General features: G+C 69.8%; 51 protein-coding genes, 1 tRNA gene and 1 pseudogene (1 of these 53 cut by a window edge). 27 read left to right on the top strand and 26 right to left on the bottom strand.

The features are described from left to right. A protein-coding gene (locus PYR91_RS23815; RefSeq protein WP_279782956.1) for a hypothetical protein crosses the window boundary here: on the bottom strand, positions 1-178 show its 5' end (the start). Its footprint begins 512 nt before the window's first position; the window shows 178 of its 690 coding nt (coding positions 1-178); the start codon lies at positions 176-178; its stop codon lies off the left edge, out of view. Between the two features lie 361 nt (positions 179-539). Then, positions 540-977, bottom strand: a complete 438-nt coding sequence (locus PYR91_RS23810; RefSeq protein WP_279782955.1) for a hypothetical protein — start codon at positions 975-977, stop codon at positions 540-542. 154 nt (positions 978-1,131) lie between these two features. On the opposite strand from PYR91_RS23810, the gene PYR91_RS23805 reads away from it, so the two are divergent. Next, positions 1,132-1,208: transfer RNA gene (locus PYR91_RS23805), tRNA-Pro, on the top strand. Between the two features lie 87 nt (positions 1,209-1,295). Here the strand turns inward: PYR91_RS23805 and PYR91_RS23800 are convergent. Together PYR91_RS23800 and PYR91_RS23795 are read right to left on the bottom strand one after the other, a co-directional pair. Continuing rightward, positions 1,296-1,688 carry a tyrosine-type recombinase/integrase gene (locus tag PYR91_RS23800; RefSeq protein WP_279782954.1) on the bottom strand — a complete coding sequence of 131 codons (393 nt, stop codon included), beginning with the start codon at positions 1,686-1,688 and terminating at the stop codon, positions 1,296-1,298. A 41-nt stretch (positions 1,689-1,729) separates the two neighbouring features. Continuing rightward, on the bottom strand, positions 1,730-2,359 hold the full coding sequence (locus PYR91_RS23795) for a DUF6461 domain-containing protein (RefSeq protein WP_279782953.1): 630 nt from the start codon (positions 2,357-2,359) through the stop codon (positions 1,730-1,732). A gap of 893 nt (positions 2,360-3,252) precedes the next feature. Here PYR91_RS23795 and PYR91_RS23790 point away from each other — a divergent pair. Both PYR91_RS23790 and PYR91_RS23785 read left to right on the top strand, forming a co-directional pair. Then, complete coding sequence (locus PYR91_RS23790; RefSeq protein WP_279782952.1) at positions 3,253-3,918, top strand: nitroreductase; 666 nt, start codon at positions 3,253-3,255, stop codon at positions 3,916-3,918. A gap of 299 nt (positions 3,919-4,217) precedes the next feature. After that, positions 4,218-5,153, top strand: a complete 936-nt coding sequence (locus PYR91_RS23785; RefSeq protein WP_279782950.1) for a hypothetical protein — start codon at positions 4,218-4,220, stop codon at positions 5,151-5,153. A 23-nt stretch (positions 5,154-5,176) separates the two neighbouring features. On the opposite strand, the gene PYR91_RS23780 is transcribed toward PYR91_RS23785, so the two are convergent. Further along, positions 5,177-5,482, bottom strand: a complete 306-nt coding sequence (locus PYR91_RS23780; protein WP_279782948.1) for a hypothetical protein — start codon at positions 5,480-5,482, stop codon at positions 5,177-5,179. Between the two features lie 221 nt (positions 5,483-5,703). Here PYR91_RS23780 and PYR91_RS23775 point away from each other — a divergent pair, with 221 nt between their 5' ends. Then, positions 5,704-6,222, top strand: coding sequence for a pyridoxamine 5'-phosphate oxidase family protein (locus PYR91_RS23775; protein WP_279782947.1), 519 nt, complete (start codon positions 5,704-5,706; stop codon positions 6,220-6,222). Between the two features lie 187 nt (positions 6,223-6,409). On the opposite strand, the gene PYR91_RS23770 is transcribed toward PYR91_RS23775, so the two are convergent. The 4 genes from PYR91_RS23770 to PYR91_RS36415 all read right to left on the bottom strand — a co-directional run bounded on the left by PYR91_RS23770 (position 6,410) and on the right by PYR91_RS36415 (position 11,085). Then, a complete protein-coding gene (locus PYR91_RS23770) occupies positions 6,410-6,979 on the bottom strand; it encodes a dihydrofolate reductase family protein (protein ID WP_279782945.1) in 570 nt (189 codons plus the stop codon). Between the two features lie 1,207 nt (positions 6,980-8,186). After that, the gene (locus PYR91_RS23765) at positions 8,187-9,569 is read right to left on the bottom strand and encodes an NAD-dependent succinate-semialdehyde dehydrogenase (protein ID WP_279782944.1); all 1,383 of its coding nucleotides are present in this window, start codon (positions 9,567-9,569) and stop codon (positions 8,187-8,189) included. A gap of 212 nt (positions 9,570-9,781) precedes the next feature. Further along, entirely contained in the window at positions 9,782-10,642 is an 861-nt protein-coding gene (locus tag PYR91_RS23760) for an LLM class F420-dependent oxidoreductase (RefSeq protein WP_279782943.1), read from the bottom strand. A 104-nt stretch (positions 10,643-10,746) separates the two neighbouring features. Further along, complete coding sequence (locus tag PYR91_RS36415) at positions 10,747-11,085, bottom strand: hypothetical protein (RefSeq protein ID WP_347943390.1); 339 nt, start codon at positions 11,083-11,085, stop codon at positions 10,747-10,749. Positions 11,086-11,107: 22 nt separating this feature from the next. On the opposite strand from PYR91_RS36415, the pseudogene PYR91_RS36410 reads away from it, so the two are divergent. The 3 genes and pseudogenes from PYR91_RS36410 to PYR91_RS23745 all read left to right on the top strand — a co-directional run. Further along, a pseudogene (locus tag PYR91_RS36410) lies at positions 11,108-11,256 on the top strand (hypothetical protein); the annotation flags it as partial. Positions 11,257-11,443: 187 nt separating this feature from the next. Further along, entirely contained in the window at positions 11,444-12,334 is an 891-nt protein-coding gene (locus PYR91_RS23750) for an SRPBCC family protein (protein ID WP_279782940.1), read from the top strand. After that, entirely contained in the window at positions 12,331-13,500 is a 1,170-nt protein-coding gene (locus tag PYR91_RS23745; protein ID WP_279782938.1) for a glutathione-dependent formaldehyde dehydrogenase, read from the top strand. The genes PYR91_RS23750 and PYR91_RS23745 overlap by 4 nt, the downstream gene beginning before the upstream one ends. 192 nt (positions 13,501-13,692) lie before the next feature. Here the strand turns inward: PYR91_RS23745 and PYR91_RS23740 are convergent, their stop codons facing one another. The 5 genes from PYR91_RS23740 to PYR91_RS23720 form a co-directional block, all read right to left on the bottom strand. Then, positions 13,693-14,154 carry a tyrosine-type recombinase/integrase gene (locus PYR91_RS23740; protein WP_279782937.1) on the bottom strand — a complete coding sequence of 154 codons (462 nt, stop codon included), beginning with the start codon at positions 14,152-14,154 and terminating at the stop codon, positions 13,693-13,695. Positions 14,155-14,744: 590 nt separating this feature from the next. Continuing rightward, entirely contained in the window at positions 14,745-15,533 is a 789-nt protein-coding gene (locus PYR91_RS23735) for an ISL3 family transposase (protein ID WP_279783127.1), read from the bottom strand. Between the two features lie 348 nt (positions 15,534-15,881). Beyond that, complete coding sequence (locus tag PYR91_RS23730; RefSeq protein WP_279782935.1) at positions 15,882-17,261, bottom strand: hypothetical protein; 1,380 nt, start codon at positions 17,259-17,261, stop codon at positions 15,882-15,884. Positions 17,262-17,265: 4 nt separating this feature from the next. Beyond that, the gene (locus tag PYR91_RS23725; protein WP_279782934.1) at positions 17,266-18,780 is read right to left on the bottom strand and encodes an asparagine synthase-related protein; all 1,515 of its coding nucleotides are present in this window, start codon (positions 18,778-18,780) and stop codon (positions 17,266-17,268) included. 13 nt (positions 18,781-18,793) lie between these two features. Beyond that, entirely contained in the window at positions 18,794-19,840 is a 1,047-nt protein-coding gene (locus tag PYR91_RS23720; RefSeq protein ID WP_279782932.1) for a methyltransferase domain-containing protein, read from the bottom strand. 286 nt (positions 19,841-20,126) lie between these two features. Between PYR91_RS23720 and PYR91_RS23715 the strand changes: the two genes are divergently transcribed. Further along, positions 20,127-21,419 carry an MFS transporter gene (locus PYR91_RS23715; RefSeq protein WP_279782930.1) on the top strand — a complete coding sequence of 431 codons (1,293 nt, stop codon included), beginning with the start codon at positions 20,127-20,129 and terminating at the stop codon, positions 21,417-21,419. A gap of 72 nt (positions 21,420-21,491) precedes the next feature. Beyond that, on the top strand, positions 21,492-21,872 hold the full coding sequence (locus PYR91_RS23710) for a hypothetical protein (RefSeq protein WP_279782929.1): 381 nt from the start codon (positions 21,492-21,494) through the stop codon (positions 21,870-21,872). A gap of 87 nt (positions 21,873-21,959) precedes the next feature. Here PYR91_RS23710 and PYR91_RS23705 read toward each other — a convergent pair whose 3' ends face one another. Together PYR91_RS23705 and PYR91_RS23700 are read right to left on the bottom strand one after the other, a co-directional pair. Then, a complete protein-coding gene (locus tag PYR91_RS23705) occupies positions 21,960-22,979 on the bottom strand; it encodes an IS5 family transposase (RefSeq protein WP_279782928.1) in 1,020 nt (339 codons plus the stop codon). 46 nt (positions 22,980-23,025) lie between these two features. Further along, positions 23,026-23,832: a helix-turn-helix transcriptional regulator gene (locus tag PYR91_RS23700; protein ID WP_279782927.1), complete on the bottom strand. Its 807-nt coding sequence runs from the start codon at positions 23,830-23,832 to the stop codon at positions 23,026-23,028. A gap of 325 nt (positions 23,833-24,157) precedes the next feature. Here PYR91_RS23700 and PYR91_RS23695 point away from each other — a divergent pair, with 325 nt between their 5' ends. From PYR91_RS23695 to PYR91_RS23685, 3 genes are all read left to right on the top strand, one after another. Then, positions 24,158-24,661 (top strand): DUF2510 domain-containing protein, encoded by a 504-nt coding sequence (locus PYR91_RS23695; protein ID WP_279782925.1) that lies wholly within the window; start codon positions 24,158-24,160, stop codon positions 24,659-24,661. A gap of 127 nt (positions 24,662-24,788) precedes the next feature. Then, complete coding sequence (locus PYR91_RS23690; RefSeq protein ID WP_279782923.1) at positions 24,789-25,754, top strand: helix-turn-helix domain-containing protein; 966 nt, start codon at positions 24,789-24,791, stop codon at positions 25,752-25,754. Positions 25,755-25,758: 4 nt separating this feature from the next. After that, the gene (locus PYR91_RS23685) at positions 25,759-26,193 is read left to right on the top strand and encodes an SgcJ/EcaC family oxidoreductase (RefSeq protein ID WP_279782921.1); all 435 of its coding nucleotides are present in this window, start codon (positions 25,759-25,761) and stop codon (positions 26,191-26,193) included. Between the two features lie 254 nt (positions 26,194-26,447). Here the strand turns inward: PYR91_RS23685 and PYR91_RS23680 are convergent, their stop codons facing one another. Beyond that, complete coding sequence (locus tag PYR91_RS23680) at positions 26,448-26,663, bottom strand: hypothetical protein (RefSeq protein ID WP_279782919.1); 216 nt, start codon at positions 26,661-26,663, stop codon at positions 26,448-26,450. 126 nt (positions 26,664-26,789) lie between these two features. Here PYR91_RS23680 and PYR91_RS23675 point away from each other — a divergent pair, with 126 nt between their 5' ends. Beyond that, on the top strand, positions 26,790-28,256 hold the full coding sequence (locus PYR91_RS23675; RefSeq protein ID WP_279782917.1) for an alpha/beta fold hydrolase: 1,467 nt from the start codon (positions 26,790-26,792) through the stop codon (positions 28,254-28,256). A 217-nt stretch (positions 28,257-28,473) separates the two neighbouring features. Here PYR91_RS23675 and PYR91_RS23670 read toward each other — a convergent pair whose 3' ends face one another. From PYR91_RS23670 to PYR91_RS23660, 3 genes are all read right to left on the bottom strand, one after another. After that, positions 28,474-28,779, bottom strand: a complete 306-nt coding sequence (locus PYR91_RS23670; RefSeq protein ID WP_279782915.1) for a hypothetical protein — start codon at positions 28,777-28,779, stop codon at positions 28,474-28,476. A 477-nt stretch (positions 28,780-29,256) separates the two neighbouring features. After that, positions 29,257-29,808 (bottom strand): carboxymuconolactone decarboxylase family protein, encoded by a 552-nt coding sequence (locus tag PYR91_RS23665; RefSeq protein ID WP_279782913.1) that lies wholly within the window; start codon positions 29,806-29,808, stop codon positions 29,257-29,259. A gap of 270 nt (positions 29,809-30,078) precedes the next feature. Further along, on the bottom strand, positions 30,079-30,507 hold the full coding sequence (locus tag PYR91_RS23660; protein ID WP_279783126.1) for a DUF5980 family protein: 429 nt from the start codon (positions 30,505-30,507) through the stop codon (positions 30,079-30,081). Between the two features lie 314 nt (positions 30,508-30,821). Between PYR91_RS23660 and PYR91_RS23655 the strand changes: the two genes are divergently transcribed. From PYR91_RS23655 to PYR91_RS23645, 3 genes are all read left to right on the top strand, one after another. Further along, positions 30,822-31,031, top strand: a complete 210-nt coding sequence (locus PYR91_RS23655) for a hypothetical protein (protein ID WP_279782911.1) — start codon at positions 30,822-30,824, stop codon at positions 31,029-31,031. A 399-nt stretch (positions 31,032-31,430) separates the two neighbouring features. Then, positions 31,431-33,767 (top strand): xyloglucanase, encoded by a 2,337-nt coding sequence (locus tag PYR91_RS23650; RefSeq protein WP_279782909.1) that lies wholly within the window; start codon positions 31,431-31,433, stop codon positions 33,765-33,767. 477 nt (positions 33,768-34,244) lie between these two features. Continuing rightward, entirely contained in the window at positions 34,245-35,072 is an 828-nt protein-coding gene (locus tag PYR91_RS23645) for a hypothetical protein (protein ID WP_279782908.1), read from the top strand. Positions 35,073-35,269: 197 nt separating this feature from the next. Here PYR91_RS23645 and PYR91_RS23640 read toward each other — a convergent pair whose 3' ends face one another. Together PYR91_RS23640 and PYR91_RS23635 are read right to left on the bottom strand one after the other, a co-directional pair. Continuing rightward, the gene (locus tag PYR91_RS23640; RefSeq protein WP_279782906.1) at positions 35,270-36,631 is read right to left on the bottom strand and encodes a lectin; all 1,362 of its coding nucleotides are present in this window, start codon (positions 36,629-36,631) and stop codon (positions 35,270-35,272) included. Positions 36,632-37,152: 521 nt separating this feature from the next. After that, on the bottom strand, positions 37,153-38,961 hold the full coding sequence (locus PYR91_RS23635) for an ABC transporter ATP-binding protein (protein ID WP_279782905.1): 1,809 nt from the start codon (positions 38,959-38,961) through the stop codon (positions 37,153-37,155). Between the two features lie 477 nt (positions 38,962-39,438). Between PYR91_RS23635 and PYR91_RS23630 the strand changes: the two genes are divergently transcribed. From PYR91_RS23630 to PYR91_RS23620, 3 genes are read left to right on the top strand one after another with little or no spacing between them, the layout of a single operon-like run. Then, the gene (locus tag PYR91_RS23630) at positions 39,439-41,298 is read left to right on the top strand and encodes a glycoside hydrolase family 3 protein (RefSeq protein ID WP_279782903.1); all 1,860 of its coding nucleotides are present in this window, start codon (positions 39,439-39,441) and stop codon (positions 41,296-41,298) included. Beyond that, complete coding sequence (locus PYR91_RS23625; RefSeq protein ID WP_279782901.1) at positions 41,298-42,587, top strand: DUF1343 domain-containing protein; 1,290 nt, start codon at positions 41,298-41,300, stop codon at positions 42,585-42,587. Before PYR91_RS23630 ends, PYR91_RS23625 begins: the two co-directional genes overlap by 1 nt. After that, positions 42,584-44,308, top strand: coding sequence for a serine hydrolase (locus PYR91_RS23620; RefSeq protein WP_279782900.1), 1,725 nt, complete (start codon positions 42,584-42,586; stop codon positions 44,306-44,308). The genes PYR91_RS23625 and PYR91_RS23620 overlap by 4 nt, the downstream gene beginning before the upstream one ends. Positions 44,309-44,450: 142 nt before the next feature. Here PYR91_RS23620 and PYR91_RS23615 read toward each other — a convergent pair whose 3' ends face one another. Then, entirely contained in the window at positions 44,451-45,407 is a 957-nt protein-coding gene (locus PYR91_RS23615; protein WP_279782898.1) for a hypothetical protein, read from the bottom strand. Between the two features lie 297 nt (positions 45,408-45,704). On the opposite strand from PYR91_RS23615, the gene PYR91_RS23610 reads away from it, so the two are divergent. Next, entirely contained in the window at positions 45,705-45,926 is a 222-nt protein-coding gene (locus PYR91_RS23610; protein ID WP_279782896.1) for a hypothetical protein, read from the top strand. A gap of 20 nt (positions 45,927-45,946) precedes the next feature. Here the strand turns inward: PYR91_RS23610 and PYR91_RS23605 are convergent, their stop codons facing one another. The 3 genes from PYR91_RS23605 to PYR91_RS23595 form a co-directional block, all read right to left on the bottom strand. After that, complete coding sequence (locus PYR91_RS23605; RefSeq protein WP_279782894.1) at positions 45,947-46,135, bottom strand: hypothetical protein; 189 nt, start codon at positions 46,133-46,135, stop codon at positions 45,947-45,949. Between the two features lie 41 nt (positions 46,136-46,176). Continuing rightward, complete coding sequence (locus PYR91_RS23600) at positions 46,177-47,616, bottom strand: BNR repeat-containing protein (RefSeq protein WP_279782892.1); 1,440 nt, start codon at positions 47,614-47,616, stop codon at positions 46,177-46,179. Positions 47,617-47,775: 159 nt separating this feature from the next. Beyond that, positions 47,776-48,102 carry a hypothetical protein gene (locus PYR91_RS23595; protein WP_279782890.1) on the bottom strand — a complete coding sequence of 109 codons (327 nt, stop codon included), beginning with the start codon at positions 48,100-48,102 and terminating at the stop codon, positions 47,776-47,778. A 910-nt stretch (positions 48,103-49,012) separates the two neighbouring features. On the opposite strand from PYR91_RS23595, the gene PYR91_RS23590 reads away from it, so the two are divergent. The 7 genes from PYR91_RS23590 to PYR91_RS23560 form a co-directional block, all read left to right on the top strand. Further along, positions 49,013-49,870 carry a 3-hydroxyacyl-CoA dehydrogenase family protein gene (locus PYR91_RS23590; protein ID WP_279782888.1) on the top strand — a complete coding sequence of 286 codons (858 nt, stop codon included), beginning with the start codon at positions 49,013-49,015 and terminating at the stop codon, positions 49,868-49,870. A gap of 2 nt (positions 49,871-49,872) precedes the next feature. Next, positions 49,873-50,541: a class I SAM-dependent methyltransferase gene (locus PYR91_RS23585; RefSeq protein WP_279782886.1), complete on the top strand. Its 669-nt coding sequence runs from the start codon at positions 49,873-49,875 to the stop codon at positions 50,539-50,541. Between the two features lie 43 nt (positions 50,542-50,584). Beyond that, a complete protein-coding gene (locus PYR91_RS23580) occupies positions 50,585-50,863 on the top strand; it encodes an acyl carrier protein (protein WP_279782885.1) in 279 nt (92 codons plus the stop codon). Further along, positions 50,856-51,956, top strand: coding sequence for an acyl-CoA dehydrogenase family protein (locus PYR91_RS23575; protein ID WP_279782883.1), 1,101 nt, complete (start codon positions 50,856-50,858; stop codon positions 51,954-51,956). Before PYR91_RS23580 ends, PYR91_RS23575 begins: the two co-directional genes overlap by 8 nt. Next, a complete protein-coding gene (locus PYR91_RS23570; RefSeq protein ID WP_279782881.1) occupies positions 51,953-53,092 on the top strand; it encodes an HAD-IIIC family phosphatase in 1,140 nt (379 codons plus the stop codon). The genes PYR91_RS23575 and PYR91_RS23570 overlap by 4 nt, the downstream gene beginning before the upstream one ends. Beyond that, a complete protein-coding gene (locus PYR91_RS23565; RefSeq protein ID WP_279782879.1) occupies positions 53,077-55,236 on the top strand; it encodes a BTAD domain-containing putative transcriptional regulator in 2,160 nt (719 codons plus the stop codon). Before PYR91_RS23570 ends, PYR91_RS23565 begins: the two co-directional genes overlap by 16 nt. A gap of 467 nt (positions 55,237-55,703) precedes the next feature. Continuing rightward, positions 55,704-57,205 (top strand): beta-ketoacyl synthase N-terminal-like domain-containing protein (locus tag PYR91_RS23560; protein WP_279782877.1); only part of this gene is annotated, 1,502 nt, incomplete at its 3' end.

Below are 57,205 nucleotides of genomic sequence, written 5' to 3'. Positions count from 1 at the left end.
CGAGCAACTCCTGCTCGGCCTCACGACGACTGTCGTGCTCGCGCACCGTCCGCTCGTACTCCGGACCGAACCGCTCCTGCAGCCGCTGCCTGCGCTGCTGCTTCTGCATGACGAAGTAGCCGATGGCCGCAACCGCCACCACCGCGGCTACAACGATGGCCACCCACGTGACGGTCATCTCTGCCTCCGGGATTTTCAGCCTTTGTAATCAGCCGACTGCCCGAGAACCAGCCCACAAAACGGAACTTACGTACGCTTTCCGTCAAGTCCCAGCGCCACCCCACCCCACCCCCCACCTGCTGAACCCCCGATTCCCCCACCCCACCGCCCTTCAACCCACAGGCACCCCAGTGATCGTTCCCTCGCCCCCTCACCGGCTGACCCGCCCTCCCACCGCGATCCTCTCCGCTCCCTCATGCGCCCCCCAGAGCGAGTCGCGAGTTCGACGGCAATCCCTTTGACCCCGCCGTCCCACGCGCGATCCTCTCCGCGTCCCCCGTGCCTCCCCCGAGGCGGGTCGAGAGTTTGGACGGCGATCCTCAGGCGAGCCTCTCCAGCCCTTCGAGCGCGTCCTTCAGCACCTTCTCGACATGCGAGGGAGAGTCGCCTCCCGAGGCGACGGGGATCTCGTAGAACCCCTTCCCCGGCTCGTAGGCGATGTCCGCCCCCCGCTCGACGAGGCCCCGCGCCCACCGGAGCGCCGTGTTGACCTTCACGGCGGGCACCGTGCCCCCCTGAGCGATCACCGACAGGTTCCGCAGGTTGGTGGCCGGCCCCGTCTGGTTGTGCGCACGATCCAGCTTCCAGGGAATGGCCTTCCCGTGATCGAGCATCGGCTTGGCCAGCCCCGCCGCCCGCTTGGCCTGCAGCACCCCCGAAACCGTCACCCCGAAGTGCCCGGCCAGCTCCGCATTGGACCACCCGGCCCCCACGAGCCGCCCCAGTTCCTCCCGATCGATGTCAGCCTTCCGCCCCATGCCCCCACCTCTCCCTCCCAGCCCTCCACCAGATCATCCAACCCACCACCCCACCCCCACGAACCACGACCCCAGTCCCGCTCCCCACGAGGTTCCGCGTACGCACGACCCTTGGATCTGCGCTAGGGTTGTACTCGCTCGCCTAGCCGAGCAACGGGACGTAGCGCAGCTTGGTAGCGCACTTGACTGGGGGTCAAGGGGTCGCAGGTTCAAATCCTGTCGTCCCGACCAGGTTTCAGCTGGTCGGCAAGGGTGTCACCCGAAAGGGAGGCACCCTTTCTTCGTTCTGGGTGACTAAGTGAGTGACTATCGCTATCTTCACGTGAAGATCCGGTCCATCGCCTCCGCCCCGCCGAGCAGGACCGGTCGGATCTGCTTCCGATAGACCGCCTCCGTCACGGGGGTCCCCTTGTGGCCGATGAGTCGCGCGATGTCCTCCAGGGGTACACCGGAGTCGGACAGCAGCGAGACGAAACTGTGCCGCATCTCCCGAGGCGCCCAGTCCTTCGCGGGCAGCCCGGCATCTTTCACGATCTTCCGGAACGCCCGCCGTACGTTGTGGGAGTCCAAGGGAGTGCCGACGAGGGAGGCGAAGACGAGATCGTTCTCCGTCCACCTCGCGCCCGCCGTCTCCCGTTCCCTGGTCTGCTGTGCTCGATGCTCCCGGAGGGCTTCGACGCAGCGACGAGGCAGCGCGAGAGATCTACTCACCCTAGGTCGGCATCAGACGAAGTCTCGCAATGACAAGCTGATCATTGTTCGTTCGCCACGGCGACCAGAAATGGCTTGTCAAGCACGTCTGAGGTGAAGGAGACGCCGGTGATCCTTCTTGCGAGGGCGAAAGCGCAAGCGATCGGGCGGTCAGGTATTGGATCATCGAACGTGCGCCGCCCCAGGCCGACTTCGTCCATTGCGGCTTCCCAGTGTTCGGAGTCGACACCCTCCCGGTATTGGGGTGTCAGTGGGTCGAATCGCAGCATCACGTCACGATCGACGGCGTAGACGAAGCCGTCGTCGGCGTAGTCGTGCCGGTTGATAGACACGACTTCGGTCTCGTTCGAGAGGCGGCCTAACAAGCCGCGCTTGACGGGGACTCGCCACCCCAAGGGCTCGACGAGCACAGCCCATTCGCCGAGCCTCACGGCACCGACGTAGCCGGGGTCGGTGCCACTGGTGGCCGCTGCCTCCTCCATCGCGAGTTCGTTTAACTCGTCGAAGGTCATTTCCTGGACCGTGCTCTCGTCCACCCCGAGGCGGGTGAGCACCTCCAAGCAGGAGAGGCCCCGGACGAAGGACACGCAGAAAATGTCTTCCAACGGTCCGCGACCAGAGAGCCAGTGGAACTCTGGGTGAGGCTCTGTCATCGTCACTCCCTTGATCATATGAGCAGCATGATCGCAGCCGTTACCGACAAGAGAGCTTGATCGCCAAATGCTGGAGTCCTCGGATAACGCAGATGACAAGACTCCCTACGGGAGTACTTTCCTGGGTGACCAACTGAGTGACAACGGCCACGGACGGGGCCGGACGACGGTGGACCATCGTAGACCGTATCCGCAGGTGGGGGCGGGTATCGGCCATGGTCCCGCCCCCTCCCGGTTTGCCTGGGGGTCAAGGGGTCGCAGGTTCAAATCCTGTCGTCCCGACAGACGAGAAGGTCTGTCGATCCGAGGGAAACCTCAGGTCAACAGACCTTTCTTCATGTCGGATAGATCAGCGGTCGTGGTTAGACCGCCCGCGGCCGGGGACCCCTTGGGGACCTGCGCACCGAGAGATGAGCGCTCAAGGCGTCACCGGCATCGGCGGCCTGCAACCTCCTCGGTAGTAAGAGTCGCGCCAGAAGACTTGGTCCAGCAGCTTAGCCATCGACCCTTCCTCCAAGTGCTCGGCGAGGAAGCGGCAAAGGCCACGGAGCGTATGTGAGATGCTGGCGTACTCCCCCTCCGTAATCAGTGATCTCCGCACCATAAGCGCTGCCCCCGCCCCTCGGACCGTATCTCCAGTCCCGTCCTGGGTTCTCCGCTGGACATGGCACCCACCTCTCCAGTCGGTCAGGACTGCCTTGGTGCCTCCGGCGGGGGCGCTCGGGCTCCACCCAGGACAAGCCGAGCAGACCAGGGCCAGGGGGTGACCCTGACACTCATACTTGGCCGCAGGCCCGAAACGTCTTCCCAGAGCCTTGGCGCTGCAATGGGGACTGCAACGGACCACGCGATGGGCTTACGTCCACGAGCGAGATAGAGGTGGGTGCCATTGAGTGAGAGGACGAGAAGACATGGATGTGTACGAAGCCGTGCACGGACGCCGGGCGGTGCGGGCGTTCAGTGATGAGCCGGTCCCCAAAGAGGTGCTCGAACGAGTGCTGGCCGCCGCGATGCGGGCTCCGTCGAGTGGGAACCTCCAGCCATGGCAGGTGTATGTCGTGGCCGGCGAGCCCTTGGCCGAACTGAAGCGGCGGGCGACGGCCAGGGCGCTGGCGGGAGATCCGGGGGATGAACGGGAGTATCCGATGTACCCGGCTGAACTGACCTCGCCGTATCTGGATCGGTTCACCGCCGCGGCCGCTCAGCGGTACAAAGCGCTGGGGATCGAGCGCGACGCCCCCGACAGGCCCAAGAGGATCGCCGCGTTGAACTCGGAGGCGTTCGGGGCGCCTGTCGTACTGTTCTGCTACCTCGACCGGACGATGGGCCCCGGGCAGTGGGGGGACGCGGGGATGTACCTGCAGACGGTCATGCTGTTGCTGAGGGCGGAAGGGGTGCACAGCTGCCCCCAGGTGATGTGGACGATGTATCGCAAGACCGTCAGCCGGATAGTCGGAGCCGGTGACGGGCTTGTCTTGTTCTGCGGTGTCGCCGTGGGCTTCGAGAAGGAGGGTGCACCACAGCCGCGCACCGGGCGGGCGGACATGACGGAGACGGTGAGTTTCATCGGAGTGTGACGCTGGGCGATCCAGACGAGCGCACGATGGGGGCTCTGGCGCGGCGTTGACTACGGCCGTATCCGCGAAGGCAGGCGGGTGGCCGGTCGTTGCATGCGAGACCCCAAGTGGCTGAGGGAGTCCTCAGCGTTCCTCAGCGAGATCAAAGGCGCCGTGAAGCAGGCTTCCAAGGTCTTCTTCTCCAGCCCGCGGAGGCCCTTGTGAGGCGAAATTCCGACGATCACACGGTCGCGTCGTCGATCAGATGGTGGCAGCGGTGGGCGTCGTGGGCGGGGCCAGCCGCGAGTGGAGCGGCCGCCGTGTACGGCTGCGTGCTGCTGGCGGCCGCGCTCATGGGGTACCGGTCGTTCCTCGGCGTCACGGACCTCGGCGTGCCCGACGTCACGTGGCCGGGCGCGATTGTGCTGCTCGTCGGATCCATGGTCGCGGCCGCCACCGTACGCCCGTGGGGCGCGCGAGTGCCGCCCCGTGCCGTGTCGGCCGGCCTGTGGGGTGTGGCGGCGCTGGCTCTGGCGGGGAGCTGCTGGGTGCTGCTCAACCTGATCCAGCTGGTGCTGACCGGTGCCATCACCGACCGTCATGGTGACAGCGATTGGGTGACCTTTGCCGAGCGGTTGTGTCTGACCGTCGTCGGAGCCCTGTTCGTGGCCACCGCACTGGCGCACTCTCGCCGTCGGGCCGGCGTCTGCCCCCGGTGCGGCCGGGCGCATCCGCCGCAGGTGTCGGGTCGGCGGCATCCCATGCCAGCCCCGGCGCCCTCCGCGGTGCGGTGGATCGCCTACACCGGCTGTTGCGCATTCCTTCCCTACCTCCTTCTGCACACCCTCGGCGCGGCCGGCGTCTCCGGAGTCGAGCCCGACGGCTTCCGGCCGACCTGGTCCATGGTGCTGGCGGGGGTCTGCGGCATCGGGCTCGCGGTGTTCCTGCTGCTGGGACTCGTCCGGCCGTGGGGCATGGTGTTTCCCCGCTGGACGTTGTGGCTGGCGGGCCGGCGGGTGCCCCGGTTCCTGCCGTTGACGCCGGTCTGGGTGCTTGCCCCGACCCTCGCGCTGTACGGCACCGGAAGCGGACTCCTCGCAGGTGCCGGCATCCTGGGCGACGACCTGTTCGGCATCGGTGGAGCGGCGTCGTTGGCGTTCGGTGCGTACGGTTGGGCGCTGGCCGTCGCCGCCGTCTCCTACCAGCGCCGGACCCGGCCCTTGTGCCTTCCGACGAAACAGTTGGCTTCCTGCTGAGTGAACTGGGGATTGCCGAGAAATCAGGAAGGCGAGGGGGCTTCGGCTGGTTGTCGCGACATCTGGGTGGTGGAGGTGTAAGCCGAGTTCAAGACCTTGGGCCAAGTGTCGGCGCCCGTCCAAACCGCCCTGGACCGAGCCACCCAGATGGAGAAGAACCTGCCGAAGTCCGCCAGGACAAGCGACGACTCAAGGAACTCGTCGACACCGACGCCGCTGTCATCACCGAACTCACCGACGAGTTCATCCAGGCCCAGCAGCAGCGAGACGAGGCCCTGGCCGAACTCGCCCGGCGGCACCACGACGCCGTCGCGGTCCTCGCCAACCACCGGCCGACCCGCCGCGCCAGCGACACCTTCACCCGCTGACCCCTCTGGGCGCGCCCACCGTCGCGGGTGGGTGTGTTGATACATCCGTGTGTGGTTGATCCCCTTCAGAGAAAAAGACGACACAAGGTGTCAGGTTTTTGGTCGAGCCTGGTTTCACCGGTCGGCGTCAACGGCGGACGCGAACCGGGCCTACGGATAGATGCGGATAGATAAGGACCTCAATGCGCGAAACGCCAGAAGATCTCAAAGAGCTCCAAGGCCTCCTCGACTCCTCCCTCTCCCGCTCCACCTCACACCTCCAGTCGATCATCACCGAACACACCGTGACCGCGGAGCAGCTCACCCAGGTCCTCACCGGCATGTGCACCCTCGCCCTGTCAACTGTGACGGCAAAGGGCGAGCCGCGGATCAGTGGCGTGGACGGGCATTTCCTGCGCGGCAAGTGGCACTTCGGCACGGCGCGTAGCGCCGCCAAGGCCCGCCATCTCGCCGCCCGGCCGGCCGCCAGCGTCGCGCACATGCGCGGAGAGGACTTGGGTGTGTTTACGCATGGCACGGTGGAGATCCTCAATCCCCAAGACGGTGAGTCTGCCGCGGACTGGCCAGACCTGCTGGCCTACTTCAAAGACTTCTACGGCAGCACCGCCTTCGACTGGGACAACGATGTGGTCTTCTACCGAATGCGCCCGCACTGGATGACCGTCTACGCCCCCGACGTCGACAAGCTCACCGCCAAGTGACCCCAGTTCCTGAAACAGGCCTAGTGCCACGTCAGGCAACGTTTGCCCTGTCCGCTACCGGCACCTCGGGGCGCTGTCCCCCGTCGATATGTCCGCGCGTTCGAGGGCACGCCCAGCGCGGCCAACGCGACCCCGAGCCGTCGTTCCGTCGCGCGAGGGAGCGGCCAACGCGCCAGGATAAATCACGTCAAGCCGTAACTCGCGTGGGCCGGTATCGCAGGGCGACCGCCCCCGACCGGAACTCATGGCGGTCCACGGGCTCGAGCTGGATGCGCTCGCGCAGACCGGCGAGCAACGTCGGCCCGTGTCCGGCAAGGACCGGCTGCACAAGGAACTCGTACTCGTCGATCAGTCCCAGATCTGCCAACGCCAGGGGGAGCGTCACGCCACCCACCCACAGGCCCTCGCCTGACTCCTGCTTGAGCCGCTGAACCGCTTGCCCCAAGTCGCCTCGCACCAGCTCGGCATTCCAATCGACCGCGCTCAGCTTGCTCGACACGATGTACTTCTTCGCCCGGTCGATGGCCTCGGCGAACGGGATCTGCCACTCATCCATCCAGTCAGGCCACGTGTCCGTGGTCGGCTTCCGCCACGCCGACTCCATCATCTTGTAGGTCACCCGGCCGAATAGCAGGGCATCGGCTCGCTCCATCTCAGCGGTCCAGTAACGCATCGACTCCTCGTCCGGGGGGAGCCCTGCCTCGTGATGGCAGCAGCCGTCGAGCGTGACGTTGATCGAGTATCGAAGTGGTCTCATCTCGTTGCTCTCCCTGGATGCGCGCAGCGCGTTTTCACCGGACGTCTACTTAGACGACTGTCGGCGCCGTTTCTCATCGGCGCCCGATCCCACCTGGTCATCGTGATGCGAACCAGACCGCAGACCGAGCGGGGCACCTTGCTTATCAGGAGGGCGGCTCGTCGGTGTCGGCGGTGGCGCCGGCCGGCACCCGGGCCGAAGGCCAGGCTCTGGGACTGGGCGCCGTCTGGGTGTCCCAAGGGCTGGCGAACGACTGCGGCGCACCGGCGGAGGTGGAGGCGGGCCGGTGACGCGTTGGGCCTTGGTGACCTGACGGTGGCATTGAACAGCCCGGGCGTGGAAGGTCATCGGTTACCCCCGCGGCGCCGTCGGCGGGCCGGCCCCCGGACATCAGCGGGTCCGTGGTGGCGGTGGTGATCCTGGTAGCAGGAGCGATGGGCGCGGGGTGCTTTGACCATGGGGTGGCCGTTGTAGGCGCTCAGCGACATGACCCCGCCTCCGCGCCGGGGCAATGGTGCGCGGCGGCGGCCTCCAACAGCGCGTGCAGAAGACCCCCACGGCGTGCAGGTGGCTGCCGCAGCGCAGGCCGACCAGCCCCGGGCCGCGGCGTCGGCGACCGGTTGTCATGCGGACCTGGAACTGCGTCGGATCGAACGGCAGCAGCCGGGCGGGTGCGCCGTCGACCAGGACTGAGCAGGATCTCCTCGCTGAGTCCGTGTGGCGGATCGGCAAGGCAGGCTCCAGTCGATGACCCCTTCCTCAGTTTGCCGCCCAGGTGCACCGCGCGGTGGGCGTCGGCGACGATGGTGCGGCCGTTGTCGCACACTTGGAAGATGATCCGCGGGTGATGGCGGCGGCTCCGCAGCCGGTCTCGGAGTCGGTGATCACAAAGCGACCCCACACGACCGGGTTGGCCGCCTCCTCGGCGCCGGTGAACGGGCTTCGATAGCCCTCCAGCAGTCTGGGTGCTAGGACCGCGACGGCGGGGAGTAGATCCGCACGTACATCCGCTGATCGTAGTGAGCAGCCCTGGATCCTGATCGGCACCTGGGCCTGCGCGACGCCGTCCAGCGCGGCGGTCAGCACGTCCAGGTGGTCGACCCGCTTGTAGGAGTCTTACAGCAGCGCCCGCGCCACCCCCGGCACGGTGCCCGATCCGCAGTCCCGCGGACCAGGAACTTGTGGTCACGGTCGTGGCCGGGCATGCTCACGGCGCGGCGTCGAGCGGAACGACGTCGATCAGCTTCTTGTTGACGAACTCCTGGATGCCGAGCCAGGACAACTCCCGCCCGTAACCGGACCGCTTGATGCCACCGAACGGCAACTCGGGCGCGGTCCAGGTGGGATGGTTGATGAAGACCATGCCGCTCTCGATGCGGTGGGCGATCTCCTTGCCGTGCTCGATGTCGGCGGTGAAGACCGCGCCGCCGAGCCCGAAGCCGGTGTCGTTGGCGATGGCGATCGCCTCATCCTCGTCCCGGACGCTGAAGAACATCGCCACTGGCCCGAAGAGCTCCTGGCCGTAGACCGGGTTGTCGCGGCTCACGTCGGTGAGGATCGTCGGCTGGACGAACGCTCCGGTCTCCGGCACCGGGGGGCCGACCTCGGTGGCCCGGGCACCGTGCTCGACCGCCTCGGCCACCTGCGCCTTCAGCTTGTCGGCGGCAGACTGGGACGACATCGGCGGCAGGGTGGTCCGCTCGTCCATCGGGTCCCCGGCGACCAACCCGCTTATGGCCGCGGTGAACTCTTCGAGGAACTTGTCGGCGATCTGCTCGTGGATGAGGAACCGCTTGGTGGCCACGCAGGACTGCCCGCAGTTGTTGAGACGGCCCCACACGGCCCAGTGGACCGTCGGGCCCAGATCGGCGTCGGGCATGGCGATCAGCGGGTCGCTGCCGCCCAGTTCGAGGGTGGTCTTCTTGATCGTCTTGCCGGCGCGCGTCGCGATGACACTGCCCGCCTGCTCGCTGCCGGTCAGGGCCACCCCCATCACGCGCGGATCGTCGATCACCTTCCCGACCTGTTCCTTGGTGACGAAAAGGTTGGTGTAGACGCCGTCCGGCGCACCGGCCTCGCGGTAGAGATCGTCGAAGGCCAGCGCGGACCGGGGAACGCTCGACGCGTGCTTGACCATGACGACGTTGCCCGTCATCACGTTGGGTACCGCGAATCGCGCCAGCTGGTAGTACGGGAAGTTCCACGGCTGCACGCCGAACAGGACACCCAGCGGGCTGCTGACGATGACCGCCTCGCCCTTACGCGTGTCGATCGGGACGGGCTTGAGGAAGTCCTCGGCGTTGTCGGCGTAGTAGTCGAAGATGTCCGCGCTCAGGAGCACCTCTTCGACGCTCTCGCCGATCCGCTTTCCCATCTCCAGGGTCAGCAGGCGGGCGAACTCGTCCCGCCGCTCACGCAGGATTCGGGCCGCGCGTCTGGTGACGGCCGCTCGCTCGTCGAAGCTTCGCCGACGCCATTCCTCGTACGCCGATCGAGCACGTGACAGGGCGTCCTCGAGTTCCGCGTCGGTGATCTCCGCAAACGTGGCTACGACCTCGCCACTGTAAGGATTGACCGATTGATAAGGCATGATTTTCCCCCGAATATGCCTAATTGGATTTCATGCCCGCCTTGCCGACGGCCGAAACGTCAAGAGGGGAGCCCAAGGAGCATGCTGATCTCCTCCTGGACGGTGCCGGGATCGCGGCTCGCGTCGACGACGAAGACCGGAGCCTTGCGCCGGAGCCTGCCATCACCCGCGCTGTGTATCGGGCGCCACACGTCGCCGCAGGCCAGGACCCGTCACGCGGTGAAGGAGCGGGCGGCCGCGAGTTCGTCCAACGTCTGGTACGTCTCCTCGGCCGGCAACGTGGGCAGATCGAAGAGCACCTGATCGACGCCGGCGTCGGCAAGCCGGGCGACGGCCTCACGATCGCCCGGCACGGCGTAGACGGACACGGGGACCCGGCCCCGGCCGGCTTCCGCGGCGCGTCGCTCCAGCTCGGCGATCCTGCGGGCGATCTCCTCGGTCCCCAGGCCGTACGTCGGCATCCAGCCGTCGCCGTACTCCAGCGCGCGGTCGAGCGCCTTCGGCCCGTTGCCGCCCACGAGGATCGGCGGATGCGGGCGCTGTACGGGCTTGGGCCAGCAGAAGATCGGGTCGAAGTTCACGAACGTCTCGTGGTACTCGGCCTGGTCCTTGGTCCAGATCTCCTTCATCGCCTGGACCCGCTCGCGCAGCAGCGTCATCCGGATCTTTGGATCGGTGCCGTGGTTTCGCATTTCCTCCAGGTTCCAGCCGGCCCCGATGCCGACGGCGACCCGGCCGGCGGAGACGTGGTCGAGGCTCGCGATCTCCTTGGCGGTGGTGATGGGATCCCGTTCGACGAGCAGAAGGATGCCGGTGCCGAGCCGGAGCCGCTCGGTCACCACGGCCGCCGCCGTGAGGGTCACGAACGGGTCGAAGGTCCGGTAGTACTTCCGGGGGAGCTCGTCGCCCTCGGGCCATGGCGACTCGCGCCTGACCGGGATGTGGGTGTGTTCGGCGACGAACAACGACTCGAAGCCGCGCTCTTCCAGTGCCTCCCCGAGCCGCGCCGGTGCGATGCCCTCATCGGTCACGAACGTCGCGACTCCGAACTCCATCTGGCCCCCAGTTGTCATCTAGAGCGACTCATTCCGATGCGGGCTCATCGGCAAACGGGGGGTGGCATGGAGCCCGGCTCTTCTCGACGACGGGCGGCGGCCATCACATCACGCGGGCGTCGTCACGGCGCGCCGACCGCCGGCAGGTGCGGAACCGACGCACGGCGTTGTTCCGGGCTGGTCGTGACCCGCCGGCGCGGTTGGTCGCTGTCCAACCGTGCGGGCAGGCTGTCGCGGCGCCCTTCCAGGATGGCCCTGACGCTCATGGTGCCGCAGTTGGGACAGATGATGTCGTCGCCGGTGGGGGGCGGAACCGGAACACCGTCGAGCCGGTAGAAGGCGAACGTCGCGCCCAGGTCGTCGCTGACGTACTGCACGTCGTAGTCCGCCGTCCAGGTGTGCCCGCAGCGCCCGCAGACGAACCTGTAACGTTCCACGGCGATCTCGACCAGCTTCGTCATCGCCGCCACCCCCGGGCGCTTCGTGAGCTTTCCCTTCATCGTTCCCGCCACCGGCTCTCGCGCACGCGCCGGACCGTTTCTTGACGAGCCGTCGGTGGAGGACTCCGTCTCCACCCCGCGCGAGCGCCTCGAGGTGTTCCACAATGTGAAGATCACCGACAGCGCCATCATCGCGTCGATCGTCCTGAGCCATCGCCACATCAGCGACCGCAAGCTGTTGACGTGTGATTTCGTGCCTGGATCCGCTGGTGTCATCGGTTTTGTCAGCGGGTACGGGCGGACAAGCGGGGGCGTCAGCAGGTCGGGGGGTCGCCCGCGGCATGTCCACGTACCACCGGCACCTGTGTTAGGACGCATGATGACCGACAAATTCGCCCGTGCGCTGGGGTGGACCAGCCTCGCGCTGGGCACGGCGCAACTGGTGGCGCCCAGGGCCGTGACCCGCCTGTGCGGCGTCGACGACGCGCCCGGGGCCACGACCGTCGCCAGGCTCGTCGGCGGGCGCGAGCTCCTCCACGCCGCGCTGCTGCTCGGCGCCAAGGACCCCGCCCAGTGGGCGTGGACCAGGGTCGCCGGCGACACGATGGACCTCGGCGTCCTCGGCAGGGCCGCCGCCAACCGCACGGGCACTCGCCGCACCCGCGCACTGTGCGCGCTCGGCGCGGTCGCGGGGATCTCCGCTATCGACGCCGTCTGCGCCCGGCGCGGCACCGCCAAGGCCAAGGGCCCGCTGAAGGTGCACGCCTCCATCACCATCAACAAGCCCCGCGAGGAGGTCTACCGCTTCTGGCGGGAGCTGGAGAACCTGCCCTCCTTCATGGTCCACCTGGACTCGGTGCGCTCCCTCGGCCAGGGTCGCTCCCGCTGGAAGGCCAAGGGCCCGGTGGTCGACCTGGAGTGGGAGGCCGAGATCATCGACGAGCGGGTCGGCGACCTCATCGCCTGGCGGTCCGTGCCCGGCACCGGCGTCTCCACCGCCGGCCTGGTGAGCTTCACCGACGGGCCTGGCGGGCGCGGCACCGTCGTGGACGTCTCGCTGGAGTACGGCATGCACGGGCGCGAGCTCGCCGCCGCCGTCGCCCGGATGTGCGGCGAGCACCCCGAGCAGCAGATCCGCGACGACCTGCGCCGCTTCAAGCAGGTCATGGAGACCGGCGAGGTGGTCCGCTCCGAGGGCAGCCCCGAGGGCCACCGCGCCCTGCGCCAGCTCCGCCAGCGTCCCGCACAACCGATCGGAGGACGGGCATGAAGGCCAACGTGTGGACGGGCCGCAATCACCTGGAGGTCCGCGACGTCCCCGACCCGCAGATCCTCAACGCGCGCGACGCGATCGTCCGCGTCACCTCCACCGCGATCTGCGGCTCCGACCTGCACCTCGTGGACGGGTACATCCCGACCGTCAAGAAGGGCGACGTGCTCGGCCACGAGTTCATGGGCGAGGTCGTCGAGGTCGGCTCCGGCGTGAGGGACCTGCGTCCCGGCGACCGTGTCGTTGTGCCGTTCCCGATCGCCTGCGGCGCCTGCTTCGCCTGTGAGGACGGCCTCTACTCCGTGTGCGAGAACTCCAATCCCAACGCCGGGATGGCCGAGAAGCTGATGGGCCACGCGCCCGCGGGCATCTTCGGTTACTCCCACATGCTGGGCGGCTTCCCCGGCGGGCAGGCCGAGTACGCCCGCGTCCCGTTCGCCGACGTCGGTCCCATCAAGATCGAGGACGACTTGCCGGACGAGAAGGTGCTGTTCCTGTCGGACATCTTCCCGACGGGATTCATGGGCGCGGAGATGTGCGACATCAAGCCGGGCCAGACGATCGCGATCTGGGGCGCGGGACCGGTCGGGCAGCTCGCCGCGGCCAGCGCGTTCCTGCTCGGCGCGGACCGGGTCATCGTCATCGACCGTTTCCCGTACCGGCTCAGGCGGGCCCAGCGGACCGGCGCCGAGATCCTCAACTACGAGGAGGTGAAGGTGCTGGACGCGCTGCGCGATATGACGGGCGGGCGTGGCCCGGACGCCTGCATCGACGCCGTCGGCATGGAGGCCCACCACCCGACCCCGGCCATGTACGCCTACGACCGCGGCAAGCAGGCCGCTCGAATGGAGACCGATCGCCCCTACGTGCTGCGCGAGGCCATCATGGCCTGCCGCAACGGCGGCGTGGTGTCCGTCATCGGCGTCTACGGCGGGTTCGTGGACAAGTTCCCGATGGGCGCCTTCATGAACCGGTCCCTGACCATCCGCACCGGCCAGTGCCATGTGCAGCGCTACACAGGGCCGCTGCTGGACCGGATCCGCGCGGGCGAGATCGACCCGAGCTTCGTAATCTCGCACCGGATGCCGCTCAGCGAGGCGCCGCGCGCGTTCGAGCTGTTCAAGAACAAGCAGGACGAGTGCAACAAGGTGGTCCTCACTCCGTAGCGCCTGTTTTCGCCGCTCAGAGCCAGTTCCACTCGATCCCGCGGTGGCCCGCCGCTCCACCAGGTAGGCGCGCAGGTCAGGGTGGGTGTTGATGCAGGTCCTGCACCTTCCTGAGTTGACTGACAAGCGAGGGTGAACAGTGGGCGGCGTAGCGAACGAACCCCGGCGGCCAGAGCCGCCGGGGTCAGGAGGTCATCGGAGGGGGCGGAAGAACGCTCTGATGACCTCGACGAGCAGGTCGGGTGCCTCCATCGCGGCGAAGTGGCTGCGCGCCCAGCATCCGCGCCTACCCGGCCCTCGCCGCTCCCGCCATCCTCCGCAGCCGCTACATACATGGGCATCCATCGCCGTCGCGCCGTCCTGGATGACCGGCCGGATCTGGTGACGGTAGACGGTCTCCGTGACCACCGTGTTGGAGTGCCCGACCAGGCGTGAGATGTCCTCAAGCGGGATGTCATGGTCGGGGAGCGGAGACACGAAGCTGCGCCGCAGTTCCCTGGGGGGCCGTTCCTTCCCCGTCAGGCCGGCGTCGTCGAGCACCTTCCGGAAGTCGCGGCGTGTGTTGTGCGCCGACAGGGGCATGCCGCTCCCGGTGGAGAACACCAGCTCGCGCTCGTCGTCCTGTGCCGCTTTCAGAATTTTCAGCGCATCCAACCCCGCAGGCGCGGGGCCGACACCACCTCCACGGCGGGCACGGGCGACGCCCCGGGAGCATCCCCGCAGGCGCCCGCGGGCAACTCCGAAATTCACTATCCCAACTTGAAGCGGGTGGACGTCGCCCCGCACCCACGGGGTGATCTTCATGCGGGTGCGTAACGGCGGTACGCGCTGTTTCTGTTGCGGCATGGAGTTTCAGTAGCAGTCCACCTTCACCTGATGAGGCTCATCGAGACTGCTCCGCTGAGTTGGGGACCAGATGGGGACCACACGCCATACACGTTGATGAACGACCCTCAGGTCACGGCACGGCGATCACTGCTCCCTGATGGCCGTTGAACTGTGGAAACGCCTACTCCAACGTCCTGGGGGTCAAGGGGTCGCAGGTTCAAATCCTGTCGTCCCGACAGACGAGAAGGTCTGTTGACCTGCGAGAACCGCAGGTCAACAGATCATTCTTAATGTCGGCAAGATCACCAGCCGGAGTCCGGTGGTGCTGTTGCTCGTCGGCGTCGAGGTCATCGGGATTGCGAAGGAACCAGCCGGCGGCTTGGCGGACGCTGGGGGCGGCGGCGGGTGCGGCAGGTTCACCGTGACCTGAACCCTCCAGGGCTGCAGATACTGGCGCACCGTGGTGCCCTTACCGCGAGCGCGGGGGGGAGGTCCCGTAGGTGGGTGCGGTGCTTGGTGATGGTGCGCTCGACGGCGTCGCCGAGGTTGCGCCACATGTGCCAGCGGTCGGCGACCTGGATCGCCTGCGGCGCACCGCGGGTGGCGCCGTCGGCGTAGCAGCCGGCCCGGTCCCGGCAGACGACCTGGACATCGGGCCGCCCGTTGAGCCAGGTGGCCAGCGCCTCCGATGATCGTTCCGGGAGCATGTCGATCGGTCGGCGGGTGGTGATGTCGATCAGGATCGTGCCGTAAGTGTGGCCGCGGCGCAGGGCGAAGTCATCCACTCCGAGCACCTCGGGGCCAGAGCTTGGTTGGGGGTCGGGCAGGGATCGAATCAGTCTGATCAGCGTCATGCGGTTCACCGCTGCGGCCAGGTGGTGGGTGAGCCGGGCACCGGTCCTGCCGCCCAGCGCCAGGCCGATCATCTGCAGCAGCGTGCGGAGCGGGACGCTGTAGCGTCCGTAGCGGATGGTTAGCCCGGGTACCTGCTCGGCGAAGGTTCGCTTGCCGCAGTCGTCGTTGCCGCACCAAAACCGCTGCACCCGCAGGTGCAGCACTGTCTCCTGGCCGCTGACCGCGGTGTCGCACATGCGCCGCTCATAGCTGCTGTGCACGCGCTGGGAGACCATCCCGCATTGCGGGCAAGCAGCCTGTGACGTCCGGGTCCTGGCCCGGATCCGTACCGATCTCCCCGAGCAGCCCATCTGGTCGATCTGCAGGCACGCCAGATGAGGGAACAGGACCGTCACTAACCCCGAGATCGTCACCCAGCATGTTCAGCAACACCGGCAGCCAACCGCCGGAAGATCACGAAATTAGTGCCAGAGCCAGGATTCAGCCGTCGTCGAGACCCGAGCCTCCGCACTGCGAAGGCCCCTTTCGCAGGATTGCGACAGGGTCTTTCTGCCGCCCGGAATTGAGATGTGTGGTCGGCGCTGCCTGTCGTCGGGTGTTGGGGGCGTCAGTGGCTGACGACCCGTTCCTCCTGATTTCCGCGCCGCACCCGGACGGTCCTCCCTGGCGGGCTTGCCGCGATCGCCAGGGAGGCGGTGTCAGGCCGAGGTGGACGTGGAGGCGGCGGTCATCGCTGTTTCCAGTTGGTTCAGGATTGTGTACGCGTCGTGGGCCAGGGTTCTGGAGTCGGGGCTTTCGATGTAGAAGACCCCGGCGAGATTGAGGGAACCTCGTGGTGGGTCGAAGGACGCCATGGGCGTTCCCGGCGGCAGGCTGGTGAGGTCTGGCACGATCTCGATGTGGCTCCGGGGCGAGACCAGGGAACGCAGGTCGAGGTGGGTGGGCTCGAACGTGGGTGTGCTCCTCCAGGGGACGCCCAGGGAATCGGCCGCGATCATGTTGACCGAGCCGGCGGCCCGGCGGCCGGGGCCGGTGATCATCTGCCTGGGTAGGCCCGGGTTCTTCCCGAGTGAGGCCATCGTCAGGGCTCCCACCAGGTCGACGCCGTGGATCGCCTCAACCTGCCGGGTCAGCAGGTGCCCGCCGAAGCGGGCAGCCGTCTCCAGCAGGCAGACTCGCCGGCCGGGCAGCAGCTTCATCTCGGTGTGGGTGCCGCAGGTGCCGAGCCCGAGCGCGTTCACGGCCTGTACCGACGCCCGCTCGATCTCGCGCTGCAGCGGCTCGGGCAGGACGGACGGCGCGAGGTTGCCCCGCTCGACGAACGGGCGCAGCGTGGGGAGCCGCTCGGTGATGCACACCGGGTGGTAGGTTCCCTCGACGACCAGGCCCTCGACGCTGAGGTAGTCGGCGTAACGTGCGTCGTCGTGCCAGGACGACCGGCTCGACACGATGATCTCCTCGGCGATGAGCTCGCCGGGCTCGGCCACGTAGAGTTCCGCCATGTTCGCCTGCCGCGCCTTCTCGGCGGCGGCGCGGGCCCGGGCGTACGCGGCCGGGATGTCCTCCGGCCGCTCGACGACGACCTGGCCGATGGAGCCCGCGCCCCACGCCGTCTTGAGCAGCACGGGCGAGGCGAGCAGTGTCCAGGCGAGGCGCAGGTCCTCCACCGAGTCGACCGGGTGGAAACCTGGGACCGGCACGCCGGCTTCGGCCCACGTCCGCCGCATGAGCCGTTTGCTGCGCGCCTTGATCACCTCGCCGCCCGGCCCGGGCAGGCCGAGCCGGTCGGCGGCCACGGTGGTGGCGATCAGGGCGAATTCCGAGAAGGTGAGGACGCCCTGGGCGCGGACGGACCGCGCCGCCTCGACGATCCGGCCCGCCAGCGCCTCGCCCGCGAGCCCGTCCCCGGTCGCGTCGAGGACGGAGGCGCAGTGCGCGGCGATGGCCGCCCCGCCCCCGGCCGTGGGCGCGGAGATGGCGAGCAGATGGACCTCCGCGTGCGCGGCGACGCGGGGGAGCACGTCGGAGAGCGGCGGTCCGCCACGCGCGTAGACCAGCAGGATCGGGGGTCTGGTCATCGGCCTACTCCTGGAAGACGAAGTAGCCGTTGGCCGCGAAGTCCCAGCCGGGCCTGCGGTAACGGGCGGGCGGCAGGGGGTAGCCGGCGTCGAGGTACGCCTGGAGGAAGTAGGCCGCCTCGGGCTGGTCGAGGCCTATCTCCCGCAGCAGCTCGCCGTCCAGGCCCGTCTCCTGCCCTCGGGCGAAGTCGATGAGCTGGAACAGCAGGCCGGTGCCCTGCGGCATTCTGATCTTCGGGCGCCAGGCCAGGTAGTCGGGGATCACGCCGCTGATCGCCGCGCGCAGGATCCACTTCTCGATGCCGTCACGGAACTTGTACTCCATCGGGAGCTTCCAGGCGAAGTCCACCACCTCGCGGTCCAGGAAGGGGACGCGCGCCTCGACGGTGTTCATCATGGAGAGCCGGTCGACCCGTTGCAGGTCGGTGCGGTGCAGGTTCATCACGCGGTAGCGGCTCATGGCGACCGGGTCGGGGTGCTCGCGGAACAGCTCGTACCCGGCCAGCGACTCGTCGCTGCCGTCCCCGACCAGCACGACCTTGAGGCCGAGCTCGCGCGCCACCTCGTAGGCCGGGGCCATCACGCAGGAGTCCATGATGTCGATCACCTCGAAGGTCTCGACCTGCTGCACGATCGACTTCATGCTGTCGATGAGCTCGCCGTACTCCAGGTGCCGCGTTATCTGCCGGATGCCGAGGTCCCGGCAGGAGCGCTCGGCGAAGTCCAGGTCAGGTGCGCCCGGGAAGCCGACGCTGATCGCCGTCACGTCGGGGTGGTGGCGGGCCGCCAGCCCGAGGACGGCCGCGCTGTCCACGCCGCCGCTGTAGATCACGCCGATCGGCAGGTCGGTCTGGACACGCTTGCGCACCGCATCGTCCATCAGCCCGCGGAACCCGGCGACGAGCTCGTCCTCGCCGTCTGGCAGGGGGCTGTCGTCCCGCTCGTCGTAGCGGTGCGGGTCCGCGCCGTCCACCATCAGGTGGCCGGGCGGGAACTCCCGGGGAGTCACCTGGATCGGGAGGAAGCACTTGATCTCGGACGCGAACAGTAGGCGGTCGCCGTCCCGGGCCCAGTACAGTGGCTTCACCCCGAACCGGTCCCGCGCGCACAGGAAGCTCCGCCGGGAGGCGTCGTAGACCACGAACGCGAACATGCCGTCGAGGTGGAGGGGCAGGTCGGCTCCCCACTCGCGGTAGCCGTGCACCAGGACCTCGGTGTCGGAGGCGGTCTGGAAGCGGTGGCCGAGCCCGGCCAGCTCGCGGCGCAGCTCGGCGTGGTTGTAGATCTCGCCGTTGAACGTCGCCCACACGTTCCGCGCGGTGTCGGACATGGGCTGGGCGGCCGTCGCGCGGTCCACGATGGCCAGGCGGTTGCAGCCCAGCGCCGCGCCCGGAAGCTCGGCCACACCGCCGAAATGCTCGGCGTCGCCGCGATGACGGATCTCGGAGAGCATCACCTGCACCCGGGTGCCCGGCACGCCGCCGGTCGGCCCGGCTATTTCCGCCGTGATTCCGCACATGGTCTCTCCTCGGTCATTTCTCGCCGACGGCCACAAGGGCCACTCTCGGGATTTCGGCCACCCACTCGGCGCCGTCGCGGTAGACGGCCGGCTCCCGTTTCCATTCGGATCCGGCGTCGTCGGGCGCGTATTTCGCACTGTGCGCGAAGTGGTATCGTGCGAGCTTCCACACCGTCTGCCGGAGGTCGTCCAGCGGGGTCTGCGGAAACGCCAGGCCGGTGAGCCCGTACATGTCGAATAGGTAGTCGGCGAGCAGGTTGCGCGCCTCGGCGGCTGAGCCTCCGCGTACGACCAGCGGGTCGTAGACACGGCGAACCAGGACGGATCCGAGCCCGCTGAGTTTCAGATGACCCGCCATTTCCGCGGCCGTGAAATGGTGATAGGAATGGCCCGCCTTGGAATATCGGTGGACGACCTCCGAGAACCACAGGGCGGCCGGGGCGCCCGCTTCGAAGTCGTGCAGGACGAGCCGTCCGCCGGGCCGCAGCACCCGGGCCGCCTCCTGGCAGACGCCGAGCCGGTCCTCGGGCGCGATGTGGTGCGTGCCGTACGCGAGCAGCGCCGCGTCCACGGACTCGTCCCGCATGAACAGGAACTGTGCCTGCTGGCGGATGGCGGGGAGCCCGGCGTGCAGCGCCGCGGCGACCATGTGACCGGCCATGTCGCTGGTGATCACGGCGTGGCGTGGCCGGGGAGCCATGGTCGCGAAGACCCGGGCCAGCAGTCCGTCCCCGCCGAGGAGGTCGAGCAGGGTCCAGCCGGGCGGAATGGATTCCATGTCCGGCACCCCGGCGGCGAGGGTGAACAGCGTGCGCATGCCGCGCGCCCGGATCATTCGATTGAGCTGCGCCCGGCGATAGGAGTCGCCCCGGCCGTCGTCGTCGTTGGTCTCGAATTCGTTCGTGGTCGCGGACAGCCCGGCCAGCGCCTCGGCGGCGCCTTTTCGGTCGAACCAGAGGACGCGGCCGAAATCAGGGAAACGTTTGCCGATTTGATCGAGATAATCTCCGAGGGGTAGGCCGGGAAGATAAGGCTGTCGCAGTAACGCCTTTATGGTCACACGCTTCCCTGTGTTGTTAGAATCGAATAATGCCATGGGCTTCCTATCAAGAGTCAAGTAGCGTGTCAATGAGCGGTGTTAAGCGACGAGCGGCGGTCCCGGAGCATCGACTCAAGATCCAGGAATGCTGTGAGTGCTGGATGTGCTGCGTATTCTCCGCGTCGAGGCCAGGAGAAGTCGGGCATGGCGGCGGGGGGAAATGGCCGCTTCCGGCCAACGGAAGTCGGCACCCGTTCCGGGCGGGCGGACGCGAAGACGCCGCGTCGCCCGAGGAAGGGGCCCACGCGTGCCGGCTCCGCTGAGCGGGGCCGGAGCCCTGGACACCTGGCGCGCGACGCCGCCCGCCGCCCGGGCACTGCTGGCCGGTACCTTCGTGAACCGCTTGGGCGGTTTCCTCCAGGTCTTCGCCATCCTCTACATGACCGACCGTGGCTTTTCGGACACGCAGGCGGCGTTCGCTCTCGGCGCGTACGGCGCGGGGTCCATCGGCGGCATGCTGGCGGGTGGCTGGCTGGCGGACCTGCTCGGCGGGCGCCGCACGATCGTCGTCTCCATGGCGTGCACGGCGGGGCTGCTCCTCGGCGTCTACTACCTCGGGCCGTACCCCGCGAAGATCGTCCTGATCGCGCTGACCGGCGCGGTCGGCCAGGCGTACCGGCCCGCCTCGGCGAGCATGCTCAGCGACCTGGTGCCGCCGGAGCGGCGGCTGATGGTCTTCGCGATGAACCGGCTCGCGGTCAACCTCGGCGCGACCGCCCTCCCGCTGGCCGGCGTCGCGCTCGCGTCGGTCTCCTACGGCCTCCTGTTCTGGGGTGAGGCCCTGGCCGCGATCTCCTACGCCGTGATCGCGGGCGTCGCCCTGCCCCGTCGCCCCGCCCCGGTCCCGGAGTCCGGCCCCGCCTCGAGCTCGGGAGCCGGGGCGGAAACGTCTCCTGGACTCGCCGCAGCTCCGGCCCTCGGACCGGCCGCGCCGCCCGCCCGAGGACGCACGATGCTCGGTGACCGCCCCTACCTGCTGTTTCTCGCTGCCTTGCTGCTCCACTCCCTCGTCTACGTGCAGTACCTGTCCACGCTCCCGCTGGCGATCCGCGACCACCACATGCCCGTGGTGGTGTACGCCGTGCTGATTTCGGTCAACGGCGTCTTCGTGATCACCTGCGAGCTGCTCGTCACCCGGCTGGTCCAGGGCCGGCCGCCGCGCCTGGCGATCCTCGGCGGGATGGCGCTCACCGGCCTCGGCATGACCCTGTACGCGCCGCCGTGGGGAGTAGCCGGCATGATCGTCGCGACCCTGGTGTGGACGCTCGGCGAGATGGCCGGAGCACCGTCCATGTACTTCGCCTACCCTGCCCAGGCCGGCCGGGGAGGGCACCAGGGCCGGTACCTGGGCGCCGCCAACGCGATGTTCGGTCTCGCCAACTCCCTTGGCCCCATCCTCGGCGTGGCGGCCTGGACCGCCTTCGGGGATGGGGTGTGGCTACTGTGCGGCGTGACGGCCGTGGCGGCCATGACGCTCGCCCGCCACGGCGTCCACGCCGGCGCGGGGGCGGACCGCCTGTATCGGGGCCCGGTGTCGTAAGCGAGCTGTAATCGAGCTGTAAGGGGTCGTTCCTAGTGTCTGCCGCGTAACAGGAACACTAGGAAGGCAATCATGAACATGCTCCGGAGCACTCTCGCCGTTGCTGCGGCGTCCGCCCTTATGGCCCTGAGCAGCGCGTGCGGCGGTGGTGGTGGTGACAAGTCGGCCGTCTGCCAGGAGGCCACCAAGGCGTTCACCGACTACAGCAGCAAGGCAGGCGCCTCCGCCGGGAACCTGGAGGCCGTCAACACGGCCACGGGCGAGCTCGCCTCCACGCTCAAGACCCTCGCGGGCAAGGCCGACGGCGACCTGAAGACGGCGCTGACCGGCATGGGCGACTCCTGGGCCGCCTTCAAGCTTGACGTCTCGGACCCCGCTGCCGCGACGAAGATGACCGAGTTCGCGACGAAGGCCAGCCAGGCCACGCAGGAGCTGGCCGTCGCCTGCTCGTGACGCCTCCCCTGAGAGGACGTCTCGAAGCCGCCGGGCCCGATCGGTCCCGGCGGCTTCGCCGTACAAAGCCGGCATTGAGACTTTGTCCTACGTGGTGCGCCGGGCAAATCGCTTGTGGCGGCACAGGGCAGCAGCGAGGCAAAGAAAGGCCAGGTGGTTGCCGGAGTAGCGCTCGTAGCGGATGGTGAGTCGTCGATGGCCGGTCAGCCAGGACATGGTCCGTTCGATCACCCAGCGATGCCTGCCCAATCGCTGACCGGACTTGATTCCCCGGCGGGCGATACCGACGGCGATGCGCTTGCCGCGCAGCCACCGGCGCAGGTCATCGCGGTCATACGCCTTATCCGCGTGCAGCTTGCCCGGCTTGACGGGATGGCCATGGCGAGGGTCGCGTCTCATTTGGAGCCGGGTCGCCATGGGCTTGAGACCCTGACTGTCGTGGGTGATGCCAGAGGAGACACCAACCACGAGGGGCCGTCCGGACCGGTCGGACAGGACGTGTATCTTCGAACCCGGCTTGCCCCGGTCCGCAGGGCTCGGACCTGTATGGTCGCCCCCTTTTTCCCCCGTACGTGAGCCGAGTCCAGCACAACACGAGACAGATCGAGCAGGTCGGCGGCAGCCGGTTTGTCCAGCACGGCGTGGTGCAGCCTGTTGATGCGCGTCGCTGCCCTCGCGGTAGAAGACGTAGCCCCCGTGGTGCAGTACGTCTCCGTCAAAGGTCCCGTCCGCGCTGAAGCCGGTGTCGTCGACGTACTCGATCCGGGTCCCGGCGACCCGGTAGGCACCCGTGTAGGCGCTGTCCCGCTTTCCGCGGGCCTCGTCGTAGCGGCCGTTCGCCAGGAGCATCTGACGGATGTGCCCGTCGGCCGTCACCCACATCCCGACGTACGGGTGCGGCGACATCTCTCCGCCCTCGGCCGGCGGCGTCCCCGGTGTCCGCCCGGGCGGTGTCTGCGTCGCGGACGACGCGGACACCTCCTGCCTTCGCTGAGCGGCGTCGTCAGGAGACGTGGAGCCCCGGCTGTCCGGCCGCACCGAGAACGCCAGGAGAAGCATCGCGACGACGCCCGCGCCACCGAGCACGGTCCAGGAACGAGCCCTCATGAGACCCCCTCGCGCGAGTCGTCGCCGTGTCGGGGCCGGGTCACCGTCAGCGAGCCGAGCAGGCGCAGCGCGTCCGCGGTCCGGGTGCCCTCCTGAGCGTGTGGTAGACGATCAACTGCTGCCCCGGGGCGGAGCGCACGTCGAAGGTCTCCATGCGAAGGGTGAGCTCGCCGACGTCCGGATGCAGCAGGACCTTCGCCGCGTCGGACTTGCCCCGCGCGTCGCGTCGCCGCCACAGGCCCGCGAACTCGCGGCTGTCCTCCATGGCCGTCCGCAGCACCTCCTGGATCCGCGGATCGTGCGGCCGTGCGCCCTCCAGGAAACGGAATCCCGCGACCACGTTGGCCGCACCCGTCTCCCAGTCGCCGTAGAACGAACGGACCGACGGGTCGAGGAACATCGCCAGCAGCAGGTTCGTGCCGGGCTTGAGGTGACGGAAGACCGCACGCCCCAACGCGTTCACGGCCAGGACGTCGTAGGCCCGCCCCAGGATCATCGCCGGCGTGCGGTCCCACTGCTCGGCCAACGCCAGCAACCGGGGATCGGTACGCTCGACACCGCCCTCGCGGCGCGGCAGCGGACTCATCCCCGCGACTCGGTACAGGTGCAGCCGAGCGTCGTCGTCCAGCAGCAACGCGTCGCTCAGTGCGTCCAGGACCTGCGGCGACGGTCGCCGCTCACGACCCTGCTCCAGCCGCAGGTAGTAGTCGACGCTGATGCGCGCCAAGCTCGCGACCTCTTCGCGACGCAGGCCGGGGACGCCTCGTCTCCCGTCCTCGGGCAGACCGACATCGGGCGGCGTCACCTGCGCGCGCCGACCCCGCAGGTAGTCACCCAGCCTTGAGATCGCCATGTCGAACAGGCTAGATTCCCCACCCGCCGGAAGCCTGGTCCCAGTACTCCCAGCTCTGGGACACGGCCTCCTGCCACACCTCACTCCAGCCGTACCTGCGTTTTCTGGAACTTCCGCAGGTAAGCGGCGTGATCATCGTCGGCGTCAGGGCGGACGGAGAACCGTCGCCTCATCCAAACGGCGGCTGAATCCCGGCGCCGGCGCCAATTTCGTGATCTTCTGGTGAGTGCTGGTTCCCTGGCCTGCGGGCGACTGCTACCTTGCCTTCGCTACCGAGATCACGAATGCCCTTTTCGCGGCAGCACGTTGAAGGCGGGGAGACGCAGTGAACACACCGCAGCAGCCGCGGCCCGGCGTTCCGCTTCGGCCCGGCTTCTATCCCGACCCGGGCGGCCGGCCCTGCCTGCGCTGGTGGGACGGTGGCGACTGGACGCCCACCACGGCTCCGCTGCCACCGCAGGCGCCTCTGCCGGCCGTGCCTCAGCCGTCGAAGGGGGCGGCGCGGAAATGGCTCGCCATCGTCGGAGTCGTTCTCGCCTTGGCGGCCCTGGGGTGGCTGGTTCCGACGGCGGTGGCGTTGCTCGGGGATGCCAACCCGGTGGTGCTGGCCATGCCTACGGGCGAGGAGGTCAAACGGAACGACGTGGCCCAGATCCTGGACGAACTCGCCACGTACGTCGACGTGAAGGCTGGAGCCGCGAACTCCACTGAGCGCTGGACCTTCTGCGACGCGATTCCGGACGCTTTTCTGAAGGCCGGGATACAAGTCCGGTATCCCTCGGGTGAGGGAGCGTTCGTCGGGGCGTGCGTCGACGCCCGCTCCGAATGAGGGTTGAACTCGCGTTGCCCGATCTTGACTGACCGGGCCGTGAGGCGGTCGTGCCGCATCGGGCTCCAGTCGGCGACCTTCGAGGTCAACGCGCCGGCGATCAGCATCTGGACTTACCGTGGGGCTTGTGATCACAGACATCGAAACCTTCGCGGAGACGCTCGCGGCCAGTGGGGTGCCGCCTGTGCTCAGCGGACGGCACGACGGCGGGGAGTTCCGTGCCGCCGTCGTGGCGCGCGACCTGGGGCCTCTCAGGCTGATCGAGCTGGTCACGCCTGAGGGCGAGTGCTTCCGAGACGCTCGGTGCGCCCGCGATGTCGACGAGGAGCTGTGGCAGATCGACCTGGTGACGCGGGGACGGGCGCGCGTCGAGCAGGGTCGCGGCACCGCCGAGCTCTGGCCGACCGACCTGGTTCTCATCGACCCGGCACGGCCGGTCCGGTTCGCCAGCACCGCCTCCACGCACGTGACCATGCTGGTGCCCCGGCGGGAACTGCGGCTTCGGCCAGGCGACGCCGCCCGCCTGGCGGGCGTACGCATCAGAGGACACCAAGGCCCCGGGGCCTTGGTGTCCTCTCTGGCGCGGGACATGGTCCGGTCGCTGACGGGGTTCCGCGCCGGCGAGGCGGACCGGTCGGCGGCCGCGGTGATCGAGCTGATCTCGGTGGCGCTCTCGGCCCAGTTGGGCGACGCACGCCCATGTCCCGACGAGGCGCTGCGCGACCGCGTTCTCGGCTACATCGAGGCGCGGCTGTCGGACCCGGATCTCGTCCCAGCAAAGATCGCCTCGGCACACGGCATCTCTGTACGCCGGCTCCACAAGCTCTTCGAGCGACAGCCGCTGACCGTCGCCGCTCTCATCCGCCGGCGCCGCCTGGAGCGATGCCGCGCCGACCTGGCACAGAGCGACCGGACGATCGCGGCTGTCGCGGCGCGCTGGGGATTCGCTCATCCGGCGCATTTCAGCAGGCTGTTCAAGGCGACGTACGGCTACAACGCGGCGGCGCTGAAATCCAGCAACCGTGCACGGACAGTCATGGCGCCCGGCGCCGAGCCCGGCAAGGATGGTGATGCGCAAATTACAGAAAGGTGATCGCATGGAAGAAGAGTCGATCGAGGCGATCAGCGCCATTCCGTCCCAGATGTATGCGGCCTGGAACCGCGGGGACGTCGCGGGTTTCTTCGCAGGCTTCGCCGAGGACGCCGTGTTCGCGGACCTTGAGGGAACCATCTACCTGAGCCGCGCGGACATGATCGCGGCGCACGAGGTGCTCCTCGGCACGGTGATGAAAGGTTCCCAGTTGGTGGGGGGCGACGTGCCGTTCGCCCGGATCGTCAGCCCGGGCGTCGGCGTGGTCCACAGCCGCGTCGGCATCCTGATGCCGGGGGAGGAGGAGCCGCCGACGCGCATTTCCATGCAGCTTTTCGTCGTGGTGTGGCGTACCGACCGGTGGGTGGTCGTGGCCCTGGAGAACGCGCGCATGCTCTCCCTGGAGAGCATGGCCGCCCTGGAGTCCCTGGCTGCCCGATAACGGGAAGCGGCTTCTACGGGGGAAGTAGAGAACGTCGATCATAGGCGTTGGCATTCGTTAGTGGATTACTCCCGGTTCCTGGTTCGCTGGGAACGTCATCCCGGGCTTGATCAGCAGCATCTCAGCCGTTTCGCCGTGCCGCCTCATCCGCCCTGGCGCTCGGGTTTGTGGAGGGGTTCACCGCCTGGGTGGGCCGGCGGCCGGGAACGGAGAAGCATCGCTCCCCGGCCGGGTGAAGGGGAAGCTCAGAGGCGCTACGCGGGGTCCTTCCAGGCGGGGATCAGGGCCCACGCCTCGTCACGGACCCGCGGGTCGGTCAGCACGAGCGACAGCCGTGCCACCTGGGGCGATGAGCACGCGGTTCTGGCCGGCGGTCGAGCGACCAGCGGCACCCCTGCCGCTCCAGCGGTTCCCAGGGGCCGGTCCCGGTGCGGCAGCTCCTGCTCGACGCGTTCGGTTCCGGCCTGCATCCACAACGGTCGGCGGCGCGGACCCACACGCCGACCGCATCGGTCGTCGTTCCGCACGGGAATTCGACGGCGCGGTCAGCCGAGAAATCCACAAGGGAGACAACGAGAGTGTTCCGAAACGATCAGATGAGCCGACTACGTCGGCACTGGCGATGGGTGCTCGCCGCTGCGGTGGCAGCCACGGTGGCGACACCCGCGGCCGCGGCCGCGGCGCCGGCGGAGCGGCAGCGGTCAACGCAGGGGATCGAGTGGGACGCCTGCACCGACCCGGTCTTCGCCGGCAAGCAGTGCGGCACGATGCGAGTTCCCGTGGACTGGTCGCGGCCTCGGGGCGCTCACCTCACGCTCGCGCTGGTCCGCCAACCCGCGCTCGACCCCGCACACCGCATCGGCACGCTGCTGATCAACAACGGGCGCGGCCTGTCGGCGATCGAGCAGTTCCGGTACGCCCTGGAAGGACTGACACAGATCGGTGGGGCGATGCCCCAGCGATTCGACCTGCTCGCCGTCGACACCCGCGGCGCCGGGCACAGCACGCCCATCCGCTGCGCGGAACCGTTGAAGCCCGCAGGCATCAGCTACTTCCCCGAAAGCAAGGCGGCTTTCGACAAGCTTGTGGCCCATAACCGCACGCTCGGGCGAGACTGCGTGCGCCGCAACGGTTCCCTGGTCGCGCACATGGACCAGGCCGGCACCGCTCGCGACCTCGACGCCGTACGGGTCGCGCTCGGCGAGCGGCAGCTCGACTGGTACGGGATCAAATACAGCGATCTGCTCGGCCGCACCTACGCCAAGCTCTTCCCCGGCCGCTTGCGGACCATGGTCCTCGACACCGCCGTCGACGACACGGTGTCACCCGCGGACCGGGCACTCCAGGAGGCGGGTGCCGCGGAGGACGCCTTCAACCGGTTCGCCGAGCGGTGTTCCACCTCGCAAGACTGCGCGCTGCGAGGGCAGGACGCGGCGGCCAGGTACGACGCGCTCGTCAGCCGTGCGAACCGCCGGCCCATCCCCGCGGGCGCCGTGCGCCACCCCATGACCGGCGAGGACATCCAAGAGGCCACTCAGCCGCTCCTCCCGGTCGTCCAGATCGGCTGGCCGCGGCTCGCCGCGGCGATCCTCCAGGCGGAGGCCGGGGACGCCACCCTGTTCGCCGCCTCCGGTGACAGGACGGCGCTCGCTCCGGTGCACGCGCGGGCGTGCGCGGACGACCCGAGGCGGATCCGCTCCTTCGGTCAACTGTCCCGGGTGCAGCGACGGCTCGTCGAAAGGTCCCCGCATCTGGGGGGAGCGGTCTCCTCCGCCATCGCGTTGTCCGGCTGCATCGGCTGGCCGGTCCCGCCCAAGCCGGTGGATGCCGGCAAGCCGGTATCGGGCGCACCGCCCGCGCTGATCGTGCAGTCCACGCACCAGGTCTTCGCACCGCACGCGGCGGGGTACGCCATGGCGCGCCAACTGCCCGGCAGCGTGGTGCTCAGTCGTGAGGGCGACGACTACAGCATGTTCGCGATCTCGCAGTGCGTCCGGGACACGACCAATCGCTACCTGACCGAACGCGCCCTGCCTGCCCAGAACACCATCTGCACAGACTGATACCCCCACCCATGCCTCCCCACGGCGGCGGCGGCCTCGGCGGCCGTCGCCGGCGTGCCGGAGCGACCGGCCCGTTCAGCCCCGTTCGGCGTCAGGGGCGCAGGGTGGTAGGCGACCGACCGGAGTCCCGTCGTCCCGACAGAGGCCGAAGGCCGCTTCCGATCCCTCGCAGGCGGCCTTTCGCTGTGCCTACAGCAGCGAGGTGCAGCTATCGGGGTCAGTCGTCGAACTCGCCGGTGACGTAGCGGCGAGCGTCCCGCCGGGCCGTGTAGCGCTCCCTGCGGTTGGCCTCCTTGTCCCACTGCTGCCGCTCCTTGACGCAGGCGCGTCTGTAGCAGCCTGAACAGCAGGTGCCGCCGAACAGCATCGAGTAGGGATTCCGCCACCGGCACCGGGTGTCGTCGTCGCCCCACGACGGGGTCGACGGCAGGTCACAGGGGCCGAAACGGTGATCGTGCACCGGCAGGGGGTTGTGCTCGGCGTAGCGCACTCTCAGCGGTTTGGTCTTGTCCGTACGGGACATCTCGTTCCTCACGGAACCGCCGCCCGGGCTCCCGGACCTTCCGGGCGGGCGGCTAGGTTCGCCGCTTCACGGCGACACGCTCCTTTCTTCGGTTCGCGGTCAGGCCCCCGGCAGGGCGCCTCCAGTGGAGTGGAAAGCCTTTCAGGATATCGGCGGGCCCGGACCGGCACAAGATCTCACCGGAGAGTGATCAGGCGGCCCGTCAGACGGCGGACCTTTGACGGGCCGGGTCTTTCAGTGCCGCTGAGCGGACTCGAAGCCGCTCTGGTGACCTCCGCGGCACCTGCGGGTAGATGTTCGACGCGATGCTCATCCGGCTGTGCCGAGGATTGCGCATCGCGGTCCTGCCTCGAAGCGCCGTTCTGGAGTCCGGGGCCGCGTTCGCGCGCCGGCGCTGCGGCTTTTTCGGCCGGTCCGCCCGCGGGCCGGCTCCGCCGTCCGGCCGGATGAGCAGCGCACCCGGCCGGACGGGGCAGTTCAGGTCGTGGGTTCCGGGCGGGGTGCGTAGCCGTTGGAGACGATCACCTGAGCCATCTGCTCGTAGGCGGCCGGGTCGTCCGGGGCGTAGGTCCCCAGTCCGTCGACGTAGCGGTTGTACATGCAGAAGGCGGCGGCGATGAGCACGGTGTCATGGATCTCGATGTCTGTGGCGCCGGCTTCGCGGGCCACGGCCACGTCCTTCTCGGTGACCGCGGTCCCGATCTGCTGGACGTGCCCCGCGATGTTCAGCAGTGCCCTCAGCTTGTCGGAGATCGGGGCGGTGTCCAGGTCGGAGCAGGCGTGCGCGACGAACTCGGCGCCGCCGGGCAACTGCGCGGCGGCGAAGGCCTTGTGTGAGGCCGAGCAGAACCGGCACTGGTTGAGGGTGGACACGTAGGAGGCGATGAGCTCGCGCTCGCCTCTGGGAAGCGAGTTCTCGTCACGCAACAGGACCTCGGCCAGCTCGTTCAGCACCCTGCCGGTCTCCGGCCGGTACTGCATCAGGCCCCTGATCCCGGGAGCGTCGTTCCCCAGCTCGATGTGCGCCATGGAATCCTTCCGAGTCGCCGCCGCGAGGGCGGCCCGGCCTGGCCGATGCCACCGTCCAGGCCGTAACGATCATTTCGCCACCATCTTCACCCGTCCCGCGCGCAGAGAAAAGGGAACGAAACCGGATGGCCACTTCTGACCGGTCAGATCCCCACCAGCCGGCAGTTCGCCGTGAACCTCTTGACGGGTCGCCTGCAAACCGAACACCTGCGCTGCGACGACGCGAGCGCGCCTGTCGGCCCTCAGTAGGGCAGAGTTCCTGCCACTGCCCTAGTAGCAGTTCTCCTTCACGTTGATGGTGACGGGGACGGACTGGGTCTCCGTGTGGTCCGAGGCCGTCAGCAGCGGGGTGTACACCCCGACCGGGAGCGGCGCGATCGAGATCTGGACGAAGCCGTTCACCGTCGTCGCCCCGCTGCTGGGATTGGGGTAGTTGGATCCGGGCGGGATCGGTGTGCCGCCCGCGCTGGTGGCGCCGGGGGGCAGGTTCTGTAGTCCGATCTGGACGGTCGTCGACCAGGTTCCGACAACCGCGGCTATGAAGTACGTGCCGGGGTGGCCGCCGCTCGGCGTGACGCAGATCCGCTGTTCGAAGTCGCGCAGTTCCCACGTCGCCGCCGAGGCAGGTGTCGTGCCGGGCAGCGCGAGCGCCAGCCCGGCCGTCGCGCCGAGTGCCAGCCTGGCGGCACGGTGGATCATGGTCACAGCTGCCTCCTTGGTGCTTGTGCTCCGGACACTTGCTTACGTCGTCAATTATTGACAATTAAAGGATCTATGGCAAGTTTCTGTGTGCATTCGAAACTTTCGCTCTTCGGGAGCACGTCTTCGTCGAAGGTGAAAAGGGCAGCGGCCATCAGGTTTCGGCTGATCGGCTGTTCGGTGCCCGCTGTGATTCGAGGCCGCGCCGAGCGTTCAGGAGGTGGAATGGAGGAATGGGCTTTCTTCCCCGAATTCGCCGTTCTCGACCTGTCGCCTCGGTTGCCCCAGAGGTTCCGCGTCCCGACTCGGATCGCATGCAATTCGCGGTCACCGAGTACACCAGCCTCCGGGCGGAGATCGTCCAGCTCACCACTCTGCAGTCGCAGATCATCTGGCTGACCCTCGTGGCCTTCGGCGCGGTACTGCCGGTCGCGAACCCGCTCCAGAACTCGCACGAAAGACCACCACCCGGTAAGCAGGCTTGCCGGAGCTTCCCGATGATCGCTTACCTGGAGGACACATAAGGCGCAGTCCTTCTGCGGACGTTCTGGCTGGTCAGTTGAACGGCGAGAATGAAATTTTCAGTACGGCGCCTTCCGGGTGGGATGGCGCCGGACCAGTAAGACGGCGGTGGATCCGCGTGGGTCGGATGGATGCCGCTTAAGCGTCCTTGACGAGTCCGCACGTATCGGATTTGCTCCACAGCGTCATCGTCATGCCAGAGAAGGACTCGGAGGATGACAGACCTGCGCCCAAAGAGTGAGCGCTAACAACATTCATTTCCCGGGACGTGCCGCGGAGATCCACGCTGATCATCGTGTGCCCGGCTCGCCACCGGCCGGCCTCGTTCGGTCGGCGGGCCGGGGTGCGTCCCTGACTGTCCGCGCGGCCCTACAGGTTCCTGACCAACTTGGAGGAGCGGAATGACAAGCGGTGGATCAGGTTGGCGGGGGGTCTTCAGAATCGTCACCTGCCTGGTGGCGGCCGTGCTGTGTGCCTCCGCGGCGGTCACGTCGTCCGCGGCGTCGGTCGCGGCGTCGCCCCCGTCGGAGCCCTACCGGTTCAGGAACGTGAAGATCGGCGGCACCGGTTTCGTGACGGGCATCGTCTTCAGCCAGGCGCAGAAAGGCCTGGCCTACACGCGCACCGACGTCGGCGGCATGTACCGCTGGAACGGCGCCACCGAGTCGTGGACGCCTCTGCTGGACTGGGTGAGCTGGGACAAGTGGGGGTACATGGGCGTGGCGAGCGTCGCCGCGAGCCCTGTCAACGCGAACAAGGTGTGGGCCGCCGTCGGCATGTACACCAACGGCGTGGACCCCAACAACGGCGCCGTCCTGCGCTCGTACGACAAGGGTGACACCTGGCGGACCACGGTCCTGCCGTTCCACCTGGGCGGCAACATGTCGGGCCGCACCATGGGCGAGCGGCTTGCGGTGGACCCGAACAACGACAACATCCTGTACCTGGCGGCCCCCAGCGGGAACGGCCTGTGGCGCAGCACCGACGGTGGCGTGACGTGGGCGCGGGTGACCGCCTTCCCCAACTCGGGTGACGACCCGCAGACGCCGGGCGGCGCGGAGGACGCGGGCCTGGTGTGGGTGACGTTCGACAAGTCCACCGGCCGCGCGGGCACCAGAAGCAAGACCGTCTACGTGGGCGTCGCGGACAAGGCCAACCCGGTGTACCGCAGCACCGACGGCGGCGCGACCTGGGCTCCGCTGGCCGGCGCGCCGACCGGGTACCTGCCGCACAAGGGCGTCCTCGACCCGGTCAACCACCTGCTCTACATCGCCACCAGCGACACCACCGGCCCGTTCAGCGGCGGCAAGGGCGACGTGTGGAAGCACCACACCGTCACCGGCGCGTGGACGCGGATCAGCCCCGTCCCCTCCACCAGCGACGACGACTACTTCGGCTACTCCGGCCTGACCGTCGACCGCCGGAACCCCGGCACGATCATGGTAGGCACCCAGGTGTCCTGGTGGCCGGACGGCATCATCTGGCGCAGCACCGACTCCGGGGCCACCTGGAGCCGCATCTGGGACTGGGGCGCCTGGCCCGACCGAACGCTGCGGTACGACTTCGACATCACCGACACACCGTGGGTCACCATGGGCGAGCAGTCCAACCCGCCGATCCTGGTGCCGAAGATCGGCCAGGCGATCTCGTCGATGGAGATCGACCCGTTCGACTCCGACCGCATGCTGTTCAACGGCGGCCCGGGCATCGCCGGCACGAAGAACCTGACCGCATGGGACACCGGTGGCACCGTCGCCATCACTCCCGAGGTCGAGGGCCTGGAGGAGGGCGCGGTTCAGGGCCTGATCAAGCCCCCGGGCGGCGCGCTGCTCAGCGCCATGGGCGACGTGGGCGGCTTCCGCCACGACGACCTGAACGCGTCACCGGCGACGATCTTCACCTCGCCCGTCTTCACCACCACCAGGAGCATCGACTTCGCCGAGCGCAACCCGAGGGTCATCGTGCGGGCCGGTGACTTCAACGACGCCGACCGGCCCGGCGACAGTCACGCGGCGTTCTCCACCGACGGCGGCGCCACCTGGTTCCAGGGCACCGAGCCCAGCGGCGTGAACGTCGGCGGCAGCATCGCCGCCGCGGCCGACGGCGGCCGGTTCGTCTGGGCGCCGGGCGACTCGGGACAACAGGTGGTCCACTCGGTCGGCTACGGCACCTCCTGGACCGCCTCCACCGGGGTGCCCGCCAACGCGATCATCACCTCCGACCGGGTCGATCCCATGAAGTTCTACGCGTTCTCCAACGGCACCTTCTACGTGAGCACCGACGGCGGCGCGAGCTTCACCGCCAGCGCCGCCACCGGGCTGCCGGCCACCAACTGGAACCTGCGCGTCAAGGCGGTGCCCGGGCGCGAGGGCGACATCTGGGTGGCCGGCGGCGCCACCTGGACCACCTACGGGCTGTGGCACTCGACCGACTCGGGGGCCACGTTCACCAGGGTGTCCGGCGTGGAGCAGGCCGACAACATCGGCTTCGGCAAGGCGGCGCCCGGCCGGGCCTACCCGGCGCTGTACACCGGCGCGCTGATCGGCGGGCAGCGCGGCCTCTTCCGCTCCGACGACGCCGGCGCGAGCTGGGTGCGCGTCAACGACGACCGGCACCAGTACGGAGGCACCCCCGAAGCGCTCACCGGCGATCCGGCCGTCTATGGCCGGGTGTACTTCAGCGGCTACGGCCGCGGCATCCTCTACGGCGACCGAGCCGTCACCAGATCCCTTCGGTGACCGCCCGCGTAGGGACGCGCCGGCGTCACGCGTCCCTACGCCGCTCGGTCTCGCGGGTGCCTCGCCGGGGCGGTTGACACCCCGGCGGCCTGAACCAGCCGTCCGCGTGTTTCACGCGGTGCCGAATCGTCTTCGCGGTACGGGTTGTACGTCGAGGCGGGCGAGCCGCCCGGCATGGCTCGCGCGTATGGACTCGTGGAGCTGCGGACGACCGAAATACCGTCACTCTCCGTCGGCGGCGCCGCCATGCTCTACGACGGCAAGGACTACCGCTTCTACTTCCAGAAGCCCTGAACGCCCACCACGCCGCCGCACGGCACCCGGCCCGCGGCTCCGTGAAGATCGTGCGCCCACCGCGAGATCGTCGAGGTGATCGGCCGGCGGGGTGGGAGCCGGGCATTGTCGGCGAAGCCGGCTGACCAGTAGGTTCGTGCCACCGCAGGTGGCGTGACGGGACACAGGTCGTGAGGGGTGGCGGTGGGGGAGCTCGCTGAGGTTCACACGGTGGCGGGCTTCCTCTTCGTCGACGACGAGGCCCCTGACCACCTGAAGGCGGCGGTGGCGGGTGCGAGGGTGACGCTGCCCTCGTCAGGGCCGCCCTACATCCTGGTCAGCCACACACTGGAGCGAGTTCTCCCCACCCGGTGGCCGGGCCGGTTGTTCCGGGCCGAGGTGGTGCCTCCGGCGACGGATGAGGAGCGTGCCGCCATGGCGCGCGCCGCCGGGAACCTGCGGCCCGACGCCGGTTACACCCGCGCCATCGCCGTCGACGTGCTGGAGGAGATCTCCCCGTCGGTGCTCTTCGGCCCGCACGGGGACGCGGTGATCCGCGTCCTGGCCGCCGGGATGGCCCTGGATGGGAGAGGCGCCCGCGGGCTCGCGTCCGCCCGCCATCACGCGGCAGACCGGGAGTACGGCAGGGCGTGGGACCGGTGGCTCGCCGGGCAGCCGAACGGCGGGCCATACCTGGGCCGGGATCACGCGTCGACCCTGTCGATCCCCGGGGCCGGGCCCTTCAGCTCACCGATCGGAGACGGATTCTCCCTGGTCTGGCGCGCGGTCGGCAAGAGCGCTGGACTCCGCGGCGGCGAGGGGGCGTTCGGCGTCGACGACGAGGGCGACAGGGTTCTGCTGAATCCCTGGTGGACGGCCGGAGCAGCGCTGCTCGACGCGGCGATGGCGTTCGGTGCGCCGCGACTCCTGGACGACCACACCGCCACGGTGCTGACCACGGCCTGGAGCGCGGTCTTCGAGGCCGGGGGATCCGGACTCGACGGTGCTGCCCCACCACGGCCTCAGCCTTGACGATGGGATCGCTTCGAAGGGACCGGCGCGATCCGTTCGCAGACGTGTCACCCGTCTGCGAACGGATCGCGCCGTCGCCCCGGAGAGGCGTGCCCGGCCGGCCGTAGTGCGTCAGCCGTCACCGGCTACCGGCGGGGGCCGTCGTCCGGATGCCGCCAAGGTGGGGGTGGCGGGTCGTACCAGGCTGTCAGCTGCCGTCAGGCTCGGGTCCACTTCTGGTTGGAGGCGCCGGTGCAGGTCCAGATGTGCACCTTGGTGCCGTTGGCGGTGCCGAGCCCGGACACGTCCAGGCACTTGTCGGCCCCGAGCGCGGTGATGCTGCCGTCGGTGTTCAGGCGCCATTTCTGGTTGTTCTGGCCGTTGCAGTCCCAGATGAGGACGGCGGTGCCGTCGGCCGTGCCCGCGCCGCTGACGTCCAGGCACTTGTTGCCGTAGACCCGCAGCTCACCCGCGCTGGTGGAGGTCCACCGCTGGTTGGCCTGCCCGTTGCAGTCCCAGATCTGCGCCTGCGCGCCGTTGGCCTGTGAGGCGCCGTTGACGTCCAGGCACCGCCCCGACCCCGTGCCCCTGAGCGCGCTCGTCGCCGGCGGGTTGCCCGTGGGTGTGACCGTGGGGGTGGGCGTCGGAGTGCTGCCTCCGAACTGCGTGAAGAAGCTCCACACCACCGGCCTGGTCCAGGAGTTCTCCCCGGGCTCGAAGTCGCCGGACTTCCCGTCCACGGGGCCGGGGGTGTGACCCGCGTCGTAGGCCGCCCAGGCGACCGGGTACCCGGCCCGGCATCCCGAGTAGTAGGTGACGATGTGCGTCAGGCTGCCCTGCGCCGGCTCCGGCGGGTTCTGGGCCGTGCAGCCGTTGTTCTTGACGAATCTGTCGCGCAGCGACCGGCCCGTCGAGATGTTGAGCACCGGGTCCCTGAGGCCGTGCAGCCCGATGTACGCGATGGGCTCGGTGCCGCCGCTGCACCCGCTGAGCTGTCCGCCGGCGTAGACCGCCACCGCGCGGAAGACGGTCGCCCGGGCACACGCCAGCGCGTAGCTCATGCCGCCGCCGTAGCTGAAGCCCAGGGCGAAGCGCTGGGAGGTGTCGACGCACAGGTCGGACTCGATGCGCCGGATCATGTCGTCGACGAAGGTGGTGTCCTCGCCGCCGGGGTTGGCCCAGCCGTTGTTGGTGCCCTGAGGTGCGACGAAGATGGCGGTGTTGTTCGACAACGCCCGGAGCCCGTAGTAGGACCACGGATACCCGCTGGTGCCGCCCGAGTCGACGTCATTGGCGGTTCCGCCGTTCCAGTGGAACCCGAAGACGAGCCGGTAGGGGGTGGCGTTGTTGTAGTTGTCGGGAATCCTCAGGATGAAGCTGCGATTCCTCCCGTTGGAGGTGATCGACTGCGTTCCGCTTCTCAGCGTCGGAGCCTTCCCGCATCCGGCGGTGGGAGCGAGAGCGCTCTGTCGGGTGGGCGAGGTGGCCGCACTGTCACCCAGCGCCATCTGCGCCGACGTGGCGAGAACGAGCAGGGCCGCGGTCGCGATGGCGGTGAGGAGGGACCGTTTCCTCGACATCACGCAACTTCCTTTGCCGTTGTCAGGGTGGCACACGCGGATGGGGAAGCCATTTCCTCCACCTTTCCGGTGGTGAAAGCTCGTCGGTCGGTCGGACTCTGTCTGTCCGGCTCGACGCATACCGGGTCGACGTCGCGCGCGATGTCCCGCCCGTCGAAATTCGACCCGCCTGCCGGCGCACAAGCCGGTGCGTCGATTTCGGAGTGTTAGCGCTAACTTGACGCCGCGCGATCGACCTCTCGTTTTCTGGGCGACTGGAGGCGGCGGTGCAGGGGAGCAAATCCGACCGTGACGAGACCTGTCAAGGCTTGGCCCTCGCGGCGTCAGGGGCCCTTCATGGGCCGGCCCCTCACTCGCGCATCTGGCCTGCGTGAGCGGCCCGGCCACGCCCGGGCGCCGCCTTTGAAACTTTCAGGCAACCGCCGTCGAATCGATTCGTCCCACGAGGGCACCGTAGGGCGGCCGTGGGCGGGACGACGAGATCCCGGCGGTCTCTCACCGGAGGGCGGTGAGCGTGGGAGTCAGCGGTTGACGGGGTCGGAGGCGGGGTCTTCGATCAGGAAGCCGCCGGACTGGTGGTGCCACAGGCGGGCGTAGGGGCCCTGGGTCTGGAGGAGGTCGTGGTGGGTGCCCTGTTCGACTATGCGGCCCTGGTCGAGGACCACCAGGCGGTCCATGCGGACGACGGTGCTCAGGCGGTGGGCGACCACCAGGGCGGTGCGGTCGCGCATCAGGGTCCACAGGGCTTCCTGGACGAGGATCTCGCTTTCGGAGTCAAGGGCGCTGGTGGCCTCGTCCAGCAGCAGGATCGGCGCGTCGCGCACGATGGCGCGGGCCAGGGCGACGCGCTGGCGCTGGCCGCCGGAGAGTTTGACGCCGCGCTCGCCGACCAGCGTGTCGAAGCCGTTCGGCAGGGCCTCGGCGAACTCCGTGACGTGCGCCGCCTGGGCGGCGCGGTAGACCTCCGCGTCGGTGGCGCCGGGCCGGGCGAAGGCGATGTTGTCGCGCAGCGACCGGTGGAACATGGCGGGCTCCTGGGGGACGTACGCGATCAGGCTGCGCAGGTCGGCCTGGGTGAGCCGGGTGATGTCCTGGCCGCCGATCAGGATGCGGCCGCCGTCGATGTCCATGAGGCGGAGCAGCAGGCGGGTGAGGGTGGTCTTGCCGCCGCCGGACCGGCCGACCAGGCCGATCTTGGTGCCGCTGGGGATGTGCAGGTCGAGGCGGTCGAACAGGAGCGGGCTGCCGGCGTGCGCGAACCTCACGCGCTCGAAGTGGACTGAGGCGTCGGCCGGGCGCAGCGGTTGCGGCTCGTCGGGATCGACCACGCTGGGCGGCGTGAGGAGAAGCTCGGTGAACTGGGCGGACTCGGTGAGCACGCTCTCCATGCGGCGGTAGATCTGGTTGAACTCGAACATGAGGTTGATCGTGTTCGCGTAGTAGGAGAACGTCACCACGACCGCCTCGACTCCCAGTCCACCGCGGAGGGTGACGGCGAGCAGCAGGCCGACGGTGCTGGTGATGATCGACAGCGGCGCCACGACGGTGTCCACCCGGAGGTTGCCGTAGTCCCAGGACCGGAGCGACAGCCTGCGCTGCTCGGCGAGCCGGGCCTGGTGCTCCAGGCCCTCGCGGTCCTCGGCGGCGAACGCGCGGACCGTGTCCATGTTGCCCAGCACGTCGGCGACGTGGCCGGACACCCGCACCTTGGCGGCCTCCCGCCGGTCGACCAGCTTCTGGCGACGGCGGATCAGCGGGGCGACGAGGAAGCCGGTGAGGGTGATCAGGCCCAGCAGGACGAACACCAGCATCGGGTGGTACCGCCACAGCACCACCGAGGCGAACGCCAGCGGCACCACCTTGGCGATGATCGAGAACGTGAGCGTGTCCGTGAAGCCCTCGAACCCGTTGGAGAAGCTCAGCACCCGTTTGGTCAGCGCGCCGGCGAAGTTGTTGTGGAAGAACGCGGCCTCCTTGGCCAGCAGCTTCTCCATGCCCATCGTGCCGAGCCGCTCGATGCCCCGGGCCTCCGTGCGGAACAGGAAGTGCAGGCCCACCCGCCACAGCACCTCGCCCGCGAGCAGGCACCCCGCGAAGCCGAGCACGTACGGCAGGAGCACGCCGAGGGTGCCGTCCCCGCCCTCCGCCAGACGCCCCACGATGCCGCCCACCGCCAGCGGCGCCAGGTAGAACAGGCAGATGTTGCCCAGCGCCGGCGTGATCAGCGCGGGCGCGGCGACCCGCCGCTGTCTCAGCAGCTCCTCGTTGTAATACCGGAGCGCCAGCAGGACGGCCGACCTTCGGGCGGGTGGTTCGTCTCCGGAATCCAATGATCCGCGCACAGCGATCCGCCCCCCAAAGAATGGCCACGGCTACGGCCATGTTGGCTCAGGGCGGGCGGGAGGGGCGAGCGGTTTTCCCCGGCCAGGTCACCCGGAGAACGCTGCCGCGAACCGGGTGACGACGGCCACGCACCGGCCCCGGCCAGCCGCGATCGTCGATATGTGGCGTTCGCGGCGGTGGCCGGGACGCCAACTTCGGGGCTCCAGCTTTTGTCGCCCGAAGGCCGGGACGGGACACGGCTCTCAGCGCGGCACGGCGAGAGACGCGCACTGGTGCCCCGACGGGCCACACCGGCCCCGTCTCGCACACGAGGAGAGGCCGTTTCCCGCGTTCGCGGGAATTGGTGCGCGCGGACGTGAGTCCCCGTCAAGAAAGCGTTGACCATCCGATCGGATGTAAGTAACTTTCAGGCAACGTGATGACCTTGCATGAAATTTACGTACATGCGAGGGGTTGGAGGACGAATGCGTTACCGGCGGTCAGCGGCTCTTGCGGCGGCGGTGGTGGTGCTCTGGGCGGGAGCGGCGCCGGTCGCGCACGCCGACAGGGGGAAGGACCCCTGGATTCTCGGCAAGATCGCGAGCATGAGCCTGGAGGAGAAGGTCGGTCAGCTCTTCGTGGCCGACGTCTACGGGGAGAGCGGGGACACGACCGCCCCGGCCGACGTGGCCGCCAACCAGGCGATGTACGGACCGGACGTCCGCAACGGCGACGACCTCGTCGCCAAGTACAAGCTCGGCGCGATCCTCTACTTCCGGTGGGCGAACAACCTCAACGACCCCGTCAAGGTCGCGGGGCTCTCCAACGACCTCCAGCGGGCGGCGCTGGCGCAGCCGGCGAGGATTCCGCTGCTGCTCGCCACCGACCAGGAACACGGCGCCGTCTACCGGCTGGACGAGCCGTTCACCGCGTTCCCCGGGCAGATGGCGCTCGGGGCGACCCGCAGCGCGGCCCTGGCGCTCGCCGCGGGCACGGTCACCGGCCGCGAGCTGGCCGCGCTCGGCATCAACCAGGACTACGCGCCGGTCGCCGACGTCAACACCAACCCGGGCAACCCGGTCATCGGCGTCCGCTCGTTCGGGGAGGACGCCGGGCTGGTGTCGGACCTGACGCGGGCCTCCGTCCGCGGCCTGCAACTGGGCGGCGTCTCGGCGACCATGAAGCACTTCCCCGGCCACGGCGACACGGTCACCGACAGCCACACCGGCGTGCCGTGGATCTTCCACACCAAGGAGCAGTGGCGCCGGATCGACGCACCGCCGTTCCGGGCCGGCATCGCCGCGGGCGCCGACATGATCATGACCGCGCACGTCGTCATGCCGCACCTGCAGAGCGACTGCGACGTCGAGACCCAGGAGGGCTGCGACCCCGCGACGCTCGACCCGGAGATCATGACCGGGCTGCTGCGCGGCGAGCTCGGCTTCGACGGCGTCGTGGTCACCGACTCGCTGGCCATGCAGGGCGTGCGTGACAAGTACGGCGACGACCGCGTGCCGGTGCTCGCGCTCAAGGCCGGGGTCGACATGGTCATGATCGTGGACGACACGGCCAGCACGATGTCGCTCGACGTCGCCTACAACGCCGTGCTGAACGCCGTCCGCACCGGCGAGCTGACCGAGGAGCGCATCGACGAGTCCGTCTACCGGGTCCTGCGCCTGAAGAAGAAGCGTGGTCTCTTCCGCGGCGACCAGCAGGTGAACGAGGGCCAGGTGCCCGGCCGCGTCGGCACCCCGGCGCACAGGGCGCTCGCCCGCGTGGTCGCCGACCACAGCGTGACGCTCGTGCGGAACGACGCCGGCGCACTGCCGCTGACCGGCACGGGACGGGTGCTGGTGACCGGCTACCGCAACGTCACGCCGCCGTCCGTGAAGATCCCGCCCGCCGAGCGGCTGGCCGCGGCGATCGCCGGCCGGGGCGTCACCACCGAGCTGTTCGAGACGGGGACGGCCCCCACCCCGGCCACCGTCGCCGCCGCGGTGGCCAAGGCGGGCGCCGCCGACGCCGTCGTGGTCGCAACCGTGAACTCCAAGACCTCGGCCGCCCAGCGCGACCTGGTCAACGCGCTGCTCGCCACCGGCAAGCCCGTCGTCATCGTCGCCGCCCGCAACCCCTACGACATCGCGGACTTCCCCGGCGCCCCGGCGTACCTGGCGACGTACTCGTGGGAGAAGCCGGCCATGGAGGCCGCCGCGCGGGTGCTGTTCGGCCAGACCCGCCCCACGGGCAGGCTGCCGGTGACCATCCCGGCCGCCGACGGCTCCGTCCTCTACCCCTACGGACACGGCCTGCGTTACCGACTCTCCCCGGAACGGAGCGACACCTGATGGGCCGACTCTTCTCCCGGCGGGCCGTGCTGTCGACCGCGGCCGCCGCCGTGGCGGGCACGGGCATGGGCATCCCCCCGCGCGACCCCCGTCCACCGTCCCGTGACTTCCAGACCGGCGTCCAGGCCCTGATGTCCGACGACTACGAGCTCGTGCGCGGCCAGAGGACCGGCATCGTCACCAACCCGACCGGCATCCTGCCCGACCTCCGCCACGAGGTCGACGTGATGGCCGCCGGTGACGACATCGACCTCGTCGCGGTGTTCGGCCCCGAGCACGGGTTCCGCGGCACGGCACAGGCCGGCGGCTCGGAGGGGTTCTACGTGGACGAGCAGACCGGGCTGCCGGTCTACGACACGTACCTCAAGACCGGCCAGGCGCTGGCCGACGTCTTTACCAGGTCGGGCGTGGACACCGTCATGTTCGACATCCAGGACGTGGGCGCCCGCTTCTACACCTACATCTGGACGCTGTACGACTCCATGCAGGCCGCGGCGCTGGCCGGCAAGCGGTTCGTCGTCCTGGACCGGCCCAACCCGATCACCGCCCGCCGGGCCTACGGGCCGGTCATGACGCCGGAGTTCTCCACGTTCGTCGGCCGGAGGGAGATCTCGCAGGCGCACGGCATGACCGTCGGCGAGCTGGCGAAGCTGTTCAACGGCGAGTTCCTGGACCAGCCGGCGGACCTCACCGTCGTGAAGATGCGCGGCTGGCGGCGCGACATGGCGTACGAGGACACCGGCCTCCCGTGGGTCATGCCGTCACCGAACATGCCCACCGTGGACACCGCGTTCGCCTACCCGGGCACCTGCATGTTCGAGGGCACCAACCTGTCGGAGGGACGCGGCACGACCCGGCCCTTCGAGCTCGTCGGCGCCCCGTACGGCGACCACCGCTGGGCGGACGCGCTCAACGCGCTGCGCCTGCCCGGCGCCGGGTTCCGCCTGGCCTACTTCACGCCCACGTTCTCCAAGCACCTGAACACCCTGTGCGGCGGCGTGCAGCTGTACGTCACCGACCGGGAGGCGTTCGACCCGGTCAAGACGGGCATCGCGATGCTCGTCACGGTGAGGCGGCTCTACCCGGACCACTTCGCGTGGCGGTTCGACACCTCCGACCCGGCCCGGCCGTACTGGATCGACAAGCTGACCGGCTCGACCCAGGTCCGCACCGACATCGACGCCGGGAAGAGCCCGGACCAGGTCGAGGCCGGCTGGGCCGGCGCGCTCAGGGCGTTCGCCGCGAAGCGCGAGAAGTACCTCCTCTACCGCGGACGGAGCCAGTGGTGAGAGTCCTGCCGGTCCTGGTGACCGCGGTGGCGCTCACCGTGGCGATCCCGCTGTCGGCCGCGGCGGCCGTCGACGGCCCGCCCACCGCCACCGCCGCCGACGTCCGCTTCGCGAACAAGGAGCTGCGGTACGGTCACGCCCTCATGGCGGGCCTGGTCCCCGAGCACGTCGACCGGATCGCGGCCGACGCCGCCAGGTTCATGGAGCCGTCGCCGGCCCGGCCGCTGTACGCGGGCGCGGTCGTGATCGCCGGGCGCGACGGCGTGGTCGCCGTCCACGAGGCGATGGGCAAGGCGGTGCGCTACGCCGACTCCCAGCCCACCGAGCTGCCGCCGGACCAGCAGATCCCGATGCGCGCGGACACCATCTTCGACATGGCGTCGGTGTCCAAGCTGTTCACCTCGATCGTGGCGGTGCAGCGCGTGGAGCGGGGCCTGATCGGGCTCGACGCGCCGGTGACCACGTACATCCCGGAGTTCGCGGCGAACGGCAAGGAGGCGATCACGGTACGGCACCTGCTCACCCACACCTCGGGGCTGCCGGCGTGGATCCCGCTGTACAACCAGCCGACCGTCGAGGAACGGTACGCCGCGGCCTGGAACGTCGCGCCGTCGAACCCGCCCGACACGGTCTACCGCTACTCCGACCTCAACCTGATCACGCTCGGGGTGATCGTGGAGCGGGTGACCGGCAAGCGGCTGGACGAGGTCGTCGCCGAGAGCCTGACCGGGCCGCTCCGGATGCGCGACACCGGCTACAACCCCGACCCGGCGCTCAGGCCGCGGATCGCCGCCACCGAGTACCAGACCACGACGGAGCCCGACCGCCGGATGGTCTGGGGCCAGGTGCACGACGAGAACGCCTGGTCGCTGGGCGGGGTCGCGGGCCACGCGGGGATCTTCTCCACCGCCCGCGACCTGGCGGTCCTGGCCCAGACGCTGCTCAACGGCGGTCACCACGGCCGGGCGCGCGTCCTGTCGGAGGCCTCGGTGCGGCTGCTGCTGACCAACTTCAACACCGCCTTCCCCGCCAACGCGCACGGCCTCGGCTTCGACCTCGACCAGAGGTGGTACATGGACGCCCTGGCCTCACCGGTGACCGGCGGGCACACCGGCTACACCGGGACGTCGTTCGTCATCGACCCGCTGTCCGGCTCGTTCGTCATCCTGCTGACCAACCGCGTTCACCCGAGCCGCGACTGGGGCTCCAACAACCCGGCCCGGGTGGCGGTCGCGCGCGACCTGGCGCTGGCCGTCCCGGTCCGGCCCGCCGAAGGGTGGGACGCGTGGTTCTCCGGGGTCGGGGACGCCCGGACGGCGACGCTCACGCTTCCGGTCGCCGCGCCGCGGGGCGGGCGGCTCTCCTTCGCCCTGTGGTACGACACGGAGGCGGGCTCCGACGTCGCCTCCCTGGAGGCGTCCACCGACGCCGGGGCCACCTGGAGCCCGGTGTCGATGGAGCTGAGCGCGGGCCCGCACCGCTGGTCGTCGGACGGCAGGTTCTCGGGCTTCGAGGGCCGCCGGTGGCTGCGCGCGACGGCCGGCCTGCCGGCCGGGACCACGGGGCTGCGGTGGCGGTACGTGACCGACCCGCTCTACCAGGGCCGCGGCGTCTACGTGGACGGCGTCCGGATCAGCGGGCCGGGCGTCCACTTCGACGACCGGCACCCGCGCGACGCGAACCGGTTCGCCGCCGACGGCTGGACCCGATCGAGGCATTGACGGCACCGCGGAGCCGGGGGCGTACGTGTCGCGCCCGGCTCCGCCCGCGCCCGGCCCGGGGCATCGGGCGACCGGGCCGGGCACCTGACGGCGGGGACCCGGCGCGCCGGACCCCCGCCGTGCCCACGCCGGTGTCAGCGGGTCACCGCTTCGTGAGGCTGCCGATGCTGAGCAGGAAGCTCCCGCCGCTCTCGTCGACACCGGCCATGATGGACGCCTGGTGCCGGCCGTCGCTCGCGACGGCCCAGAACGTGAGCCTGGTGGTGCCCCGCGCCGTGCGGCAGGTCTGTCCGGCCGGCTCCAGCTCGGCCGTGTTGCCGCGTGCGACCAGCGTCCAGTCGCATCCGTTCTCGGTGCGGGCCGTCATGGTCCTCCCGCGGCCGGTCCTGAACGTGATCGGACCCTGCTGCGGCGCCTGGACCACCCGCACCTGCCCGTCGGGGTCGGTGTACCGGGTGGTGAGCAGGTTCACGCGGGACTGCGGGTCGGACGCGTCGTACCGCCACGTCCCCGGGAAGACCTCGCGCGCCTGCGCCCAGGCGTTCCCCGTCACCCTGGTGCGGCCGCCCTTGTCGAGCCGGAAGGTGTAGTCGCCGGTCGGCTGGTGGCTGACGCCCTCGATGGCCTCCCGCTCGCGGTTCCCGGACACGGTGACCGACCACTTCGTGAGGGTGTAGGCCGACCCGATGACCTGGTTGAAGCAGCGCTGGGACGGGGGATCCAGCTCCAGCGAGGCGGAGCGCACCCCGAACGTCCACGTGCATCCCTGGTCGGTGCGCCCCACGATCCCGCCGCCGGCGGCCTCGGAGAACACGATGGTCCCGATCTGCGGGATGTGGAACGGCGGGCCCGGACGGCAGTTCCCGCCGTCCGGGCAGCTGACGACCGCGATGTTCCGCATGCTCTCGCGCACGGGCTGGTCGTAGTTCCACGTCCCCAGGTACCGGTGGTGGTGACGCGGGTCGCCGGTCTGCGTCTGAGCCTGGGCCTGCTGCGGCCCCGCGACGCCGACGGCGAGCCACGCCACCAGGCTCAGGGCCAACGGCACCAGCCGCGACGGCAGGCGCCGGCGCCGGGTCGTGACACGCGTGTCGAGCATGGGACGCCTCCTGTGGCGGGTATGCGGCGAAACGTGGCGAGAGCCACGCGAGGGACGACTCCGGGCGCCGCTCGCGCCCGTTCCAGTCCCAGCAACCAGCACATTAGGGACGAGCCTGGCCCGGCTCATCAGCGCTGCGTCCCGTCTCCCGCTACTCCTCGTGCCGTAGCCCAGCCGGATACGCGTCCCGGCGTCGTACGACCGCGCTGCGACCGGGTCGCCCCGCGCGCCTGGGATAGGCCGCGCATCGGGTTACGCTTGCGAGAGATCATCTCGACCCCTCGGGAAAGGCCCGCCATGACCACCCCCTTTTTCCGCCTCGATCTCCGGGTGAACGTCGAAGGACGCACCCCCGCCGATGTACGGTCCCGGGCGCTGCACGCGGCGACGCAGTTCTTCGGCAAGGACGCGCAGATCGACGTGCTGAGCGCCGACGTCGAAGAGGACCCGGAACTGCAGGGGAACTACCGCGCCAAAGTCGTCTTCCGCCAGGCGCTCAACACGCACAGCACCGAATAGGGCACGACCCGGCACATCGGTCACCGGCTCCGCGCGGGTGCCGTCCGGGGGGTGAACAGCAGGGCGAGCACGGCGGAGACGAGGACGGGGGTGATGAGCTCCGGCGTCCGGTGCGGGAGGGCGCCCAGATCGGGCTCGCCCTCGTTGTCGACCCGGTACCGCAGGGTCTCGGCGACCGCTCCGGCGATGATCGCCGCGGTGACGCGCACCTCGTACGACTCGCGAACGGCGAGCCGGGTCGGCGGGGGTGTCAGACGCCCAGGCGGAAGTCGGTGACGCGGACCGGGGAGGGGGCGGTGCCGCTCGACCGCTGTTGGAACATCACCGACAGCACCTGCTCGGCGGCCACCCGGGGGTAGTCGACGGTGCACTCGCCGAAGGCGTTCAGGCCCGCGCCGTCGAACAGCATCCGCCAGTCCGACCAGCCGCTCTCGGCTGACGCCGCGACGATGCGCGCGAACGGGAGCACCACGTAGGCGTTGTCGGAGGCGTCGAAGACCAGGCGGGAGCGGCCGGTGGAGTTGAGCGCGAACGGGATCTCCGTCTTGCGCCAGGTGCCCGAGGCGTCCCGGCGCACGTGGAAGGCCCTGGCGTACGAGGTGCGCTGGGCGGCGTAGGAGGACACGCACTGGGTGAACCTGCCGGGTACGTAGCTGATGATCACGTGCGGGCGGCCGGCCGAGTCGGCCGCCTGGGCCTCCTGGTTCATGAGGCCGTGGTCCACCGTCATCGGGTCGGCCACCAGGCCCGGCGAGCCGACCGACACCGGGGTGCCGCCGGTGGTCCCGACCTGCGTTCCCGCGCTGTTGCGCCAGGTGCGGCCCTGGTCGTCGCTGTAGACGTAGCCGGTGTCGTGGTTGGCGAGCCCCCCGGCGGCGCACAGCACACCGGAATTGCCCTCCCGCCAGGTGAAGGCGGCGTGCAGCCGGCCGCGGGTGTCGTAGGTGAGGCCGTGCAGGTACATGTTCCGGGTGGTGCTGGTGACGCCGCGGGCGGTGTACGACCCGGTCGCGCCGCTCCAGGCGCCGAGCGCCCGCCACGAGCCGTCGTACTCGGCGAGCCGGTTGACGCCGTTGCCGGAGCCGCCGGTGCGGTAGCTCAGCTGCAGCCGTCCGTTCGGCGCGAGCACGAACTGCGGGTAGGTGATGCTCCCGAGCGACAGGCCGCCGAGGGTGCGCTGCAGGGTCTCGAACCGCCCGGCCGACCAGGCCGCGTCGCCGAGCTGCCCGGCGGCCGACCGGGTGTACCAGATGGTGCTGTTGTGGGTGTCCATGGCGACGTGCAGCCGCCCGTCGGCGGGTGAGACGCCGAGCGAGATCACGTTGTGGGAGTCGTTCGTGCTGAGCTGGTGCGGCAGCGTGAACGACTGCCAGGCCCCGCCGGGCAGCGACCGCCGGGCCAGCACCGCGTGGCGGCTGGAGGTGTACCAGGCCGCGTACTGGCGGGACCCGTGGGTGAGGATGCCGCTGAGCTGGAACGACTCGATGTTCACCAGGCCGTCGTAGGAGAGGAAGTACAGGCCCGACGGGTCGAGCGTCGTGTCGCCGATCCGGGTCACCGCGGGGCCGGCCAGTGCCCCCGCGCGGCGGGCGGAGGCGGCGTGCGACCGCGCGGGGCCGGCGGTGAGGGAGGCGGCGGCGAAGACGCCTCCCGTCGCCAGAAGGCGCCTGCGGGACAACTCGTCGGTCATGGCATCTCCAGTCCGGTCCGGCTCCAGACGCTAGACCGGCCGGTGAGGGTTTCAAACCCCCGCTCGTGGCGGCCCGCCCGGCGGCGGACACGTCTCAGGTCAGCACGGCCGCGGGCGGACGGGCGCGGCGCCGAGGGTGAAAGTTGCATCGCCGCCCGGCTACTGCTCCTCCAGCGGGACGTCGTTCCAGCGGAACCAGGCTCGCTCGCCGTCGATGTGCAGCAGGAACTCGGCGACACGCTCGCCGTCGGGGGTGAGCAGGTCGAGCGCGGCGTTGATGCGGTCGTAGACGCTGGCCCAGGCTTGCAGGGCGTCGTCTCCGGCGGTCTTCACCAGGACCAGTTCGTCGGCGAACAGCTGCTCGAAGCGGGCGAAGGCCGGGCGGCGGATGAATCGGCCCGACAGCCAGGGGAACTCGCCGTCGTTCACGTGGATCGCGCCGACGACCTCCTCGCCGGAACGCAGGATCCAGACACGCTCATCCATTCACGCGACGATAGCGGCTGCGGTGAGAACGGGTAGGGGGTCCGCTCCACCCGGCAGGCTTTCGCGCGCGGCACGGCCGGCACCCGGGCGCGGGCCGGCGGCCGCGGCTGACGGGGCGGGCCACTGAGGCGTTCGAACGGGCGAGGGGCATCGGGGAGCGGAGCGGGCTCCGGCGTCACGCGCCGACGTTCCCGGCGGGCGTGTTCCGTGCGGGCGAACGACCGGTTTTCGCCGGTCTCTTGCCGTGTTTCGGGAATCAGGCGTGTTCATACTCGTATACCCATACGATGCCGGAGGCCCGGTTATACTCTGCGGAAATTGAAATCCAAGTGGTTGAAGATTGGATCGGTGAAACGAGGGCACCACACAATTCCGTGACGGCCTGGACACGCGTCGCATGGTGCGGCGCGCGCACCCGTTCGCCGGTCGGATGCGCCCTCGCGGAAAGATCGCTTACCGGGATGAACGGGTAGGGGTCAGCAAGAAAATTCTGTCCGGATCCGGCCAAATCCTGCCGCTTTCCTACCTTGTTTGCATCGAATGTCCCGCTCGTCGCGATGGCGCGACCAGGGCGGCAGCCGAGTAAGCGCTGGTCAGCCCGACACGTTCGCGTGGCTTGGGCCGTCCCAAATCGGGGTCTTGCCGGACACCCGGCTTCCTGACAAGATCAATCGCGGATGGTCGATTGATGGGGGTTAATGGTGGATGTCGTCTTCTCCACTGGGGTACGCGGCGACCGCATGACTTACTGATCCCCGGCTCGGATCGGCGCTCGTCGCTGATTCCAAAGGAATCATCGTACCCGTTGAGCGAGCCGGCCTCGGGGGTGCGCCGAAGCAGCCGACATCGACGACCTGAATTGTCACGAACGTTTCTCCGCGGGTGGGGCGCTTGAGAAGAGGTGGCATTGATGGGCAGTACGAGCACGCGTCGGATCGCGGTATTCGGAGCCGGCGTGATGGGGGTGGGCATCACCGCCCTGGCCGTCGGAAGCGGCGTGCCGGTGGTCCTGGTGGACGTCGACCCGGCCAAGCTGGCCACCGCCCGTGAACGCGTGCGGACGGAACTCCGGCTCGCGCACATGATGGGCGCGCTGCCGCGTAACGGCCCGGTCGGCGAACTCGTGACGACGGGCTCGGTCGCCGACGCGGCGAGCGCCACCGCCGTGATCGAGGCGATCACCGAGTCCGCCGAGCTGAAGATCAAGCTGCAGAACGAGATCGCCGGCATCGTGGCCGCGGGCACGGTGCGGATCTCCAACACCTCCTCCATCCCGATCGGCGAGATCGCCGCGCAGGTGACCCGCCCGGAGCATCTGGCGGGAATCCACTTCATGAACCCGCCGTACCTGATCAAGACGGTCGAGGTGATCCGCGGCCCGAACACCGGCGAGCAGGCCATGGCCGCCGTCGCGGAGCTGCTGGCCGGGCTGAACCGCCGCCCGATCGTGGTGGGGGACGGCCCCGGGTTCGTCACCAGCCGGGTGCTGCACCGAATGATCAACGAGGCGGCCCGGGTCGTGGAGGAGGGCCGGGCCAGCGCCGAGGACGTCGACGCGCTGATGGAGGGCTGCCTCGGCCACCCGACCGGCCCGCTGAAGACCGCCGACCTGATCGGCATCGACAACCTGGTCGACTCCCTGCGCGTGTTGCACGAACGCACCGGCGACGAGGCGTCCCGGCCATGCGATCTGCTGCTGCGCCTGGTCGACGCCGGCGACCTCGGCCGCAAGAGCGGGCGTGGCTTCTACGAGTACGCCGGAGCCTGATGATGGCGGGCCAGGTTGAACTGAGCGACGGCCTGCTCGACTACGTCCGGGCCGTCTCCCTGCGCGAGGACACGCTGCTGGCCGAGCTGGTCGAGGAGACCTCCGGCATGCCGGCGCTGAACGCGATGGTCACCATGCCCGAGGAAGGGCAGTTGCTGGGCCTGCTGGTGGGGCTGACCAACGCCACCCGCGTCCTGGAGATCGGCACCTTCACCGGCTACAGCACGCTGTGCATGGCCCGCGCGCTGCCGCCCGGCGGCCGGATCGTCACCTGCGACATCAACGAGCGGTGGACCAGGATCGCCCGCCGGTACTGGGAACGGGCCGGCGTCGCCGACCGGATCGAGCTGCGGATCGGCGACGCGAAGGAGACCCTGGCCGCCCTGACCGCCGAGCCCGGGCCCGGCACCTTCGACCTGGTCTTCGTCGACGCCGACAAGGCCGGCTACCCGAGGTACTACGAGGACGCGCTGGTGCTGCTGCGGCCGGGCGGGCTCGTCGTGCTGGACAACACGCTGTTCTTCGGCCGCGTCGTCGACCCGGAGGCGCAGGACGCCGACACGGTCGCGATCCGGGAGCTCAACGCGGCGCTGCGGGAGGACGAGCGGGTGGACCTCGCGATGCTCGTCGTCGCGGACGGCGTCACCCTGGCCCGAAAGAGACACGGCTAGCCGCGCCGGCACCGGCGCGGGAAACGGATGAGGGGGTGCGGCGATGACAGAGCCGGCGTCGGCCGAGCTGACGGTCGAGACGATCGAGGAGAAGCTGCAGAAGTTCCTGGAGTCCAGGACCAAGCAGACGTGGGACCCGGACGCCGACCTGTTCAAGCTGGGTGTGGTGTCCTCGCTGTTCGCGATGGAGCTCGTGGTCTTCGTCGAGAGCACGTTCGGCGTCTTCGTCGAAGGGCCCGACCTCGTGCTGGACAACTTCAGGACGGTGCGCTCGATGAGCGCCCTGGTGATGCGACTGCGGCCGGGTGATCCCGGTGCTTGACGAACTGGCCACCCTGCTGACCGAGACCGCCGCCGACGCGGCCGAGGGGTGGGACCTGGCCGGCGAGATCCCGGTGGACGTCCTTCGCGGCCTGGGCGCCAAGGGCGTGCTCTGCGCCGAGGTGCGGCCGGAGTTCGGCGGGCTCGGCCTGTCCGGCCTGGACAACGGACGGCTGGCCGCGCACGCCAACTCGCTGTGCGGCTCGCTGCGCAGCGTGATGACGTCGCAGGGCATGGCCGCGTGGACCATCCAGCGGTTCGGCACCCGGGCGCTGCGCGAGGAGTACCTGAGCCGGCTCACCGGCGGCGCGCTCGCCGCGGTGGCCTTCAGCGAGGCGGACGCCGGCAGCGACCTCTCCGCGATGACCACCGAGGTCAGGCGGGACGGCGACGACATGATCGTCGACGGCGTCAAGACATGGATCACCGCCGCCGCGTACGCCGACCTGGTCGTCGTGTTCGGCCGCCACGAGGGCGGCGGCGCGGTGGCCGTCGTCCCGGTGACCGCCCCGGGCGTGCGCGTGGAGCCGGTCCCGTCGCCGATGGGCTGCCGCGCGGCCGGGCACTCCACCGTGGTGCTCGACTCGGTGCGGGTGCCCCCGCAGAACGTGCTCGCGGTGCCCGGCCAGTCGCTCACCCTGCTGACCAGCATCGCGCTCACCTACGGCCGGCTGTCGGTGGCCTGGGGATGCGTCGGCATCCTGCGCGCCTGCCTCGCCGCCGCCGCGGGGCACGCCAGGACACGCGAGCAGTTCGGCACGCCGCTGGCCCGGCACCAGCTCGTGGCGCGCCACCTGACCGACCTCTACGCCGCCGAGCGGATCGCCACGCAGATGTGCGAGCACGCCAGCCGCGCCTGGGACGGCCGGTCGCCCGGCCTGGTCATGGACGCGATCCTCGCCAAGTACGTCGCCGCGGGCAACGCCGCGCGCGGTGCGGCGAGCGCCGTACAGGTGCTGGCCTCGGCGGGCGCGCGGGACGGCCACGTCGTCGCGCGCGCGTACCGGGACGCCAAGCTCATGGAGATCATCGAGGGCAGCACCGAGATCTGCCAGCTCACGCTGGCCGAGCACGCGCTGGCGGTGGCCTCGTGACCCAGGCGGAGGAGCGAGCGGCCACTGCGGCCGTGGCGACCGGCGAGCAGCCGCTGATCAAGTGCCTGGTGTGGGACCTCGACAACACGTTGTGGGGCGGCACCCTGCTGGAGGACGAGAACGTCGAGGTGACCGAGGCCGTCCGGCAGGTGATCATCGAACTGGACGCGCGCGGCATCCTGCAGTCGGTGTCCAGCCGCAACGACCACGACCACGCGTGGGCGCGGCTGGAGGCGCTGGGGCTCGCGGAGTACTTCGTGCTGCCGCGCATCGGCTGGGGCCGCAAGTCAGACGCGGTCCGGGCGATCGCCGACGAGCTGAACTTCGCGACGAAGACCATGGCCTTCGTCGACGACCTTCCCAGCGAGCGGGCCGAGGTGGCGCACCACCTGCCCGACGTGCGCTGCTACACGGCCGAGCAGGTGCTCGAGCTGCTGGGTCTGCCGGAGTTCACCCCGGCGGTGGTGACCGTCGACGCCCGGCGGCGCCGGGAGATGTACCAGGCGGGGTTCCGCCGCAAGGCCGAGCGTGAGGAGTGGCAGGGGCCAGACGAGGACTTCCTGCGCACGCTCGACCTGGTGATGCGGATCGGCAGGGCGCGCGAGGAGGAGCTCGTCAGGGTCGAGGAGCTGACCCTGCGCACCAGCCAGATGAACGCCAGCGGCGTGCACTACCCGGTCGACACCCTGCGCTCGCTGCTCTCCACCGAGCGCGACGAGGTGCTGGTCGTCTCGCTGACCGACCGGTTCGGCCCGCACGGCCCGATCGGCGTCATGCTGATCGAGAAGTTCGCCCTGGTATGGCATGTGAAGCTGCTGGCGACGTCCTGCCGCGTGGTCTCGTTCGGGGTGGGCGCGGTGCTGCTCCGGTGGCTCACCGACTCCGCGGCGCGGGCCGGGGTGCACCTGATCGCCGACTTCGTGCGGACGGATCGCAACCGGATGATGGAGGTCGCGTACAGGTTCGCCGGCTTCGGCGACCACGACTGCGCCTGCCGGTCGGCCCTCCCGGCGGCGGACGGCGTCCAGCGCCTGCACCTGACCCCGGCGCGGCAGGAACCGCCGAGCACCATGCGGGTGCTCGCTCCCGAACTGCGTGTGCGCGGGTCGGTGGAAGCCACATGGGCCACCTCGTAGCCGATGAGCGGCGGTCGCCGGGCATGCAGTTCCGGATCCTCGGGCCCTTGGAGGTGGTTCGCGACGGCAGGCAGGTCAGCCTCGGCGGTGCCCGCCAGCGAGCCACCCTGGGGCTGCTGCTGTTACACGCGAATCGGGTCGTGGCCACCAGCGAGCTGCTGAAGGCGTTGTGGTCGGTGCGGGAGAGCACGCCGCCGACCGCCCGGAAGATCGTGCAGAACGCGGTGCGGGGGCTGCGCGCGGTGTTCGCCGACCACGACGGCGACACCGGGTCGTCCGTGCTGCTGACCCGGTCGCCCGGCTACGTGCTGCGGGTCGAGCCCGACCAGGTGGACCTCTTCCAGTTCACCCGCCGGGCCGAGGCGGGCCGCGCGGAGCTGGCGGCCGGCTCGTTCGAGAAGGCCGCGGTGACGTTGCGGGACGCCCTCGGGCTGTGGCGCGGATCCGTGCTGGCGGACCTCGTGGAGAGCGGCGTCACCTGGCCGGAACTGACCGCCGTGCAGAACGCGCGGCTGGACGTGGTCGAGGACTACTTCGCTGCCGAGCTGGCCAACGGGCGCCACCAGGCCGTGCTCGGCGAGCTGGAGATGATGTTCGAGGCCCAGCCGCTGCGCGAGCGGCTCTGCTACCTGCTCATCCTCGCGCTCTACCGGAGCGGGCGGCAGGTCGACGCGCTGGGCGTCTACGCGCGGGCACGCTCGACGCTGGTCGAGCGGCTCGGGCTCGAACCCGGGCGCAGCCTGCAGACGCTGCAGCACTCGATCCTCGTCCACGACCCCGCGCTGGTGTCGCCGGACCTGCCGGGACGGGCCGTGGTTTCCGCCGCCGCCACGGCACCCGGCCAGGCCCAGGGCGACCGGGACGCGCCGCCACCGGAGACGGCCGCTACGGCGGAGCGTACGAATCTCAGCGTCATCATGGTGCGCACCCGCTTCGGCGAGGAGGGCGAGGGCGCCGATCCGGAGGGCATCGACGACACCCTCGACAGCATCGAGGCGACGATCCGCAGCGAAGCCGACCGTTTCGGAGGCACCGTCGTGGCCTCGGTCGGCGCGGAGTCGCTGGTCGTCTTCGGCGCGTCCGGCTGGCACGACGAGGACGCGGCGCAGGCCGTGCGGACCGCCGTGGCGATTCGCGACCGGCTCGACCGCTCGGCGAGGCCGGCGGGCGGGCGCGCCCCGGCGATCCACCTCGCGGCGGCGACGGGGCAGGCGCGCGTGATGCGCCGTGCCGTCGCCGACGACGCTCCGGCGGTCAGGGGCGCGCTGCTCGTCCAGTGCCAGGCCCTGCTGTCGCAGGCCTCGCCGGGCGAGATCCTGGTGTGCCCGACCACCCGGCGATCGTCGCGAGTGGAGATCGACTACGAGCGGACCCCGGCACGTGGATGGCGGGTGCTGAGCACCCGTGACGACCGTGCCGGCTGGCCCGTCGCGCCGGTCGTGGAACGCGAGCTGAAGGTGCTCGACGGTCTGCTGGACTACGTCCGGCACCGGGCCAGACCGCACCTCGTCACCGTGCTCGGGGCGCCGGGCCTGGAGATGACCCACTTCATGGCCGGATTCGAGCACCGCGTCGCCTGCTACCAGGACGAGGTCCGCTTCGTGCGGGTGCAGGGCCCCCGGTTCTCCGGGGACAGCTCCCGGGAACTGCAGGGCGAGGTGCTGGCGGCCTGCTGCGAGATAGCCGCCACCGACGCCGAGGGCACCGCGCGGCGCAAGTTCGCCGTGACGATCCGGCGGCTGGCCGGCTCCGGCGTCGGCGTCGACGCCGACTGGCTGATCTCCAAGCTGAGCCCGCTGATCGGCGAGTACTGCGACCGCCGGTCGCTCGGCGGCCGCCCGCCGAGCGGCTCGCGCCTGCCCCTGGAAGGCGAGGCGCTGGCCGCCTGGCGGCGCTTTCTGCAGCGGACCGCGCTCGAACGCCCGCTGGTGCTCGCCATCAACGACCTGCACCGCGCCGACAACGGCCTGCTGGACTTCGTCGAGGACCTGACCGAGTACGCGGGGGCCGTGCCGCTGTTCGTGGTGGCCACCGCGTGGCCCGAGCTGCTGGATCGCCGGCCCGAATGGGGCGGCGGCAAACACCACGCCACCACGATGAGCCTCGACTCCCTCCACGAGTTCAAGGAAGAGCTCCATCCCTGACCTCGGAGCGACGACGGCCGGCCGGTCCGCGGTGTCACCGGCGGTCCTGCGCGCATGTGGTCGGTCGACCCCAAGGTGACGACGGCCGGGGGAGGCCGATCGTGACCGGCTCGCGGTCTCACCGGCGGCCCTCCGCGCATGTGGTCGACGGCGCCTGCCCGGCGGCCGGGAAGCCTTTCGGACGGCCCCGGACCTCTTGGTCTGGGCCACCAGATTCCCGGGCCGGTTTTGGGACCGGGACGCCATGGATCGTGTGGCCGGACGTGTTTGGCTGACGACGTGTCGGAGTGTGCGAAGCCGGGGGACTTCCCTTTCCAGATCGGCGATCGATGGTCGCCGCGGACGTGAGGGACCGCCCGTCCGCGCGCGGAATCCCTGACCGGACGAGCGGTTCCGCGCGAGCTCTTCGAATCGGACGCCGATACGACGACCTGTCGGGCGTCGCCATGCGATGGAGGTAGACGACGATGGGGAACGAGGCCGAGCTCCGCGGCTACCTCAAGCGAGCCGTCGCCGACCTGCAGGAGGCCCGGCAACGCCTGCACGAGATGGAGCGGGCCGCCGGCGACCCGATCGCGGTCGTGGGAATGGCGTGCCGCTTCCCGGGCGGAGTCTCCTCGCCCGAGGACCTGTGGCGGCTCGTCGCCGACGGCGGTGACGCGATCGCGGCGTTCCCCGGCGACCGCGGCTGGGACGTCGACGGCCTCTACGACGCGCAGGCGGACCGGCCGGGCACGTTCTACGCGCGTGGCGGCGGGTTCCTGTATGACGCGGCGGAGTTCGACGCGGGGTTCTTCGGCATCTCGCCGCGTGAGGCGCTGGCGATGGATCCGCAGCAGCGGTTGCTGCTGGAGACCTCGTGGGAGGCGATCGAGCGGGCGGGCATCGACCCGCACACGCTGCGCGGCAGCAGGACCGGCGTGCTGTTCGGGCTCACCGTCCACGGTTACGGCACGGGCGAGGAGTTCGCGCGCGGCGCCGACGGCTACCAGCTGACCGGCACCGCTGCGAGCATCGCCTCGGGCCGGGTCTCCTACGCGCTGGGCCTGGAGGGGCCGGCGGTCACCGTGGACACCGCGTGCTCGTCGTCGCTGGTCGCGATGCACCTGGCCGGACAGGCGCTGCGGTCGGGCGAGTGCGACCTGGCGCTGGCCGGCGGCGCGGCCGTGATGGCGACCCTCGGGGTGTTCGTGGAGTTCTCCCGGCAGCGCGGGCTGGCGCCGGACGGGCGGTGCAAGTCGTTCGCCGCGGCGGCGGACGGCACCGGGTGGTCAGAGGGCGCGGGCGTGCTGGTGCTGGAGCGGCTGTCGGACGCGCGGCGGCTCGGGCACCCGGTGCTGGCGGTGATCCGGGGCTCTGCGGTGAACCAGGACGGCGCGTCCAACGGCCTGACCGCGCCCAACGGCCCCTCGCAGCAGCGGGTGATCCGGCAGGCGCTGGCCGACGCGCGCCTGTCCCCGGCAGAGGTCGACCTGGTCGAGGCGCACGGCACCGGGACGCGGCTGGGCGACCCGATCGAGGCCCAGGCCCTGCTCGCCACCTACGGCCAGGAGCGCGCCGGGGGCGAGCCGTTGTGGCTGGGGTCGCTGAAGTCGAACCTCGGCCACGCCCAGGCGGCGGCCGGGGTGGCCGGGGTCATCAAGACCGTGATGGCGATGCGGGCCGGGATGATGCCCAAGACGCTGCACGTGGACGAGCCGTCGCCCGAGGTGGACTGGTCGTCCGGCGCGGTCGAGCTGCTGACGGAGGCACGCCCCTGGCCGGCTACGGGGAGACCCCGGCGGGCCGCCGTGTCGGCGTTCGCCCTCAGCGGTACGAACGCGCACGTCGTCGTGGAGCAGGCTCCGGAGTTCGAGACCGCCGACTCCGCCGGGGCCGGGCCGAGGCCTGGAGAGCCCGAGGCGATCGAGCCGGTGGGGGCCGGGTTGGTGGGGGCCGTGCCTGGTGGGGTGGTGCCGTGGGTGCTGTC

The sequence above is a fragment of the Sphaerisporangium sp. TRM90804 genome (assembly GCF_029846175.1).
GTDB lineage: Bacteria > Actinomycetota > Actinomycetes > Streptosporangiales > Streptosporangiaceae > Sphaerisporangium.
Note: the sequence above shows the minus strand (reverse complement) of the source record. Positions and strands in the feature narration are given on the sequence as shown.

Bases quoted from the DNA above. Each gene is read 5' to 3' on its own strand.
- PYR91_RS23810 (WP_279782955.1), bottom strand. From the start codon at position 977: ATGGGGCGGAAGGCTGACATCGATCGGGAGGAACTGGGGCGGCTCGTG.
- PYR91_RS23795 (WP_279782953.1), bottom strand. From the start codon at position 2,359: ATGATCAAGGGAGTGACGATGACAGAGCCTCACCCAGAGTTCCACTGG.
- PYR91_RS23790 (WP_279782952.1), top strand. From the start codon at position 3,253: ATGGATGTGTACGAAGCCGTGCACGGACGCCGGGCGGTGCGGGCGTTC.
- PYR91_RS23775 (WP_279782947.1), top strand. From the start codon at position 5,704: ATGCGCGAAACGCCAGAAGATCTCAAAGAGCTCCAAGGCCTCCTCGAC.
- PYR91_RS23770 (WP_279782945.1), bottom strand. From the start codon at position 6,979: ATGAGACCACTTCGATACTCGATCAACGTCACGCTCGACGGCTGCTGC.
- PYR91_RS23765 (WP_279782944.1), bottom strand. From the start codon at position 9,569: ATGCCTTATCAATCGGTCAATCCTTACAGTGGCGAGGTCGTAGCCACG.
- PYR91_RS23760 (WP_279782943.1), bottom strand. From the start codon at position 10,642: ATGACAACTGGGGGCCAGATGGAGTTCGGAGTCGCGACGTTCGTGACC.
- PYR91_RS36415 (WP_347943390.1), bottom strand. From the start codon at position 11,085: ATGACGAAGCTGGTCGAGATCGCCGTGGAACGTTACAGGTTCGTCTGC.
- PYR91_RS23750 (WP_279782940.1), top strand. From the start codon at position 11,444: ATGACCGACAAATTCGCCCGTGCGCTGGGGTGGACCAGCCTCGCGCTG.
- PYR91_RS23745 (WP_279782938.1), top strand. From the start codon at position 12,331: ATGAAGGCCAACGTGTGGACGGGCCGCAATCACCTGGAGGTCCGCGAC.
- PYR91_RS23735 (WP_279783127.1), bottom strand. From the start codon at position 15,533: ATGGGCTGCTCGGGGAGATCGGTACGGATCCGGGCCAGGACCCGGACG.
- PYR91_RS23730 (WP_279782935.1), bottom strand. From the start codon at position 17,261: ATGACCAGACCCCCGATCCTGCTGGTCTACGCGCGTGGCGGACCGCCG.
- PYR91_RS23725 (WP_279782934.1), bottom strand. From the start codon at position 18,780: ATGTGCGGAATCACGGCGGAAATAGCCGGGCCGACCGGCGGCGTGCCG.
- PYR91_RS23710 (WP_279782929.1), top strand. From the start codon at position 21,492: ATGAACATGCTCCGGAGCACTCTCGCCGTTGCTGCGGCGTCCGCCCTT.
- PYR91_RS23705 (WP_279782928.1), bottom strand. From the start codon at position 22,979: ATGAGGGCTCGTTCCTGGACCGTGCTCGGTGGCGCGGGCGTCGTCGCG.
- PYR91_RS23700 (WP_279782927.1), bottom strand. From the start codon at position 23,832: ATGGCGATCTCAAGGCTGGGTGACTACCTGCGGGGTCGGCGCGCGCAG.
- PYR91_RS23685 (WP_279782921.1), top strand. From the start codon at position 25,759: ATGGAAGAAGAGTCGATCGAGGCGATCAGCGCCATTCCGTCCCAGATG.
- PYR91_RS23680 (WP_279782919.1), bottom strand. From the start codon at position 26,663: ATGCAGGCCGGAACCGAACGCGTCGAGCAGGAGCTGCCGCACCGGGAC.
- PYR91_RS23675 (WP_279782917.1), top strand. From the start codon at position 26,790: ATGAGCCGACTACGTCGGCACTGGCGATGGGTGCTCGCCGCTGCGGTG.
- PYR91_RS23670 (WP_279782915.1), bottom strand. From the start codon at position 28,779: ATGTCCCGTACGGACAAGACCAAACCGCTGAGAGTGCGCTACGCCGAG.
- PYR91_RS23665 (WP_279782913.1), bottom strand. From the start codon at position 29,808: ATGGCGCACATCGAGCTGGGGAACGACGCTCCCGGGATCAGGGGCCTG.
- PYR91_RS23660 (WP_279783126.1), bottom strand. From the start codon at position 30,507: ATGATCCACCGTGCCGCCAGGCTGGCACTCGGCGCGACGGCCGGGCTG.
- PYR91_RS23655 (WP_279782911.1), top strand. From the start codon at position 30,822: ATGCAATTCGCGGTCACCGAGTACACCAGCCTCCGGGCGGAGATCGTC.
- PYR91_RS23650 (WP_279782909.1), top strand. From the start codon at position 31,431: ATGACAAGCGGTGGATCAGGTTGGCGGGGGGTCTTCAGAATCGTCACC.
- PYR91_RS23640 (WP_279782906.1), bottom strand. From the start codon at position 36,631: ATGTCGAGGAAACGGTCCCTCCTCACCGCCATCGCGACCGCGGCCCTG.
- PYR91_RS23630 (WP_279782903.1), top strand. From the start codon at position 39,439: ATGCGTTACCGGCGGTCAGCGGCTCTTGCGGCGGCGGTGGTGGTGCTC.
- PYR91_RS23625 (WP_279782901.1), top strand. From the start codon at position 41,298: ATGGGCCGACTCTTCTCCCGGCGGGCCGTGCTGTCGACCGCGGCCGCC.
- PYR91_RS23615 (WP_279782898.1), bottom strand. From the start codon at position 45,407: ATGCTCGACACGCGTGTCACGACCCGGCGCCGGCGCCTGCCGTCGCGG.
- PYR91_RS23610 (WP_279782896.1), top strand. From the start codon at position 45,705: ATGACCACCCCCTTTTTCCGCCTCGATCTCCGGGTGAACGTCGAAGGA.
- PYR91_RS23600 (WP_279782892.1), bottom strand. From the start codon at position 47,616: ATGACCGACGAGTTGTCCCGCAGGCGCCTTCTGGCGACGGGAGGCGTC.
- PYR91_RS23595 (WP_279782890.1), bottom strand. From the start codon at position 48,102: ATGGATGAGCGTGTCTGGATCCTGCGTTCCGGCGAGGAGGTCGTCGGC.
- PYR91_RS23590 (WP_279782888.1), top strand. From the start codon at position 49,013: ATGGGCAGTACGAGCACGCGTCGGATCGCGGTATTCGGAGCCGGCGTG.
- PYR91_RS23585 (WP_279782886.1), top strand. From the start codon at position 49,873: ATGGCGGGCCAGGTTGAACTGAGCGACGGCCTGCTCGACTACGTCCGG.
- PYR91_RS23580 (WP_279782885.1), top strand. From the start codon at position 50,585: ATGACAGAGCCGGCGTCGGCCGAGCTGACGGTCGAGACGATCGAGGAG.
- PYR91_RS23565 (WP_279782879.1), top strand. From the start codon at position 53,077: ATGGGCCACCTCGTAGCCGATGAGCGGCGGTCGCCGGGCATGCAGTTC.